Source organism: Stenotrophomonas sp. MH181796 (assembly GCF_009659995.1).
GTDB lineage: Bacteria > Pseudomonadota > Gammaproteobacteria > Xanthomonadales > Xanthomonadaceae > Stenotrophomonas > Stenotrophomonas riyadhensis.
Genome location: NZ_RAHU01000002.1, coordinates 503013 through 557742, shown reverse-complemented (window position 1 = coordinate 557742; position 54730 = coordinate 503013). Strand labels below are relative to the sequence as shown.

At 66.3% G+C, this 54730-nt stretch carries 56 protein-coding genes and 2 tRNA genes (2 of these 58 only partly in view); 44 read left to right on the top strand and 14 right to left on the bottom strand.

What is annotated here, in order from left to right; translation table 11 throughout:
- Both hemN and D5301_RS06510 read left to right on the top strand, forming a co-directional pair.
- Nucleotides 1–767 carry the 3' portion of an oxygen-independent coproporphyrinogen III oxidase gene (gene hemN / locus D5301_RS06515; protein WP_110714290.1) on the top strand. It extends 643 nt beyond the left edge of the window, so 767 of the gene's 1410 nt are visible here — the last part of the coding sequence; its start codon lies beyond the left edge, outside the window; it ends in the stop codon at nt 765–767.
- Between the two features lie 100 nt (nt 768–867).
- Complete coding sequence (locus D5301_RS06510) at nt 868–1038, top strand: hypothetical protein (protein ID WP_153855172.1); 171 nt, start codon at nt 868–870, stop codon at nt 1036–1038.
- Here the strand turns inward: D5301_RS06510 and D5301_RS06505 are convergent.
- Nucleotides 1027–2184, bottom strand: a complete 1158-nt coding sequence (locus tag D5301_RS06505) for an ankyrin repeat domain-containing protein (protein ID WP_180859783.1) — start codon at nt 2182–2184, stop codon at nt 1027–1029. The genes D5301_RS06510 and D5301_RS06505 overlap by 12 nt on opposite strands.
- A gap of 492 nt (nt 2185–2676) precedes the next feature.
- A tRNA-Leu gene (locus D5301_RS06500) sits at nt 2677–2763 on the bottom strand.
- Between the two features lie 131 nt (nt 2764–2894).
- Here D5301_RS06500 and D5301_RS06495 point away from each other — a divergent pair.
- The 4 genes from D5301_RS06495 (at nt 2895) to D5301_RS06480 (ending at nt 6999) form a co-directional block, all read left to right on the top strand.
- Nucleotides 2895–3329, top strand: a complete 435-nt coding sequence (locus D5301_RS06495) for a BLUF domain-containing protein (protein ID WP_110711825.1) — start codon at nt 2895–2897, stop codon at nt 3327–3329.
- 141 nt (nt 3330–3470) lie between these two features.
- Nucleotides 3471–4757 (top strand): nucleotide sugar dehydrogenase, encoded by a 1287-nt coding sequence (locus D5301_RS06490; protein WP_153855170.1) that lies wholly within the window; start codon nt 3471–3473, stop codon nt 4755–4757.
- 55 nt (nt 4758–4812) lie between these two features.
- Entirely contained in the window at nt 4813–6435 is a 1623-nt protein-coding gene (locus D5301_RS06485) for an FMN-binding glutamate synthase family protein (RefSeq protein ID WP_153855169.1), read from the top strand.
- Between the two features lie 102 nt (nt 6436–6537).
- Nucleotides 6538–6999, top strand: a complete 462-nt coding sequence (locus tag D5301_RS06480) for a GNAT family N-acetyltransferase (protein WP_153855168.1) — start codon at nt 6538–6540, stop codon at nt 6997–6999.
- Nucleotides 7000–7108: 109 nt separating this feature from the next.
- Here the strand turns inward: D5301_RS06480 and D5301_RS06475 are convergent, their stop codons facing one another.
- Together D5301_RS06475 and D5301_RS06470 are read right to left on the bottom strand one after the other, a co-directional pair.
- Nucleotides 7109–8356: a TIGR03862 family flavoprotein gene (locus D5301_RS06475; RefSeq protein WP_110711829.1), complete on the bottom strand. Its 1248-nt coding sequence runs from the start codon at nt 8354–8356 to the stop codon at nt 7109–7111.
- Nucleotides 8343–8777: an FKBP-type peptidyl-prolyl cis-trans isomerase gene (locus D5301_RS06470; RefSeq protein WP_049421508.1), complete on the bottom strand. Its 435-nt coding sequence runs from the start codon at nt 8775–8777 to the stop codon at nt 8343–8345. Before D5301_RS06470 ends, D5301_RS06475 begins: the two co-directional genes overlap by 14 nt.
- Nucleotides 8778–8847: 70 nt before the next feature.
- Between D5301_RS06470 and D5301_RS06465 the strand changes: the two genes are divergently transcribed.
- From D5301_RS06465 to D5301_RS06450, 4 genes are all read left to right on the top strand, one after another.
- Nucleotides 8848–9213 (top strand): DUF6164 family protein, encoded by a 366-nt coding sequence (locus D5301_RS06465; protein ID WP_153855167.1) that lies wholly within the window; start codon nt 8848–8850, stop codon nt 9211–9213.
- A 318-nt stretch (nt 9214–9531) separates the two neighbouring features.
- On the top strand, nt 9532–10299 hold the full coding sequence (locus D5301_RS06460; protein ID WP_153855166.1) for a sulfurtransferase: 768 nt from the start codon (nt 9532–9534) through the stop codon (nt 10297–10299).
- Nucleotides 10300–10490: 191 nt separating this feature from the next.
- Entirely contained in the window at nt 10491–11486 is a 996-nt protein-coding gene (locus D5301_RS06455) for an LLM class flavin-dependent oxidoreductase (RefSeq protein WP_043402145.1), read from the top strand.
- A gap of 68 nt (nt 11487–11554) precedes the next feature.
- On the top strand, nt 11555–12052 hold the full coding sequence (locus D5301_RS06450; RefSeq protein ID WP_110711832.1) for a pyridoxamine 5'-phosphate oxidase family protein: 498 nt from the start codon (nt 11555–11557) through the stop codon (nt 12050–12052).
- A gap of 99 nt (nt 12053–12151) precedes the next feature.
- Here D5301_RS06450 and D5301_RS06445 read toward each other — a convergent pair whose 3' ends face one another.
- Nucleotides 12152–12811: an exopolysaccharide biosynthesis protein gene (locus tag D5301_RS06445; protein WP_110711833.1), complete on the bottom strand. Its 660-nt coding sequence runs from the start codon at nt 12809–12811 to the stop codon at nt 12152–12154.
- A complete protein-coding gene (locus D5301_RS06440) occupies nt 12795–14099 on the bottom strand; it encodes a hemolysin family protein (protein ID WP_110711834.1) in 1305 nt (434 codons plus the stop codon). Before D5301_RS06440 ends, D5301_RS06445 begins: the two co-directional genes overlap by 17 nt.
- Before the next feature lie 292 nt (nt 14100–14391).
- Here D5301_RS06440 and D5301_RS06435 point away from each other — a divergent pair, with 292 nt between their 5' ends.
- Nucleotides 14392–15018 (top strand): DUF47 family protein, encoded by a 627-nt coding sequence (locus D5301_RS06435; protein ID WP_004152833.1) that lies wholly within the window; start codon nt 14392–14394, stop codon nt 15016–15018.
- Between the two features lie 13 nt (nt 15019–15031).
- Nucleotides 15032–16153, top strand: coding sequence for an inorganic phosphate transporter (locus D5301_RS06430; protein ID WP_110711836.1), 1122 nt, complete (start codon nt 15032–15034; stop codon nt 16151–16153).
- Between the two features lie 354 nt (nt 16154–16507).
- On the opposite strand, the gene D5301_RS06425 is transcribed toward D5301_RS06430, so the two are convergent.
- From D5301_RS06425 to parE, 3 genes are all read right to left on the bottom strand, one after another.
- Nucleotides 16508–17998 (bottom strand): S10 family peptidase, encoded by a 1491-nt coding sequence (locus tag D5301_RS06425; RefSeq protein ID WP_153855165.1) that lies wholly within the window; start codon nt 17996–17998, stop codon nt 16508–16510.
- A 110-nt stretch (nt 17999–18108) separates the two neighbouring features.
- Nucleotides 18109–18687: a GNAT family protein gene (locus D5301_RS06420; RefSeq protein WP_153855164.1), complete on the bottom strand. Its 579-nt coding sequence runs from the start codon at nt 18685–18687 to the stop codon at nt 18109–18111.
- A gap of 215 nt (nt 18688–18902) precedes the next feature.
- Nucleotides 18903–20792, bottom strand: coding sequence for a DNA topoisomerase IV subunit B (gene parE / locus D5301_RS06415; RefSeq protein ID WP_110711838.1), 1890 nt, complete (start codon nt 20790–20792; stop codon nt 18903–18905).
- A gap of 172 nt (nt 20793–20964) precedes the next feature.
- On the opposite strand from parE, the gene D5301_RS06410 reads away from it, so the two are divergent.
- The 10 genes from D5301_RS06410 to truD all read left to right on the top strand — a co-directional run bounded on the left by D5301_RS06410 (nt 20965) and on the right by truD (nt 28858).
- Complete coding sequence (locus tag D5301_RS06410; RefSeq protein WP_014036734.1) at nt 20965–21198, top strand: hypothetical protein; 234 nt, start codon at nt 20965–20967, stop codon at nt 21196–21198.
- 400 nt (nt 21199–21598) lie between these two features.
- Nucleotides 21599–23263, top strand: a complete 1665-nt coding sequence (locus D5301_RS06405; RefSeq protein WP_032130113.1) for a CTP synthase — start codon at nt 21599–21601, stop codon at nt 23261–23263.
- Between the two features lie 89 nt (nt 23264–23352).
- A complete protein-coding gene (gene kdsA / locus D5301_RS06400; protein WP_110711839.1) occupies nt 23353–24183 on the top strand; it encodes a 3-deoxy-8-phosphooctulonate synthase in 831 nt (276 codons plus the stop codon).
- On the top strand, nt 24180–24527 hold the full coding sequence (locus D5301_RS06395; protein WP_324187280.1) for a hypothetical protein: 348 nt from the start codon (nt 24180–24182) through the stop codon (nt 24525–24527). Before kdsA ends, D5301_RS06395 begins: the two co-directional genes overlap by 4 nt.
- Nucleotides 24527–24856 (top strand): hypothetical protein, encoded by a 330-nt coding sequence (locus D5301_RS06390; RefSeq protein WP_110711841.1) that lies wholly within the window; start codon nt 24527–24529, stop codon nt 24854–24856. The genes D5301_RS06395 and D5301_RS06390 overlap by 1 nt, the downstream gene beginning before the upstream one ends.
- 96 nt (nt 24857–24952) lie before the next feature.
- Complete coding sequence (gene eno, locus D5301_RS06385) at nt 24953–26245, top strand: phosphopyruvate hydratase (RefSeq protein WP_153855163.1); 1293 nt, start codon at nt 24953–24955, stop codon at nt 26243–26245.
- Between the two features lie 4 nt (nt 26246–26249).
- Complete coding sequence (gene ftsB, locus D5301_RS06380; RefSeq protein WP_153855162.1) at nt 26250–26603, top strand: cell division protein FtsB; 354 nt, start codon at nt 26250–26252, stop codon at nt 26601–26603.
- On the top strand, nt 26600–27298 hold the full coding sequence (ispD, locus tag D5301_RS06375) for a 2-C-methyl-D-erythritol 4-phosphate cytidylyltransferase (RefSeq protein ID WP_119007642.1): 699 nt from the start codon (nt 26600–26602) through the stop codon (nt 27296–27298). Before ftsB ends, ispD begins: the two co-directional genes overlap by 4 nt.
- 34 nt (nt 27299–27332) lie before the next feature.
- Nucleotides 27333–27830, top strand: a complete 498-nt coding sequence (gene ispF / locus D5301_RS06370) for a 2-C-methyl-D-erythritol 2,4-cyclodiphosphate synthase (RefSeq protein WP_005409005.1) — start codon at nt 27333–27335, stop codon at nt 27828–27830.
- Nucleotides 27827–28858, top strand: coding sequence for a tRNA pseudouridine(13) synthase TruD (gene truD / locus D5301_RS06365; RefSeq protein WP_153855161.1), 1032 nt, complete (start codon nt 27827–27829; stop codon nt 28856–28858). The genes ispF and truD overlap by 4 nt, the downstream gene beginning before the upstream one ends.
- Nucleotides 28859–28927: 69 nt before the next feature.
- Here the strand turns inward: truD and D5301_RS06360 are convergent, their stop codons facing one another.
- Nucleotides 28928–29467 carry a Smr/MutS family protein gene (locus tag D5301_RS06360; protein WP_049462714.1) on the bottom strand — a complete coding sequence of 180 codons (540 nt, stop codon included), beginning with the start codon at nt 29465–29467 and terminating at the stop codon, nt 28928–28930.
- 209 nt (nt 29468–29676) lie between these two features.
- Between D5301_RS06360 and surE the strand changes: the two genes are divergently transcribed.
- The 5 genes from surE (at nt 29677) to D5301_RS06335 (ending at nt 33208) form a co-directional block, all read left to right on the top strand.
- Nucleotides 29677–30456, top strand: coding sequence for a 5'/3'-nucleotidase SurE (gene surE, locus D5301_RS06355; protein ID WP_075674796.1), 780 nt, complete (start codon nt 29677–29679; stop codon nt 30454–30456).
- The gene (locus D5301_RS06350; RefSeq protein WP_110711845.1) at nt 30453–31130 is read left to right on the top strand and encodes a protein-L-isoaspartate(D-aspartate) O-methyltransferase; all 678 of its coding nucleotides are present in this window, start codon (nt 30453–30455) and stop codon (nt 31128–31130) included. The genes surE and D5301_RS06350 overlap by 4 nt, the downstream gene beginning before the upstream one ends.
- Nucleotides 31131–31148: 18 nt before the next feature.
- Complete coding sequence (locus D5301_RS06345) at nt 31149–31763, top strand: DedA family protein (RefSeq protein WP_049400381.1); 615 nt, start codon at nt 31149–31151, stop codon at nt 31761–31763.
- Complete coding sequence (locus D5301_RS06340; RefSeq protein WP_110711846.1) at nt 31760–32545, top strand: peptidoglycan DD-metalloendopeptidase family protein; 786 nt, start codon at nt 31760–31762, stop codon at nt 32543–32545. Before D5301_RS06345 ends, D5301_RS06340 begins: the two co-directional genes overlap by 4 nt.
- A 174-nt stretch (nt 32546–32719) precedes the next feature.
- The gene (locus D5301_RS06335; RefSeq protein ID WP_153855160.1) at nt 32720–33208 is read left to right on the top strand and encodes a hypothetical protein; all 489 of its coding nucleotides are present in this window, start codon (nt 32720–32722) and stop codon (nt 33206–33208) included.
- 27 nt (nt 33209–33235) lie between these two features.
- Here D5301_RS06335 and D5301_RS06330 read toward each other — a convergent pair whose 3' ends face one another.
- Both D5301_RS06330 and yhbY read right to left on the bottom strand, forming a co-directional pair.
- Nucleotides 33236–33610 carry an Mth938-like domain-containing protein gene (locus tag D5301_RS06330; RefSeq protein WP_153855159.1) on the bottom strand — a complete coding sequence of 125 codons (375 nt, stop codon included), beginning with the start codon at nt 33608–33610 and terminating at the stop codon, nt 33236–33238.
- A gap of 13 nt (nt 33611–33623) precedes the next feature.
- The gene (gene yhbY / locus D5301_RS06325) at nt 33624–33929 is read right to left on the bottom strand and encodes a ribosome assembly RNA-binding protein YhbY (RefSeq protein ID WP_004152868.1); all 306 of its coding nucleotides are present in this window, start codon (nt 33927–33929) and stop codon (nt 33624–33626) included.
- A 65-nt stretch (nt 33930–33994) separates the two neighbouring features.
- Here yhbY and rlmE point away from each other — a divergent pair, with 65 nt between their 5' ends.
- From rlmE to D5301_RS06250, 15 genes are all read left to right on the top strand, one after another.
- Nucleotides 33995–34627, top strand: coding sequence for a 23S rRNA (uridine(2552)-2'-O)-methyltransferase RlmE (rlmE, locus tag D5301_RS06320; RefSeq protein ID WP_005409014.1), 633 nt, complete (start codon nt 33995–33997; stop codon nt 34625–34627).
- Nucleotides 34628–34696: 69 nt separating this feature from the next.
- The gene (ftsH, locus tag D5301_RS06315) at nt 34697–36631 is read left to right on the top strand and encodes an ATP-dependent zinc metalloprotease FtsH (RefSeq protein WP_194936608.1); all 1935 of its coding nucleotides are present in this window, start codon (nt 34697–34699) and stop codon (nt 36629–36631) included.
- A 102-nt stretch (nt 36632–36733) separates the two neighbouring features.
- On the top strand, nt 36734–36919 hold the full coding sequence (locus tag D5301_RS06310) for a hypothetical protein (RefSeq protein ID WP_110711848.1): 186 nt from the start codon (nt 36734–36736) through the stop codon (nt 36917–36919).
- Nucleotides 36920–37552: 633 nt separating this feature from the next.
- The gene (folP, locus tag D5301_RS06305; RefSeq protein WP_153855157.1) at nt 37553–38449 is read left to right on the top strand and encodes a dihydropteroate synthase; all 897 of its coding nucleotides are present in this window, start codon (nt 37553–37555) and stop codon (nt 38447–38449) included.
- Complete coding sequence (gene miaA, locus D5301_RS06300; RefSeq protein ID WP_153855156.1) at nt 38449–39402, top strand: tRNA (adenosine(37)-N6)-dimethylallyltransferase MiaA; 954 nt, start codon at nt 38449–38451, stop codon at nt 39400–39402. Before folP ends, miaA begins: the two co-directional genes overlap by 1 nt.
- Nucleotides 39403–39498: 96 nt before the next feature.
- Nucleotides 39499–39774, top strand: a complete 276-nt coding sequence (gene hfq, locus D5301_RS06295) for an RNA chaperone Hfq (protein WP_004152891.1) — start codon at nt 39499–39501, stop codon at nt 39772–39774.
- A 14-nt stretch (nt 39775–39788) separates the two neighbouring features.
- Nucleotides 39789–41099, top strand: coding sequence for a ribosome rescue GTPase HflX (hflX, locus tag D5301_RS06290; RefSeq protein ID WP_032128411.1), 1311 nt, complete (start codon nt 39789–39791; stop codon nt 41097–41099).
- Between the two features lie 122 nt (nt 41100–41221).
- Entirely contained in the window at nt 41222–41716 is a 495-nt protein-coding gene (locus D5301_RS06285; RefSeq protein WP_010484249.1) for a nicotinamide-nucleotide amidohydrolase family protein, read from the top strand.
- Between the two features lie 34 nt (nt 41717–41750).
- The gene (gene ubiB / locus D5301_RS06280; RefSeq protein WP_153855255.1) at nt 41751–43433 is read left to right on the top strand and encodes a 2-polyprenylphenol 6-hydroxylase; all 1683 of its coding nucleotides are present in this window, start codon (nt 41751–41753) and stop codon (nt 43431–43433) included.
- 206 nt (nt 43434–43639) lie between these two features.
- The gene (gene lexA / locus D5301_RS06275; protein ID WP_110711851.1) at nt 43640–44275 is read left to right on the top strand and encodes a transcriptional repressor LexA; all 636 of its coding nucleotides are present in this window, start codon (nt 43640–43642) and stop codon (nt 44273–44275) included.
- Between the two features lie 204 nt (nt 44276–44479).
- Complete coding sequence (gene recA, locus D5301_RS06270; protein ID WP_010484252.1) at nt 44480–45517, top strand: recombinase RecA; 1038 nt, start codon at nt 44480–44482, stop codon at nt 45515–45517.
- 110 nt (nt 45518–45627) lie between these two features.
- On the top strand, nt 45628–46119 hold the full coding sequence (recX, locus tag D5301_RS06265; protein WP_014036760.1) for a recombination regulator RecX: 492 nt from the start codon (nt 45628–45630) through the stop codon (nt 46117–46119).
- A 109-nt stretch (nt 46120–46228) separates the two neighbouring features.
- Nucleotides 46229–48877, top strand: coding sequence for an alanine--tRNA ligase (gene alaS / locus D5301_RS06260; protein WP_153855155.1), 2649 nt, complete (start codon nt 46229–46231; stop codon nt 48875–48877).
- A 147-nt stretch (nt 48878–49024) separates the two neighbouring features.
- Entirely contained in the window at nt 49025–49228 is a 204-nt protein-coding gene (csrA, locus tag D5301_RS06255) for a carbon storage regulator CsrA (protein WP_004152909.1), read from the top strand.
- Between the two features lie 78 nt (nt 49229–49306).
- Nucleotides 49307–49399, top strand: a tRNA-Ser gene (locus D5301_RS06250).
- Nucleotides 49400–49483: 84 nt separating this feature from the next.
- Here D5301_RS06250 and D5301_RS06245 read toward each other — a convergent pair.
- On the bottom strand, nt 49484–49945 hold the full coding sequence (locus tag D5301_RS06245; RefSeq protein ID WP_153855154.1) for a DUF4189 domain-containing protein: 462 nt from the start codon (nt 49943–49945) through the stop codon (nt 49484–49486).
- A 121-nt stretch (nt 49946–50066) separates the two neighbouring features.
- A complete protein-coding gene (locus D5301_RS06240; protein WP_153855153.1) occupies nt 50067–52397 on the bottom strand; it encodes a TonB-dependent receptor in 2331 nt (776 codons plus the stop codon).
- A gap of 139 nt (nt 52398–52536) precedes the next feature.
- Here D5301_RS06240 and D5301_RS06235 point away from each other — a divergent pair, with 139 nt between their 5' ends.
- On the top strand, nt 52537–53475 hold the full coding sequence (locus D5301_RS06235) for a helix-turn-helix transcriptional regulator (protein ID WP_153855152.1): 939 nt from the start codon (nt 52537–52539) through the stop codon (nt 53473–53475).
- A gap of 111 nt (nt 53476–53586) precedes the next feature.
- Nucleotides 53587–54730, top strand: partial view of a TonB-dependent siderophore receptor gene (locus D5301_RS06230; protein WP_153855151.1) — the 5' portion only. Its footprint extends 1028 nt past the window's final position; only the first 1144 of its 2172 coding nucleotides appear in the window; it begins with the start codon at nt 53587–53589; the stop codon falls past the right edge of the window.

Genomic DNA, 54730 nt, shown 5'->3' with positions numbered 1-54730 from the left:
TGCGATCGGTCAATGTCGACCTGATCTATGGGTTGCCGGGGCAGAGCCTGGAAGGCTTCGGTCGCACCCTCGAGCTGGTGCTGGCGCTGCGCCCGGACCGCCTGGCGGTCTATGGCTACGCGCACCTGCCGCATCTGTTCCGCGCACAGAAGCAGATCGACGAACGCCGCTTGCCGTCGCCGGAGGATAAGCTGGCGTTGCTGGGCCTGGCGGTGGAGAAGCTCTCCGCGGCGGGCTACCAGTACATCGGCATGGATCACTTTGCGTTGCCGGAAGAGGATCTGTCGCGAGCGCAGCGTGCCGGCCAGTTGCATCGCAACTTCATGGGCTACACCACCCACGCCGATACCGATCTGCTCGGCCTGGGCGTGAGTGCGATCAGCCACATCGGTGCCACCTACAGCCAGAATCCGCGCGATCTGCCGTCGTGGGAGGACGCGGTGGACCAAGGCCAGCTGCCGGTGTGGCGTGGGGTGGCGCTGAGCGCCGACGACCAGTTGCGTGCGGAACTGATCCAGCAGCTGATGTGCCAGGGCGAGGTGGATGGCACTGCGCTGGGCCAGCGTCATGGCGTCGATTTCGAGCAGTACTTCGCCGAAGACCTGCGTTCGGTTCAGCGGCTGCAGGAAGATGGCCTGGCCGAATACCGCGACGGTGTAGTGCGTGCCAGCGAGCCGGGGCGGCCGCTGCTGCGGTTGCTGGCGATGTGCTTCGATCCGTACCTGCGTGCGGCGCATGAGCAGCCGCGCTATTCGCGTGCGATCTGAGGTTCTGTCGCGCAGTGTGACCCACCCCCAAAAAACCGGGCCAGCGTAAAGCAGAGACTTCTCTCCGCATTGACCCCCGTGGATCACGAGGAATCAGGCGATGAAGAAGTCCCGTTTTACCGAGGAGCAGATTGCCTACGCGCTCAAGCAGGTCGAGCTGGGGATGTCTGCCGGGACGCCGCTGCTGTCGCGGGTAATGACGGTGAAGGTGCCCAGGTTGACGAAGCTTGTGCAAGCGCCGCGCCGAGGCGTCGCTTGGTCAGCCCGGTAGGACTGCCACGCCGTCAGGTGGATCCTCACGACGCAACGACAGCACGCGCCAGCTGGCCATGCGCTTACGTTCTAGCAGGTTCGCCAGGGCGCTGGCATCGGGCCTGCCTTTGCGGGTGTACTTGACCGGGGCCAGCACCAGCAGGTTGACGCGCTCGTCCGGCGGGATCGAATCGCGCTCGTCCTCCGGGTTCCAGGGCCTATCCACGGCCAGCAGTGCATCGACCCCCTCCGGCCACGGCAGGTCAGTGAACTCGGGATCGCTGCGTTCAATCAGGTGCCCCTCGCTGATCGGCCCGTGTGCGAACACTTGTGCCACCATGCGCGACATCAGCAGTTGCGGGAAACGCCACACGCTATCGTCGCCCAGCCCTGTGCGTGGCAGTGGCCAGTTGCGCTGCAGAGGGAGGAAGAGCTCGATCATCGGTATACCGGCTTCATGTAGTCCGGTGCTGAACAGCAGCTTGAAGTCGGATCTGCCGTCAATCAGGCCCAGGTGCAGTGATGCCCTCGGGTCACGCGACGCCGGCGAGAATTCTGGTCGGAGCACCGGCCCGACCGTGTTGTGCACGAAGACGATGATCGATTCACCGGCTCCCTGCACGTAGGGACCCTGGTAGTCGCGCACGCTTCTGCCCCCGTGTCGCTCCAACGTCGCAGCGACCTCGGGATGGCCCCAGATGCGCGCAGCATCCAACGCCGACTGATTCAACTGCCGGTGCAGGCGGTTGACGTCGGCACCGGCCTGCAGCAGCAGCTCTACGATATCCCCATGTCCTTCGAGGGCAGCGGCGTACAGCGGGTGACAGCGCATCAGCGCGGTGCCATCCGGATCGGCACCCGCCTGCAGCAGCAGCTTGCACACAGCGGCGTGACCGCCAGACACCGCTTCCATCAACGGCGTCCGGTGATCATCTCCGCCGAAGTTCATGTCCGCCGGAAGCCCCCAGGCCAGCAGCCATTGGCACACCGCCTCCTGGCCGCTTGCCGCCGCCAGGTGCAACACGCTGTCGTCCCCTGCATAGCCAAAGTGGGCCAGCCACAGTAAAGCTGGCTGCGCGTCCGCGATGGAGCGCACCACGTCCAGTTCACCCGCCTCTATGGCGTCGTACAGGCGATCCAGTTCACTCTCGTGCTCGATACCCAATGGGTGTTGATCAATCATGCTTCTTCCATGAACCCAGCGTTGGTCGGCAAGCCTATCTCGCTGTCTGCCGTTCTTGAAGCGGACAGGCTACGCGGGGAATAGCCTGCAGTCACCCCGGGTGCGCGTGGACAGCGCCGTGCCGACGCCCCAGATCGTAGCTGGGCTGGATCTCGGCCAGGCAAGGGGCGAGATCTGCCAGGCCTGGCTGGCCGAAGTCGACCACGGGGAGCTGTACGAAACTGCCACAGCGCGAGTCAGGGAAGCGCTGGAACCGCGTAAGCCGCCGGCAGAGCCCAAGCCCCGCCCGAAGGACGCGCGCAAGGCATGGGTGAGTGCAGGGCTGCAGCAGATGCGGCGAGGTGTTTGAGGCATCCGCGACATTGCGTCGCAGACGCCATCTGTTGCTCGCTTGGCATCATGCGTTGGAGCAGATTGCGGAGCGTCGAGAAAATTGCGGAGCGGGAACGCGATCGATGATCGTCGTAAAAGCCTTGGTGCCCGGAGCCGGAATCGAACCGGCATGGGGTTGCCCCCGGCGGATTTTAAGTCCGATGCGTCTACCAGTTTCGCCATCCGGGCCTGCAGCGCGGCGCCGATTGTAGCCCACCCGCCGCACGGTGGCTGGATTGCATTGGCGGGGTGACGTGCTTAACTGTCGTTCCTATTCATGTCATAGTCCCAGCCATCGTTCCCAGGGGGGGAGCCATCTGATGTCGCTGCACGCGATTGCCTATGCCAGTGAGGCCCGCGCCGATCTGCAGACAACCGATCTCGACCGCCTGCTGGCCGATGCCACGGCATTCAACCGTGTAGCCGGCGTCACCGGTGTGCTGATGTTCGATGGATCGCGCTTCCTGCAGTATCTGGAAGGTCCGGAAGATGGCATCGATTCGGTGTTTCCGCGCATCCTCAACGCGCGCAGCCATGGGCAACTGAAGGTGTTGTGCCGCGCGCCGGTCGCGCAGCGCGCGTTCCCGCGCTGGTCCATGGGCACGCGACGGATCGAGGCGGACCTGCTGGCGCAGATCATCGATGCCGCCTGGCCGGGCTTCCTGCTGGGCAGCGGTGGATTCGAGCGTCTGCGGCAGGCCTGGACCGGCGCCGACGGTGAACTGGAACCGGCCGCGGTCGCACTGGGCTCCTGACCTGCCTTGGCGGTGGGGCGGCCGGGCCGTTAGGCTGTAGCCTTTCTGGTGTGGGTTTCCCGGAGTGGTGCAGCGAATGAGTGAGTTGGCCGAAGCCATGGCAGCGTATGTGCGATCGCATCCGTTGCACGGGATGTACCGATGAGTGCGCCGGTTGCGGCGGCCGTCGCCCCCCGGTTTGCAGTGATCGGCCTGGGCTACGTCGGCCTGCCGTTGGCGGTGGCCTTCGGTCGGCACTGGCCGACGCTGGGCTTTGATATCGATGCCGGCCGCATCGCCGAGCTGCGCAGTGGCCAGGACCACACGCTGGAAATGGAGCCCGATGAGCTGGCCAGTGCACAGCAGCTGCAGTACGGCAGTGATCCGGCACTGCTCGATGCCTGCAATGTCTACATCGTCACCGTGCCGACCCCGATCGATGCCTATGAGCAGCCCGACCTGGAGCCGCTGCGATCTGCCAGCCGGCTGATCGCCAGCCATCTGCGCGTGGGCGACCTGGTGATCTACGAATCCACGGTGTACCCGGGTACGACCGAAGAAGTCTGCGTGCCGCTGCTGGAGGAGGGCTCGGGCCTGCGTTTCAACGAAGACTTCTACTGCGGTTACAGCCCCGAGCGGGTCAGTCCGGGTGACCGCCAGCGTCGCCTGGCCGACATCCGCAAGATCACCTCCGGTTCGACACCGGAGGTTGCCGCGGTGATCGACGGCCTGTACCAGCGCATCATCGCCGCCGGTACCTTCCCGGCGCCGACGATGCGCGTGGCCGAAGCGGCCAAGGTGGTCGAGAACATCCAGCGTGATGTCAACATCGCACTGGTCAACGAGCTGGCGCTGATCTTCGATCGGCTCGGCATCGACACCCAGGACGTGCTTGACGCGGCGGGCAGCAAGTGGAATTTCCTGCCGTTCCGGCCAGGTCTGGTGGGTGGCCACTGCATCGGCGTGGATCCGTATTACCTGCTGCACAAGTCCGAGAGCGTGGGTTACCACCCGGATCTGATCCATACCGCGCGGCAGGTCAACAACCGCGTCGGCGAGCACGTGGCCGCGCGGGTGCTGGCGATGCTGGCGGAGCGTGGCCGCGCACCGGTGCAGGCACGCATCCTGGTGCTCGGCGTGACCTTCAAGGAGGATTGCCCGGACCTGCGCAACAGCCGCGCGCTGGAGCTTGCGCAGCGCCTGCGCGATGCCGGTGCCGAGGTTGAAGTCAGTGATCCCTGGGTGGGCCCGGCGGCGTTGGCGGAGGCCGGTGTGCAGTGGCTGGCCGAGCCGGTCACGGGGAGCTACGACGCGGTGGTGCTGGCGGTGGCCCATGCCCGCTTCAAGGCGATGGACGAGGCGGGAATCCGGGGCCTGCTGGCCCCCGGTGGCCTGGTCTACGATGTGAAATCGGCCTGGCCGCGCAACGTGGTTGACGGTCGACTGTAAGCCCGGAGGGCGGGCGGCACGGTAGACTCGGGGGCAGTTGCAACCGAGGAAAGCCATGCACCGGTATATCGTCTACCTGCTCGCCATCCTGATGTTCCCGATATGCCTGTGGCTGGCCACGATCTGGCCGGCCTGGTACTGGGGCGTCGGCCTGACTGCCGCGATGGTGGCGCTGGGGACCTGGGACCTGCTGCAGAAGCGCAGCACGCTGCGCCGCAATTATCCGGTGATGGCGCACTTCCGCTACGGCCTGGAGTCGATCGGCCCGGAGATCCGCCAGTATTTCGTGCAGAGCGACCTGGAGGACGTGCCGTTCTCGCGCCAGCAGCGCGCGCTGATCTACCAGCGGGCCAAGAACGAGATGGACACGGTGCCGTTCGGTACCCTGCGCAGCACCTATGCGGTGGACTACGAATGGATCAACCATTCGCTGGCACCCACGTCCATCGCCAAGCACGATTTCCGCGTGTTGATCGGCGCCAACTGTGCCAAGCCCTATTCGGCCAGCGTGTTCAACATTTCGGCGATGAGCTTCGGTTCGTTGTCGGCCAATGCGATCCGCGCGCTGAACGATGGCGCGCGCCGTGGCGGCTTCTACCACGACACTGGCGAAGGCTCGATCTCGCCGTATCACCGCGAGATGGGCGGTGACCTGGTGTGGGAGATCGGTTCGGGCTACTTCGGTTGCCGTGACGAGAAAGGGGGCTTCAGCGAAGAGCGCTTCGTTGCCAATGCCACCCACGACCAGGTCAAGATGATCGAGATCAAGCTGTCGCAGGGTGCCAAGCCGGGCCACGGTGGCGTGCTGCCAGCACCGAAGGTGACCGCCGAGATCTCGGTGACGCGCGGCGTACCGATGGGCGTGGACTGCGTGTCGCCGTCACGCCACTCAGCGTTCTCGACGCCGGTCGAGCTGTTGCAGTTCGTTGCGCGCCTGCGCGAACTGTCCGGTGGCAAGCCGGTCGGTTTCAAGCTGGCCATCGGCCATCCGTGGGAGTGGTTCGGCATTGCCAAGGCGATGCAGGAAACCGGCCTGCTGCCGGACTTCATCGTGGTCGACGGCGCAGAGGGCGGCACGGGTGCGGCACCGGCGGAGTTTGTCGACCATGTCGGCGTGCCGATGCACGAAGCGCTGCTGCTGGTGCACAACACCCTGGTTGGCCTCGACCTGCGCGAACGCGTCCGCATCGGCGCGGCGGGAAAGATCACCAGTGCCTTCGACATCGCGCGCACCATCGCGCTGGGGGCCGACTGGTGCAATGCCGGCCGTGGCTTCATGTTCGCGCTGGGTTGCATCCAGTCGCTGAGCTGCCACACCGACAAGTGCCCGACCGGCATCGCCACCCAGGACCCGGCACGCTGGAAGCACCTGGATGCACCGGACAAGGCCACCCGTGTGTACAGCTACCACGAGCACACGCTGCATGCCTTGAAGGAGCTGCTGTGTGCCGCCGGCCTGAATGATCCGGCTGAACTTGGGCCGGAACACATCCTGCGCCGTGTTTCGCCGGTGGAGATCCGTTCGCTGGCCTCGCTGTACCGCTACCTGGAACCGGGCGAGCTGCTGCACAAGGTGCCGGACCATGCGGTGTTCCATGCATTCTGGGCCGATGCACGCAGCGATTCGTTCCAGCCGCCGCCGAAGATCCAGGCGCTGCGCGCCAGCAAGTCGCGATAGCGATTCTGTAGAGTCGAGCCCTGCTCGACTGCCTTTCGATCAGGCATCGCGACGTCGGAACGAAGAACAGTCGAGCATGGCTCGACGCTACAAGGAGATGTCATGCAGTTCAGGACCGGCACCATCGACGACGTCGCCACGCTGTGGGCCCTGCGCACGCGCTGCGTGCGCGAGACCTGCAGCAGCCACTATCCGGCGGAGGTCATCGCACCGTGGTCGGCCTCGCCACCACCGTCGCAGTACGCGCGGCTGTTGTCGCAGGGCGGATGCGTGGTGGCCGAGGACGGGCAGGGTGCCCTGCTCGGTTTCGGCGTGTTCGATGCCAACGCCAATGAAGTCGATGCGCTGTTTGTCGATCCGGATCGCGGCGGCAGGGGGATCGGCCAGGCACTGATGCAGCGGTTGCTGGCGATGGCCGACCACGAGCGCGAGGTAGTGCTGTCGGCCTCGCTCAATGCGGTGCCGTTCTATCAACGGCAGGGATTCATTGCCGTGCGGGAGGAAGCCTACCCGCATCCCAGCGGTGTGGCGCTGGCCTCGGTGAGCATGCGCAGGCCATGGTGATGTAGCGTCGAGCTTGCTCGACGGCTTTTGTAGAGTCGAGCCATGCTCGACTGCTTTATCGCCTGAATCAAAAAGCAGTCGAGCATGGCTCGACTCTACAATGCGGGTCTCATCGCCCGGCCAGCCATCCGATCACGCCTTCAGCAGCACGCAGGCCGCTGGCGTAGCACGCCGTCAGCAGATAGCCGCCGGTAGGTGCCTCCCAGTCCAGCATCTCGCCGGCACAGAACACGCCGGGCACTGCCCGCAGCATCAGGCCATCATCCAGCGCATCCAGGCGCACGCCGCCAGCCGTGCTGATCACCTCGGCCATCGGCCGTGGACGCAGCAGGCGCAACGGCAGGCGCTTGAGCGTGGCGGCCACGGCAGGCAGGTCGTTGCCCGCGTCCTTGCCAAGGATCTCGAACACCAGCGCGGCCTTCACTGCATCCAGGCCGGCCTGGCGACGCAGGTGTTCGCCGAAGCTGCGACCCTTGCGCGGGCGCGACAGATCGGCCAGCAGGCGTGCTTCATCGCGTCCCGGCACCAGGTCCAGCCACAGCATGGCGTGGCCATCGCGGTTGATTGTCTCGCGCAGGTCTGCGGCCAACGCGTAGATCAGGCTGCCTTCGATGCCGTACTCGCTGGCCACGCATTCGCCCTGCAGCGACTGCGATTGTCCCGCCAGGTCGAGCCAGTGCGCGACCACCGGCTTCAACGGCGCGCCGGCATTGCGCTGGGCGAAGAACGGCGTCCAGTCGATGTCGAAGCCGCAGTTGGCCGATTGCAGCGGCGCAATGTCCACGCCTCGTGCCTGCAAGGGGGCGACCCAGGCGCCATCACTGCCCAGCTGCGGCCAGCTGCCGCCGCCCATGGCCAGCACGGTGGCATCGGCGTGGACATCGATCTCGCCCGCTTCGGTGGCGAAGCGCAGCGCGCCGTCGTTGCCCCATCCGATCCAGCGGTGGTTGGCATGCAGGCGCACGCCCTGTTCCTTCAGCCGGCGCACCCAGCCGCGCAGCAGCGGCGCAGCCTTGCGGTCGACCGGGAACACGCGGCCGGAGCTGCCGACATAGGTTTCCACGCCAAAGCCGGCAGCCCAATCGCGCAGCGCCTGCGCGTCGAAGCCATCCAGCCAGCGACCAACCGCTTCGGCCCGCTCGCGGTAGCGGCTGTCGAACAGCGGCCGCGGATCGGAATGGGTGAGGTTGAGCCCGCCCTTGCCGGCGATCAGGAACTTGCGGCCGGGTGAACCCTTGGCCTCGTACAGGTCGACCTCCAGCCCAGCGGCGCGCAGGCGCTCGGCGGCGAACAGGCCGGCCGGGCCGCCGCCGATGACGGCGACCCGATGGGGCGATGCGGTATTACGGTTTGACATCGAGCAGCTCGACATCGAACACCAGCGACGAGCCGGCCGGGATCGGGCCAACCCGGCGGTCGCCGTAGCCGTAGTCCGGCGGGATCATCAGGGTGCGCTTGCCGCCGACCTTCATGCCGGCCACGCCCTCATCCCAGCCGCGGATGACCTGGCCGGCGCCGAGCGCGAAGGTGAACGGTTCGCCACGGCTGACCGAGCTGTCGAAGGTCTTGCCGTGCTTGGTTTCGGTGCGGTTGTCGTAGATCCAGCCGGTGTAGTGCACGGTCACCTTGTTGCCGGCAACGGCTTCGGCGCCGGTACCCGGGACGGTATCGATGCGCTCGAAGGTGGTCAGGGTGCCACCCGGCGGCGGGCCGGACGGTTCGGTCGAGCAGCCAACGGCGGCGAGGGACAGCAGCAGGGGAAGCAGCAGGCGGCGCATCGGGCGTCTCCGGAAGGGCGCAGGGCGAGGGCGGCAAGGGTAGCGCATCGGCGCCGGGTATCATGGGTACATGGCAAAACTCCTGCTCAATCTGCGCAATGTCGGCGACGACGAATATGCCGATGTCTGCACGCTGCTCGACCAGCACGGCATCGCCTGGTATCGCACCGAACCCAGCCCCTGGGGCATTTCCAACGGCGGCCTGTGGCTGCGCGAGGACACCGATCATCCGCGTGCGAAGGCGCTGATGGCGGAGTACCAGGCTGAGCGCGGGCCACGCATCCGTGCCGAGCGCGAGCAGGCGTTGCGCGATGGCACGGCGGAGACCTTCGGCAGCCTGTTCCGGCGGCGGCCGGCGTATGTGGTGCTGGTGCTGTTGGGGATGGTGGGTGCGGCGGCGCTGGTGCTGCTGCCGTTCGTGCTGTTGCGGGGGTAAGGGGGGCTTCTGGCCGGGTTGCACCCGGCACCCGCCGATGCCAGGGCAACTACAACAGCAACTACAACAGCAACAGCAACTACAACAGCAACAGCAGGCAATCCGTGGTGGGCAGGGCGGTGTGGGCAGGCGGGACACGCCGTAAACCCATCCTTGGGGGCTCGATGGCGCCATCCATGGCGCCAACGGTCCCGCCTGCCCACACCGCCCTGCCTCTGACAGGTTCCGGGTACCTGCCGGGGGTCGGATTCCTCTGCCGTGCAGAGGGATCCGACCCCTGAATCTGTCCGTGCGGGCGGGAGGCGCTAAAATGACGGGATGATCGCCAATACCGCTGCCTACCATTTCGCCGTCATCGACGCCCCCCAGGCCCTGTGCGATCAGTTGCTGGCGCGCGCCGAGGCGGCGCAGCTGCGCGGCACGATCCTGGTGGCGGGCGAGGGGCTGAACCTGTTCCTGGCCGGTGCGCCGAAGGCGGTCGAGGGCTTCTACGCCGCGCTGCATGCCGATGCGCGTTTTGCCGATATGCGGGTCAAGACCAGCCTGAGCGAGCATCAGCCGTTCGCGCGGCTGAAGGCCAAGGTGAAGGACGAGATCATCAGCTTCCGCCGTGATGACGGCCAGCCGCTGGAGTATCCGCGTGCACCGGCGATCGATCCGGCTACGGTGCAGCGTTGGCTGCGGCAGGGGCATGATGACGCCGGCAAGCCGGTGGTCATGCTCGATACGCGCAATCTGCAGGAAGTGGAGTACGGCACCTTCAAGGATGCGCTGGTGCTGCCCATCCACAAGTTCACCGACCTGCCCGAGGCGTTGGCGCCGCACCGCGAAGCGCTGAAGGACAGCACGGTGGTCAGTTTCTGCACCGGCGGCATTCGTTGCGAGAAGGCCGCGCTGTGGATGGTCAACGACGGCATGGACAACGTGCTGCAGCTCGATGGCGGCATCCTCGGCTACTTCGAGGAGGTGGGCGGCGAAGGTTACGAAGGCCGATGCTTCGTGTTCGACGAGCGCGTGGCGCTGGATGCCGAACTGAAGCCGATGGTCGACCAGGCGCTGCCGGAGCCGCGCCCCAGCGCGTTCTGATGTTTCCTTGGTAGAGCCGGCCGCTGGCCGGCTGCCAGGGCACTTTGCCTGCCGGCCAGCGGCCGGCACTACCGGATCAAGCGCGGTCAGCCCTGAACCCGTCCCACGGGAATCAGCATCCCGCCACCGTCACTGGCCGCCGCGCCTGGCCGACCCCATGCATGGGGGATCCTGTGACGGAAAACCGCCTGATGATCCCGTTGTCGATTCTTGACCTGGCCCCGGTCTGCGAGGGCAGCGACACCACCGCTGCCTTCGCCAACATGCTGGAACTGGCCCAGCATGCCGATGCGCTGGGGTACCGCCGCTACTGGCTGGCCGAACACCACAACATGCCCGGCATCGCCAGTGCGGCCACCGCCGTGCTGATCGGTCACGTGGCAGGTGGCACAAAGCGCATCCGTGTCGGTGCCGGCGGCATCATGCTGCCCAACCATGCGCCGCTGCAGGTGGCCGAGCAGTTCGGCACGCTCGCCTCGCTGTATCCGGACCGCATCGACCTCGGCCTGGGCCGTGCGCCGGGCACCGATCAGCCGACCGCGCGTGCACTGCGCCGCTATTTCGACAGCGCCGACCAGTTCCCGCAGGACGTGCGCGAGCTGCTGCATTACTTCGAGCCGGTACAGCCCGGGCAGGCCGTGCAGGCGGTTCCGGGTGGTGGCCTGCGGGTGCCGACATGGATCCTCGGTTCCAGCCTGTTCGGTGCGCGCATGGCTGCCTCGATGGGCCTGCCGTACGCGTTCGCCTCGCACTTCGCACCGGACGTGATGGACGAAGCGCTGGCGGTGTACCGCCGCGAATTCCGCCCCTCGGCCACGCTGAAGCAGCCGCACGCGATGCTGGCGTTGAACGTCGTCGCCAGCGACAGCGAGGCCGAATCGCGGCGCCTGTTCACCAGCCAGCAGCAGAGTTTCGTGAACCTGCGTCGCGGTCGGCCAGGCAAGATTCCGGCACCCATCGACGACATCGAGTCCTTCTGGGAGCCGCATGAAAAGCTGGGCGTGGAGCGAGCACTGGCCTGCACCGTGCTGGGGGATCCGCAGCAGGTGGCGGAAGGCATCGCCGCGTTCGTCGAGCGCCACAAGCCGGACGAACTGATGCTCACCGCCAACCTGTATGACCACCGCGCGCGCCTGCGCTCGTTCGAACTGGCGATGCAGGCCTGGCACGCCCGCCACGCGGGCTGAACAATTGCGTCACGGCCCATTGCGGCCGAACCGCGTCTGATGGGGGCTCATATCGAAGGAGCCCCCACATGGCCGACACCCGCGCCGAACACATTGCCCAACTGGCAGAACTGATCAAGGACGTGGAGGTGGCGATGTTCACCACCACCGGCGTTGACGGGCGACTCTACAGCCGGCCGCTGGCCACCCAGCAGGTCACCTTCGACGGTGATCTGTGGTTCGTCATCACTGCCGACAGCCCGAAGGTGGCCGAGATTGCGCTCGACCCCCGCGTCAACGTGGCCTATGCCTCACCCTCGAAGAACACCTATGTATCGGTGGCCGGGCGCGCGCGCGTGGTTGATGATCGCGCGAAGATCGAAGAGCTGTGGTCGCCAGCGATGAAGCTGTTCTTCCCGGGTGGCAAGGACGACCCGAACCTGCGCCTGATCCAGGTGCGCGCCGACTCGGCCGAGTACTGGGATGGTCCGGGCACGCTGCTGGGCACGGCACTCAGTTTCGTGCTGTCGGCGGTGCAGGACGAGCCCGCGCCTTTGGCCGACAACGGCTTCATCGACCTGCGCTGAGAGCCGATGTCCGGTATTGGTAGTGCCGGCCGCTGGCCGGCAATCCTGGAAACGTGGCAGCCGGCCAGCGGCCAGCGGCCGGCTGTACCGGGTTCCGGCTCAGAACCAGCGCTGGAACAGCTCCATCGTATAGCCCACCAGCTGCCCCGAACTGAAACCGAAGAAGGCGATCGCCGCCAGCGCCGCGATCCAGTTGAACAGCATCAGCGCGCCATCGCGTTCCAGCAGCGCCAGCGAGAACAGCAGCAGCTGGAAGCCGAACAGGAAGTTGGTGAAGGGAATCGGCAACGACAGCAGGATGCCCAGCAGTACCAGCAGCAGGCCGCTGAAGGCGTGGGCCGGCAGCGGTGTCAGAAGCTGCGGCAGGCGCGGTTTCAGCATCTTGTCCAACCGCCGCAGCGGGCGATCGATGCGGTCCAGGAAACGGTGCATGGTGCCGCGCCTGGGGCCGCGGCGGGCAATGAAGCCAGGCAGCCAGGGCCGGCGCAGGCAGAACAGCATCTGCAGGCCGATCAGGATCACCAGCGGACCGCTGACTGCGCCGCCCATGCCCGGGATCGGGATGAACGAGGGCAGGATCGCCACGAACAGGAACACGCCGAACGCGCTCTGCTGCAGGTTGCACAGGATCTGGCCGAGCGGCATGTGCTCGGCCGGGTCGCCGGAGGCGAACATCTCCAGCAGGGTGCGGATGCCCTCGTTGCGGTAGGCGGGGCGCTTGACGCCCGGGCCCTGGCCGGCCTCAGGCGGTGAGCTCATCGGCCTGCTCGTCGGACAGCGTGCGCAGCAGCAGCTTGTCCACCCGCGCACCGTCCAGGTCGACCACTTCGAAGCGCCAGCCGGCCCAGTCGAAATACTCGCCGGCGTGCGGGATGCGGCCGAAGTAGTGGATGCACATGCCGGCCAGCGTGTAGTAGTCACCATCCTCGGCATCGGGCAGGTCGTTGCTGCCGATCAGTTCGCGCACGTCTTCGATCGGCAGCGAGCCGTCCACCAGCAGCGAACCGTCTTCGCGGGTCACCACCAGTGCGTCCTCGTCGGCGTTCTCCACGGCCTGCAGGCGGCCGACCACGGCACCCATCAGGTCGCTGATGGTCACCAGCCCCTGGATCTCGCCGTACTCGTCCACCACCAGCGCCATCGACTGCTGTTCCTCGCGGAAGATCTCCAGCAGCTTCATCGCGTGGGTCGATTCGGAGACGTACAGCGGTTCGCGCAGGGTCTGGAACAGCGCGTTGTCACCGCGCGCCATGCGCGTGGCCAGCGATTTCAGTTCAAGCACGCCGACCACGTCCATGTCGTTGTCGCGGTACACCGGGTACCGCGAGAACTCGTGCTCGGCCATGATGTCCAGGTTGCGCTCCAGGCCGGCCTGGGTATCCAGCCAGGCGATGCGGTTGCGCGGGGTCATCAGGCTGTCGGCGGTGCGGTCGCCCAGGCGCATCACGCGGTTCATCATGTCGCGCTCGTGGGCGTCGATCACGCCGGCCTCGTGGCTCTCGGCCACCAGCATGCGGATCTCTTCTTCGGTCACCGAGGCGACTTCATCCTTGCCCAGGCCGAACAGGCGCAGCACCAGCTGGGTGGTCTTGGACAGCAGCCAGACGAAGGGCAGCGCCAGCTTGGCCAGCCAGCTCATCGGCATCGCGACCAGGCCGGCAATGGCCTCCGAGCGGGTCAGCGCCAGGCGCTTGGGCACCAGTTCACCGAAGATCAGCGTGATGAAGGTGATCAGGCTGACCGCCAGCGCGGTACCGATGTTGCCGGCGTAGGCAAAGCCCGGCATCAGGCCCTGGATCCAGCCGGCGAAGGCTTCACCCAGTGCTTCACCACCGAGGTAGCCGGTCAGCACGCCGATCACGGTGATGCCGATCTGCACGGTGGACAGGAAGCTCTCCGGCTTCTCCGACAGCTCCAGCGCCTTGGCGGCGCGCTTGGAGGTGGCGGCCATCTGCTTCAGGCGGCTCTTGCGCGAGGTCATGACCGACATCTCGGACATGGCGAAGAAGCCGTTCAGCAGAACAAGCGCGAAGACAATCAGGATCATTTCAAACACGGGCGTCGTCCCCGGTTGGTGGCAGGGAGGGCGGGTGCTTGCGATGGCGGCTGGCGCTCAGGAACCGGGTCCGGCGCGGCGCAGGGGGATAAGGGTCGTCGTCCATAAGGTGCGCCCGAAGGCGCGCTGGCATCTTAGCAAAGGGGCGTGGCAGGGTGGCAACCGCCTGTTCAGGTTGGGGGTTCCCAGGCCTCGAAAGGGGGCAGGGATACCCGTGATGGTCATCTAGCCGTCATAATTCCGTCTGGTGCCGTCCTTCCCGCGACGGCTGACAGGTTTCTCAATGTTCTCTCTGCAGACCATTTTCGGTTCCGGCAAACAGTTCTACACCCTGCTCGATGAGGCTGCCGTCGCGGCTTCCGACGCCGCCAAGGCGCTGCATTCCATGCTGCGCGAGGCCGACCGCCAGCCCGCGCTGGACGCCTTCAAGCTGGCCCGCCTGCGCGAACGCGCGGCCTCGGACAAGATCAGCCAGGCGCTGGTGGACAGCTTCATGACCCCGATCGAGCGCGAAGACATCGAAGCGCTGGGCTCGGCGCTGTACAAGATTCCGAAGCAGATCGAGAAGTTCGCCGATCGCTATTCGCTGGCCACGACCCACCTGGAGCACATCGACTTCGCGCCGCGCGCGGCGATGCTGGAACAGGCTGCTGGCGTAGTGGTGGAGATGGTGGCCGACCTGCGCCACATGAACCTGGACCGGATGACCGCGCTCAACGAGAAGCTGCGTTCGCTGGAGAACGAGGCCGACCGCCTGATGCTCGAGCTGTACCGCGACATCTACTCGGGCCGCCTGGACAACCTGCAGATGTTCCTGCTGAAGGAATTCTTCGAGATCCTGGAAAAGGCCATCGACCGCTGCCGCGAGGCCGGCGTGGTGGCGTACCAGATCGTGTTGAAGAACAGCTGACGGACGCCGCCGCATGTTGACCCTTGTCCTGGTGGTGATCCTGGCCGCGCTCGTCTTCGAGTTCATCAACGGCTTCCACGACACCGCCAACTCCATTGCCACCGTGGTGGCGACCAAGGTGCTCTCGCCCGGCTGGGCGGTGATGCTGGCCGCCTTCATGAACCTCATCGGCGCGTTGACCGGTACCGCGGTGGCGCTGACCATCGCTTCGGGCCTGCTCAACACCAACGTGGTCGACGTCACCCCGCAGGTGATCCTGTGTGCCCTGCTGGGCGGCATCATCTGGAACCTGATCACCTGGTGGAAGGGGCTGCCGTCCTCGTCCTCGCACGCCCTGATCGGTGGCCTCTGCGGCGCCGGCCTGGCTGCGGCCCACAACAACTGGGACGCGCTGATCTGGTCCGAGCGCCTGGGCAGCTGGGCGCAGAACAAGGGCCTGCTGTGGAAGGTGTTCGTGCCGATGATCACCTCGCCGATTGCCGGCTTCCTGCTCGGCATCGTGGTGATGGTGCTGCTGTGGGCGCTGATCGCCGGCCTGGCCAAGATCGGTGGTGCCATCGGCCGGCTGGCCCGCCCGCGCATCGTCAACGCGTTCTTCGGCAAGGCCCAGATCGCCTCGGCGGCCTATATGGGCTTTGCCCACGGCCACAATGACGCGCAGAAGACCATGGGCATCATCGCCATGACCCTGATCGGTGCCGAAGCGACCGGTGCGCTGGATGACCTGCCGTCGTGGCTGGCCTTCATGCACCCGGACGCCAGCGCCGGTGACGGCATCGCGATGTGGATCGTGCTGACCTGTGCGGTGGTGATGGCCGCCGGTACCGCCTCGGGCGGCTGGAAGATCATCAAGACCCTGGGCCACAAGATGGTCAAGCTGCACCCGATCCACGGCTTCGCCGCGGAGACCAGCTCGGCCACCATCCTGACCCTGGCCGCCCACTTCGGCATGCCGGTCTCGACCACGCACAGCATCTCCACCGCGATCATGGGCGTCGGCTTCGCCAAGAACCCGCGTTCGCTGAAGTTCGGCGTGATCGAACGCATCGTCTGGGCCTGGATCCTGACCATCCCGGCCGCCGGCGGCTGCGCGTACCTGATCCTCAAGTTGTTCGCCCTGTTCGGCTGGACCTGATGCCAGCGGCCTTGGGGTCAGAGCCCTTTCCCTGCGGGAAAAGGATCTGACCCCGACAATCGAGAAAGCCCGCCGGATTCCGGCGGGCTTTTTTCATGGGCAGATCGTTTTTCCGTATCCAGCGTGTCGACCAAGGTCGACACCTACCAACAGCAGCAGGAACCTGTCAGCGGCGGGGTGGGGTGGGGTTGCAGGACCGTTGGCGCCATGGATGGCGCCATCGAGCCCCCAAGGATGGGTTTACGGCGTGTCCTGCAACCCCACCCCACCTCGCCAGCCCTCAGGAAGCCAGTTTTTGCCGTTGCCGTTGCCGTTGATCCGGCGGGTGCCGGGCCGCAGGCCCGGCCAAACCCCTCAGTTACGCTTGAACAGCGCCTGCACATCCTTCCTGAACGCTGCCTGGCTGTCCGCCCGGCTGTAGAACATGTGCCCGCCCGGGTAGCTCCGCACCTGCACCCGGTCCGGATTGCTGCCCATCGCCGGCATCTGGTCCACCGTCAGGATCGACCCCATGAACGGGCACGACAGATCATTCCAGCCATGCACGATCAGCACCTGCAGATGCGGATCGATCGCCACCGCCTGGCGCAGCTGGGTCACCGCCCCTTGGCGCAGCTCGCCATTGCGGTCCCACAAGTGGTTCACATCGTAGTTCAGCGCCTGGTAGCGCGCATCCACCTTCCAGCCGACCACGCGCGTCACGAAGTCGACCATCGCCGTGGTGGTTGGCGCGATGATGCTGTCCAGCAGCGGATCGTTGGCACGCTGTTCCGGATCGTTCGGGAACGGATCGAACGCGGTCACGTTGGAGTCGTAGCGGCTGCCCAGCGTGCCTTTGTCGCGGAACACCTCACGCAGATACGCCTGTGTCTCCAGGCGGCCACCGGCGCGGCGTACGAACTGCGGGTCCAGCCCGGTCAGCTCGGTCACCCGGCGCAGCATCGCCTCGGTCGCCTGTGGGTCACTGCGGCCCTTCATCAGCGCGGTGGCGTAGTCGCCACGGGTGTATTCCACCACCTCACGCATCGCCGCATCGGTCAGCTTGCCCTGGCGCTCCAGGTGCGCTGCGGCGATCGACGGCAGCGTCTGCATCCAGGCCATCGGCGACACGTCGGCATTGTCTTCCAGCGTCGGGCTCAGGTAGGGCGAGACCAGCACCAGGCCGTTCAGCGCCACGCCCAGCCGGGTCTGCAGGAAGTGGGTGATGCGCGGGCCGCGGTAGCCACCGTAGCTCTCGCCGGTCAGGTACTTGCGTGACGCCATGCGCTGGTTGCGCAGCAGCCAGTCATAGATCGAGCGCGACAGGTACTCGATGTCAGCACCGGGGTTGTACAGCCGCTCCTTCGCTTCGTCATCGCCAATGCGCGCGCGGCTGAAGCCGGTGCCGACCGGATCGATGAACACCAGGTCGGTGAAGTCCAGCCAGGTGCCCGGGTTGTCGTGCAGGGTGGCCGGCGCGGACGCGCTGTCACCCTCGGAGCCGAAGGTCACCACCTTGGGCCCGATCGCGCCCATGTTGAGGTACACCGACGACGCACCGGGGCCGCCATTGAGCGCGAAGGTCACCGGCCGGTCCTTGCCCGGCATCGTGTAGGCAGTGAACACCACATCCGCGATCACCTTGCCCTTCTCGTCACGCACCGGCAGCGTACCGACGGTGGCGGTGTAGTCGAGGGTACGGCCAGCCAGGCGCATGCTCTGGCGAGCCGACGCATCAGCGGGCAGCGCAGGCGCTTCAGTCTTGTCGTCGTTCGGATCGTGTTTGGCGTCGGGCGCGGCCAGCACGCTGGCAGGGGCGATGAGCAGGCCAACGCAGAGCGCGGCAGTGTGCAGCAGGAACTTCATGGCACCGTATCGGCAGCGGAAGGGGATTCCGATGCTAGGCCGGTGGCGGGCCATGCCGTATGTGTCCAAAGGCATGGCCGTGCGTTGAGCTTGCCACTGGCCAGATTGGGTCAAGCGGGCAGGACGGTGGCCGCCTCATCGTCGGCCAGCAGGCCATACACGGCCGAATCCGACAGTTCGCCCTGGATGCGCCAGCGCTGGCGCAGCACGCCCTCGCGGTGGAAGCCGAGGCGGTCGAGCACGCGTGCCGACGGCACATTGCGTGGATCGATCTCGGCCTCGATGCGATGCAGGCGGAGGGTGCCGAACAGGTAGGCCAGCATCTGTCGCAGGGCCTCGTGCATGTAGCCCTGGCCCTGACGATCGGGTGCAAGCAGGTAGCCGATCTCGGCGCGTGAGGCGTCTCGATCGATCGCGAACACCACGCAGATGCCCAGCAGCGGACCCTCCAGCGATTCGCGCACGGCCAGCTTCAGCTGGGTGCCGATGGCGTGGGCGGCAAGGTCGTCGTCGATCTGTTCGCGGGCTTCGGCCGGTCGTGTCCAGGCCGGGTGGTTCCACCAGCGCATCACGTCCGGGTTGGATTGCAGCGTGAACAGCGCAGCGGCGTCGTCACGGCGGATCGGGCTCAGGACCAGGCGCGCGCTGTGCAGCGGCAGGCCGGGGAACAGCAGCGAGTGGCTGGCCAATACGGTGGTCCACACGGATGGACGCGCATTATGGCGCCACCGGGTTTGCCGATGGGGTCGTAATGCCTGTAGAGCCGATGCCCGGCTGCCGTGAATGGCCGGGGTCGTATCCCTTTCCGCAGGAAAGGGCTCTGACCCCACTGCCGACCGTCTTGCCGCGTGCCTGGGGTCAGAGCCGTTCCCCGCTGGGAAACGGATCCGACCCCGGTCAGGGATCAGGCTTCCAGCGAAGCCAGGTCGCCCTTGGTCTCCAGCCAGCCCTTGCGGTCCGACGCACGCTTCTTGGCCAGCAGCATGTCCATCAGCGAGCTCGTCTGCTCGCGATCGTCCACGGTCAGCTGCACCAGGCGACGGGTATCCGGGTGGATGGTGGATTCACGCAGCTGCGGCGGATTCATCTCGCCCAGGCCCTTGAAGCGGGTGACGCTGATGGCGCCCTTGATCTTCTCGCGCTCGATCTTGTCCAGCATCGTGCGCTTCTCTTCCTCGTCCAGGGCGTAGAACACCTGCTTGCCCACGTCGATGCGGAACAGCGGCGGCATCGCCACGAACACGTGGCCGGCATCGACCAGCGCCGGGAAGTGCTTCAGGAACAGTGCGGTGAGCAGGGTGGCGATGTGCAGGCCGTCGGAGTCCGCGTCGGCCAGGATGATGACCTTGCCGTAGCGCAGGCCGCTGATGTCGTCCTTGCCGGGATCGCAACCGATGGCGATGGCCAGGTTGTGCACTTCTTCCGAGGCCAGCACGCTGTTGGACGAGACTTCCCAGGTGTTCAGGATCTTGCCGCGCAACGGCATGATCGCCTGGAAATCCTTGTCGCGTGCCTGCTTGGCGCTGCCACCTGCCGAATCACCTTCCACCAGGAACAGCTCGGTGCGCGACAGGTCCTGGCTGATGCAGTCGGCCAGCTTGCCAGGCAGGGCCGGGCCCTGGGTCACCTTCTTGCGGACGACCAGCTTTTCGGTCTTCAGGCGCGCGCTGGCGCGCTCGATGGCGATCTGCGCGATCTTCTCGCCCAGTTCCACGTTCTGGTTCAGCAGCAGGCTGAAGGCATCGTGGGCGGCGCCTTCAACGAAGCCGGCGGCCTGGCGCGAGGACAGGCGTTCCTTGGTCTGGCCACTGAACTGCGGGTCGGTCATCTTCAGCGACAGCACGAACGACACGCGGTCCCATACGTCTTCCGGGGCCAGCTTGACGCCACGCGGCAGCAGGTTGCGGAAGTCGCAGAACTCGCGCAGCGCCTCGGTCAGGCCGGTGCGCAGGCCGTTGACGTGGGTGCCATGCTGGGCGGTGGGGATCAGGTTGACGTAGCTTTCCTGCACCAGCTCGCCTTCCGGCAGCCAGGCCACGGCCCAGTCCACGATCTCGGTGTCTTTCTTCAGGTTGCCGACGAACAGCTCGGCCGGCAACATCTCGCGATCGCCCAGCTCCAGCTTCAGGTAATCGCGCAGACCGTCTTCGTAGTACCAGGTATCGACTTCACCGGTGGCCTCGTCGGTCAGCTTCACGGTCAGGCCCGGGCACAGCACGGCCTTGGCGCGCAGCAGGTGCTTGAGCGCGCGCACCGCGAACTTGGGCGTATCGAAGTACTTCGGGTCCGGCCAGAAGCGCACGCGGGTACCGGTGTTCTTCTTGCCGACGCTGCCGACCACTTCCAGCGGGGTGGCGCGGTCGCCGTTGCGGAAGGTGATGCGGTGCTCGGCACCTTCGCGCTTGATGTGCACCTCGACCAGGGTCGACAGCGCATTGACCACGCTGACGCCGACGCCGTGCAGGCCGCCGGAGAAGGTGTAGTTGTTGTTGCTGAACTTGCCGCCCGCATGCAGGCGGGTGAGGATCAGCTCGACACCCGGGATCTTCTCTTCCGGGTGGATGTCCACCGGCATGCCGCGGCCGTCATCGCTGACCTCCACGCTGCCGTCCTTGTACAGGGTGATCTCGATCGAGCGCGCATGGCCGGCGAGGGCCTCGTCCACCGAGTTGTCGATCACTTCCTGCGCCAGGTGGTTCGGGCGCGCGGTGTCGGTATACATGCCGGGACGGCGCTTGACCGGGTCAAGGCCGGACAGGACTTCAATATCGGCGGCGTTATAACGGGCGTTCATCTGTCTTCGAAAGCTTGGAGCGACGGGCAAGTGTGGGGTCTGGCACGGGATTTTGCACGCCTGCGGTTCAGTCTCGGCGACGCAGAGGGGGTAAAATGGCAGTCGCTGGAATCTGAACGCCGGCGACCCCCGTTGGGTCGAAACGTCCAAGCCATACCGCGAGGAGGACCTCATGAAGAAGTTGCTGACCATTGCGATCCTGGCCGCTGCCGCCGTTGCAGTGCCGCTGGTGGTGGCGCAGAACGCCGGCCAGCCGGCCCCGCAGCAGGGTGACCAGGCCGACAAGGCGCAGGCCGAAGCCGATGCCAAGGCCAAGCGCCGCGCGCAGGCCAATGCCGAAATGAAGGCGCAGGGCCAGCCGGCCCCGCAGAAGGAAGAAGAGGAAGAAGCGCGCAAGAAGCGCTGATCCCGTCCCCTGCCAGGCGCCCTTGCGACAAGGGTTGCGCTCCGGAACGCCCCGCTCAGCGGGGCGTTTCTTTTTGGGAACGTGGCGTCTGCCCCTTGGGTTGGCGGCCATCAATCTGTAAACTATGGCTTTCCGGGAGTAAGTGCGTGTCCACCATTTGCGAATGGGCTGGAGCGGCCAAGCGTGGCTTCCAGCATGGCGGGTCGCAGGTGACGGTCGAATTGACCGGCACGGCCACCCCGACCTCGCACGATGGTCCCCGTCCGGCGCCTGCCGCTGCGCGGATCCGCACCTCCCTCGCTGTCCCAGCGAACCGGAAAACCCCCTCCGAGCACCATGCCTGCCCTCCGGGTGCGCGTGGTGCTGCCGTTTTCCATTTCCAGACAGGATGCTTGCAGCCATGACTCCCTTGATTTTCGTAACCGGCGGCGTGGTGTCCTCGCTCGGCAAAGGCATTGCCGCTGCGTCACTGGCCGCCATTCTCGAAGCCCGTGGCCTGAAGGTCACGATGATGAAGCTCGACCCGTACATCAACGTCGACCCGGGCACCATGAGCCCGTTCCAGCACGGTGAGGTCTACGTCACCGACGACGGCGCCGAGACCGACCTCGACCTGGGCCACTACGAGCGCTTCGTGCGTACCCGCCTGAGCCGCAAGAACTCGGTCACCACCGGCCGCATCTACGAGAACGTGATCCGCAAGGAGCGCCGCGGCGACTACCTGGGCGCGACCGTGCAGGTCATTCCGCACATCACCGACGAGATCCGCCGCTGCATCGACGAAGCCACCGAAGGCTACGACGTGGCGCTGGTCGAGATCGGCGGTACCGTCGGCGACATCGAGTCGCTGCCGTTCCTGGAAGCGATCCGCCAGGTGCGCACCGAGCGTGGCCCGGAGAAGGCGCTGTTCATGCACCTCACCCTGGTGCCGTACATCGGCGCCGCCGGTGAGCTGAAGACCAAGCCGACCCAGCATTCGGTGAAGGAGCTGCGCTCGATCGGCATCCAGCCGGACGTGCTGCTGTGCCGTTCGGAACAGGCCGTGCCGGATTCGGAGCGCCGCAAGATCGCCCAGTTCACCAACGTTTCCGAGCGCGCGGTGATCAGCGTGCCGGACGTGGATGTGCTGTACCGCATTCCGTCGGGCCTGCATGCGCAGGGCCTGGATGAGATCGTGGTCAACCAGCTGAAGCTGGCCGACAAGGTCGGTCCGGTCGATCTGTCGATGTGGGAAGACGCGGTCGACGCGACCCTGCATCCGCTGGACGAAGTGACCATCGCCGTGGTCGGCAAGTACGTCGACCACCAGGACGCCTACAAGTCGGTCGGCGAAGCACTGAAGCACGGCGGCCTGCGCCAGCGCACCAAGGTCAACCTGAAGTGGCTGGAAGCACAGGACCTGGAAGGCACCGACATGGCCGCACTGGCCGATGTCGACGGCATCCTGGTGCCGGGTGGCTTCGGTGACCGTGGTTTCGAGGGCAAGGTGCTGACCTCGAAGTTCGCCCGCGAGCAGCACGTGCCGTACTTCGGCATCTGCTACGGCATGCAGGCGGCCGTCGTCGATTACGCCCGCAACGTGGTCGGCCTGGAGGGTGCCAACAGCACCGAGAACGACCGCCAGTCGCCGAACCCGGTGATCGGCCTGATCACTGAGTGGCGCACGGCAACCGGCGACGTCGAAAAGCGTGATGACAAGAGCGACCTCGGTGGCACCATGCGTCTGGGCCTGCAGGAGCAGCGCCTGAAGCCGGGCACGCTGGCCCGCGAGCTGTACGGCAAGGACGTGGTTGCCGAGCGCCACCGCCACCGCTACGAGTTCAACAACCGCTACCGCACCCAGCTGGAAGATGCGGGCCTGGTGATCGCCGGCAAGTCGATGGACGACACCCTGGTGGAAGTGGTGGAGCTGCCGCGCGATGCGCACCCGTGGTTCCTGGCCTGCCAGGCGCACCCGGAATTCCTGTCCACGCCGCGTGATGGCCACCCGCTGTTCATCGGTTTCATCCGTGCCGCGCGCGAGCGCAAGGCCGGCGGCAAGCTGCTGCAGGAAGCCCGCGCCTGACTTGTGATGGGGGCCGCTGGCCCCCATCTTGCACGCTTCAACCCCCAGCGCACCGGCCCGGCCGGTGCCGCGGACAACAAGGAAACGCCATGAAACTGTGTGGATTCGAGGTCGGGCTGGACCAGCCCCTGTTCCTGATCGCCGGCCCCTGCGTGATCGAGTCGATGCAGCTGCAGCTCGATACCGCCGGCAAGTTGAAGGAAGTCACCGACAAGCTCGGCGTCAACTTCATCTTCAAGTCCAGCTTCGACAAGGCCAACCGCACCTCGGGCACCGCATTCCGTGGCCCGGGCATGGAAGAGGGCCTGAAGGTCCTGGCCGAGGTCAAGAAGCAGATCGGCGTGCCGGTGCTGACCGACGTCCACGAATACACCCCGATGGACGAAGTGGCCTCGGTGGTGGATGTGCTGCAGACCCCGGCGTTCCTGGTCCGCCAGACCGACTTCATCCGCAAGGTGTGCTCGGCCGGCAAGCCGGTCAACATCAAGAAGGGCCAGTTCCTGGCGCCGTGGGACATGAAGCCGGTCGTGGAGAAGGCCAAGGCCACCGGCAACGATCAGATCATGGTCTGCGAACGCGGTGCCAGCTTCGGCTACAACAACCTGGTCAGCGACATGCGCTCGCTGGCGGTGATGCGCGATACCGGTTGCCCGGTGGTGTTCGATGCCACCCATTCGGTGCAGCTGCCGGGCGGGCAGGGCACCAGTTCCGGTGGCCAGCGTGAGCACGTGCCGGTGCTGGCTCGTGCCGCCGTGGCGGTGGGCATCTCCGGCCTGTTCGCCGAGACCCATCCGGACCCGTCCAAGGCCCTGTCCGATGGCCCCAATGCGTGGCCGCTGGACCAGATGGAAGCACTGCTCGAGACCCTGATGGAACTCGATGCGGTGACCAAGAAGCACGGCTTCTCGCGCTTCGCGTGAGTCGTGACCCGTGGCTGGCGCTGGAAGCCCAGCGTCACCGCCAGAACTGGAAACAGTGGCCCTGGGGCCTGATCGCACTGGGCCTGGCCGTGCTGTTCACCGTGGGCATGTTTGGCCTGGTGCTGATCGGTGCCGCGTCGGTGCGCCCCCCGGGTGATGGCAGCAGCGCGCTCGATCTGCGCGCGTACTTCATTGCGCTGCTGGTCGCGGAGCTGCTCGGTGCGCTGGGCTGCGTCGCTGCCGCGGTGCTGGCCTGGCGGCTGAACCGCGGCAAGGTGACGGCTGGCCTGGCGATCATCCTGCTCTCGCTGTGGCTGGGTGCCCTGTTCTACGGATTGCTTTGATGAATACGACCACGTCGGCGCGTGGCTGGCCCTGGGGCCTGATCGCGCTGGGGCTGTCCGTGTTGACCTGGATCGCCCTGGTGGTGGGCGTGCTGGCCTTCACGTCCGGTTTCCGGCCGCCGGGGGACGGAAACAACGGCGTGCAGGAAACGCAGTGGTGGCTGCTGGGCGCGCTGGTCACGATGGTGCTGTCCTTCCTGGGCAGCCCGGTGGCGATGGTGCTGGCCTGGCGACGGCGGCGTGGCCCCATCCTGGCAGCGGTTGCCGGTGCATTGCTGGTGATGCTGGTGTCGATGGTCCTGATCGTGATCGGGTCCAGCTGGGGCTGAAGCCGCCCACGCCATTTGGCAAGTGGCGGGCAGCCGGGGATAATCACGCGGCATTCGTTTTGTCGCCCCCTCTCCAGACAGGTAACCGGCCCGACCATGAGTACGATCCGCAGCATCCACGCCCGTGAAATCCTCGACAGCCGTGGCAACCCCACGCTGGAAGCCGAAGTCATCCTGGAGGACGGTTCGTTCGGTCGTGCCGCGGTTCCCTCCGGCGCCTCGACCGGCACCAAGGAAGCGGTCGAGCTGCGTGATGGCGACAAGACCCGTTACCTGGGCAAGGGCGTGCGCAAGGCTGTCGACAACGTCAACACCACCATCGCCAATGCGTTGAAGGGTTTTGAAGCCACCGACCAGGCCGGCCTCGACCGTCGCCTGATCGACCTCGACGGCACCGAGAACAAGGGCCGCCTGGGCGCCAACGCGCTGCTGGGTGTTTCGATGGCCGCCGCGCACGCCGCCGCCGCATCGCACAAGCAGGCGCTGTGGCAGTACCTGGCCGCCAAGACCGGCGTGACCCCGTCGCTGCCGGTGCCGATGATGAACATCATCAACGGTGGTGCGCACGCCGACAACAACGTCGACTTCCAGGAGTTCATGGTGCTGCCGGTCGGCTTCACCTCGTTCTCCGAAGCGCTGCGTGCCGGTACCGAAATCTTCCATTCGCTGAAGTCGGTGCTGAAGGGCCACGGCCTGAGCACGGCGGTCGGTGACGAAGGCGGCTTCGCGCCGGACTTCCGCAGCAACGTCGAAGCGCTGGACACCATCCTCGAAGCGATCGGCAAGGCTGGCTACACCGCCGGTGAAGACGTGCTGCTGGGCCTGGACGTCGCCTCCAGCGAGTTCTTCGAGAACGGCAAATACAACCTGGTCGGCGAGAACAAGCGCCTGACCTCCGAGCAGTTCGTCGACTTCCTCGCCGACTGGGCCGCGCAGTATCCGATCATCACGATTGAAGATGGCCTGGCCGAGAACGACTGGGCCGGCTGGAAGCTGCTGACCGACCGCATCGGCAAGAAGGTGCAGCTGGTCGGCGACGACCTGTTCGTGACCAACCCGAAGATCTTCCAGGAAGGCATCGACTCGGGCACCGCCAACGCGATCCTGATCAAGGTCAACCAGATCGGTACCCTGAGCGAAACCCTGGAAGCGATCGCCATGGCCGACCGTGCCGGCTACGCCGCCGTGGTCTCGCACCGTTCGGGCGAAACCGAAGACACCACCATCGCCGACATCGCGGTGGCCACCACCGCCACCCAGATCAAGACCGGCTCGCTGTGCCGCAGCGATCGCGTGGCCAAGTACAACCAGCTGCTGCGTATCGAGGAAGCCCTCGGTGCCGGCGCGCGTTACGCCGGTCGTGACGCGTTCGTTTCGCTGAAGCGCTGAGCCGATGCGCGACTGGCGCTGGATGCTGCTGGTGCTGGCCCTGTTGCTGGGCTGGCTGCAGTACCGCTTCTGGTTCGGTCCGGGCAACTCGGGCGAAGTGATGATGCTCGAAGCCCAGGTCGCCAACCAGGAGCGCGACAATGAGGGTCTGCAGCAGCGCAACGACGCGCTGGCTGCCGAAGTGAAGGACCTCAAGGAAGGCCAGTCCGCCATCGAGGAGCGCGCGCGCAGCGAGCTGGGCATGATCAAGCCCGGCGAGAAGTTCTACCGCGTGGTCGAGGATGCGCCGGTTCGCCCGGCGCAACCCGCAGCAGGCGTCAATGTCCAGGCCGGCGAACACCCGGCGGACGTGCCATGAGCGCGGCGATCTGGGTGGTGGTTCCAGCCGCGGGCCGTGGCGCCCGCTTCGGCGCGCCGCTGCCCAAGCAGTACCTGCAGGCGGGCGGGCAGATCCTGCTCGCCCACACCCTGGACGCATTGCTGGCGCATCCGGCCGTGGCCGGGGCGATGGTAGTGATCGGTCCGGACGATGCCGACTGGCCAGGCTGGAGTGAATGGGCCGGCAAACCGGTACTGACCTGCATCGGCGGCGCGACCCGTGCCGCCTCGGTGCTGGCTGGGCTGCAGGCGCTGCCGGACTCGGTGCGCGCCGATGAATTCGTGCTGGTCCACGATGCCGCGCGGCCCAACCTGTCCCTGGCCGATCTTGGCCGCCTGCTTGAAGTCGGCCGTGCCGATCCGGTCGGGGCGATCCTGGCCGCACCGGTGCGCGACACCCTCAAGCGCGCCGGCGACGACGGTGGCATCGATGGCACCGAGCCGCGCGAGCGCCTGTGGCGTGCACTGACACCGCAGCTGTTTCGCCGCCACCAGCTCAGCCGCGCGCTGTCCGAAGCCGCCGCCGCCGGTATTGAAGTCACCGATGAGGCCATGGCCATGGAGCGCCAGGGCCAGCGCCCGCTGCTGGTGGAAGGCAGCGAGGACAACTTCAAGGTCACCACCCCGGCCGATCTGGACCGGTTCGAATTCGTACTTTCCCGCCGCGCCGGCTGATTAGCCGCGCGGCCCTGTAGCAAGGGTTGCATCCATGAGCACCGCACCGTTCCCGCCCGTCCGCATCGGCCAGGGCTACGACGTCCATGCCTTCGGTGAAGGCGACCACATCATGCTTGGCGGCGTGAACGTGCCGCACAGCTGCGGCGTGCTCGCGCACAGCGATGGCGACGTGATCCTCCACGCCCTGTGTGATGCCATGCTCGGCGCGCTGGCGCTGGGTGACATCGGCCAGCATTTCCCGCCCAGTGACGACCGCTGGAAGGGCGCCGACAGCAGTGATTTCGTGCGCCACTGTGACAGTCTGCTGCGTGAGCGCGGCTGGCGCGTCGGCAACACCGACATCACCGTGATCTGCGAGCGACCGAAGGTCGGCCCGCATGCGCTGGCCATGCGCGAGCGCATCGGCGGGCTGCTGCAGTTGCCGCTGGACGCGGTCAGCGTCAAGGCCACCACCTCGGAGAAGCTGGGCTTCACCGGCCGTGGTGAAGGCATCGCCGCGCAGGCCGTTGTGCTGCTGGTGGCGGCATGATTCCGTTGCCGTTGGCGTTTGGTGCGCCGTTGTTGACGGCGCGCATCCGCACCACGCCGGACGATTTCCAGGTGGATGAACTGCCGGCCTTCGAGGCCACCGGTGAAGGCGAGCACCTGCTGCTGCACATCCGCAAGCGCGGCGCCAACACCGTGCATGTGGCCAAGCTGCTGGCCACGTGGGCGGGCCTGCCGGAAATGGCGGTGAGCTACGCCGGGATGAAAGACCGCCACGCGGTCACCACTCAGCGTTTCAGCGTGCACCTGCCCAAGCGCATCGCGCCGGACCTGGCCGGGTTGGCCAGTGACGAGATCGAAGTGCTCGAAGCGACCTGGCACAACCGCAAGCTGCAGCGCGGCGCACTGGCCGGCAACCGCTTCAAGCTGGTGCTGCGTGAGGTGCAGGGGGATGCCACCGCGATCAGCGAGCGCCTGCAGCAGATTGCCGCGCGCGGCCTGCCGAACTGGTTCGGTGAGCAGCGTTTCGGCCGCGACGGTGGCAACGTACCGGCCGCACTGGCGATGTTCGGCGGCCGTCGCATGCGCAAGGACCAGCGTTCGCTGCTGCTGTCTGCCGCCCGATCGGCGCTGTTCAACCGCGTGCTGGCCGCGCGCGTGGAGCAGGGCAGCTGGGATCAGCCTCTCGATGGCGAAGTGTGGATGCTCGATGGCAGCCGCAGCGTGTTCGGACCCGAGCCGTACACCGACGTGTTGGCCGAGCGACTGGCGCGTTTCGACATCCATCCCAGCGCGCCGCTGTGGGGCGAAGGCGAGCTGCGCAGCACCGATGCGGCGCGCGAGCTGGAACTGGCCGCGCTGGACGACGAGGAATCGAAGGCGCTGCGGGCCGGCCTGGAATACGCGCGCCTGAAGCAGGAGCGCCGCGCGCTGCGCCTGCGTCCGGCGCTGCTGCAGCACCAGTGGCTGGCCGACGACGTGCTGGAACTGTCGTTCGCACTGCCGCCGGGCTGCTACGCCACCGCCGTGCTGCACGAGCTCGGCCCGGTCGAAGACGCCTCTCAGGCCTGACAGGAAAAGGGGACGGAGGGAATTAAGTCGTTTGTGCCACAAACGACTTAATTCCCTCCGTCCCCTTTTTCATCTGCGCGCCAGCAGCACCAGCATCGCGCCGGTACCGCCTTGTCCGGTCGGTGCCGAGTGAAATGCCAACACGTCGTTGCGCAGCCGCAGCAGGCGATCGACCAGGTTCTTCAGCACCGGCGCACCGCCATCGGACTGCAATCCCTTGCCATGGATGATGCGCACGCAGCCATAGTCGTGTGCATGTGCCTCCAGCAGGAACTGGCGCAGCAGCGTCTCGGCCTGCGCAGCGGTGGCGCCGTGCAGGTCCAGCTCGTCCTGCACCGAGTACTGGCCACGCTTGAGGCGCTGGAACAGGCGTGGTGGCAGATTGTCTCGGCGATAGCTGGCTACGTCACCGGCTTCCAGCGGCGTACTGTCGCGCAGCAGCCGGGCGAATTCGCCGGCGGCTTCGGCCTCGTCACGTTCGGCCATGCGCGCGCGCGGCTTCGGCCGGGGTGCGGCAGGCGCCGGCTCGGCGTCCTTGCGCAGTGGCGTCACTTCGCCGATCGCCGCACGGAACAATGCGGCCGGATCTTCGTCTTCAGGGTGCGACATGCGCACAGGGTAAACCGCCGGCGCAGGTCTGCCTATGACGGTTCGATGTCGGTCATGACCGCCGACAGGGTAGGACCGGCGGCTCGCATGCGGCACAATAGACGATGCCCTTGCAGGGTCGACGGCTTCCGCAGGGGAGTACGACGGTCCCGCCCACACTGCACGGTGACGGAATCGAATTCTTGGAAAATCAAGCGGTTAAATCGAAGATGCGAATCCTGGTCAGTAACGACGATGGCGTCGACGCCGCAGGCATCCGGATGCTTGCCTCGGTGCTGCGCGAGGCCGGCCACGAAGTGACGGTGGTCGCCCCCGACCGTGACCGCTCCGGTGCCAGCAACTCTCTGACCCTGGACCTGCCGATCCGCCTCAAGCGCATCGACCATTACACCGTTTCGGTGGCCGGTACCCCGACCGACTGCGTGCATCTGGCGCTGACCGGGCTGCTCGAGTTCGAGCCTGACATTGTCGTGTCCGGCATCAACAATGCCGCCAATCTGGGTGATGACGTGATCTACTCCGGCACCGTTTCGGCGGCGATGGAAGGCCGCTTCCTTGGCCTGCCGGCGGTGGCGGTTTCGCTGGTCAGCCGCAACCACGATCCGAAGCACTTCGAGACCGCCGCGCGCGCCGCAGTCGAGATCGTCGCCCGGCTCAAGGCCGACCCGCTGCCGGCCGACACCATCCTCAACGTCAACGTGCCGGACCTGCCGTGGAGCGAGGTCAAGGGCTTCGAGGTCACCCGCCTCGGCAACCGTCACCGTGCCGAAGGCTGCATCGCGCAGAAGGATCCGCGTGGCAACGAGGTGTACTGGATCGGCCCGGCCGGCCGTGAGCAGGACTCCGGCCCCGGCACCGATTTCCATGCAGTGCGCACCGGCCACATCTCGATCACCCCGATCCAGGTCGACCTGACCCGCTATCAGGCGCTGGAGAAGGTGGCCAGCTGGGTGGGCGGCCTCAGCGCCGCGCTGGACCGGCCGGCATGAGTCCGCGCCTGCGCCTGCAGCCGGAAGCCGTTGGTATCGGCATGACCTCGCAGCGCGTGCGCGACCGTCTGGTCGACCGCCTGCGCGAAGCGGGCATTGCCGACGAATCCACCTTGAACGCGATCCGGGTGGTGCCGCGCCATCTGTTCATCGACGAGGCACTGGCCTCGCGTGCGTATGAAGACACCGCGCTGCCGATCGGCCACGGCCAGACCATCTCGCAGCCCTGGGTGGTCGCGCGGATGACCGAGGCCGTTCTCCAGGTGGCGCCGAAACGGGTGCTGGAAGTGGGCACCGGCTCCGGCTACCAGGCCGCCATCCTTGGTGCGCTGGGCCTGGAGGTCTACACCGTGGAGCGCATCGGCGATCTGCTGCGGCAGGCGCGCAAGCGCTTCCGCGCGCTGGGCATGAACATCCGCACCAAGCATGACGATGGTCGCGTTGGTTGGGCCGAGCACGGTCCGTTCGATGCCATCGTGGTCACTGCAGCGGCGCCGGCGCTGGTCGATGTGCTGATCGAGCAGCTTGCCGAAGGCGGTCGCCTGGTGGCTCCGGTCGGCGGCCCCAGCGCGCAGTCGCTGGTACAGCTGGATCGCAAGGCTGACGGCAGCATCGAACAACACGTGCTGGCGCCGGTCACCTTCGTACCGCTGCTGTCTGGCATGCTCGACTAATCCACGGAGCAGGGTTGCATGAAGATTTTCGGGCCGCTGTACGAGCGGGCGATGAAGTGGGCCGCGCACGAGCGCGCGCCAACCTACCTGACGGTGCTGAGCTTCTTCGAGGCGATCATCTTTCCGGTGATGCCGGAAGTGATGCTGGCACCGATGTGCGTGGCCCAGCCCAAGCGTGGCTGGTGGTTTGCCACCCTCAGCCTGGCCGGCTCGATGGCCGGCGCGCTGATCGGCTATGCGTTGGGCCATTTCGCCTTCGAGGCGATCAAGCCGCTGTTCGAGGCGCTGGGCATGCTTCCGGCCATCGAGCAGGGGATCACCACCGTGCAGGCGAAGATGGCCGAGTCGCCGTGGGCGGTGTTCACCTTCCTGGTGCTGGGCGGCTTCATGCCGATCCCGATGAAGGTCTTCACGTGGGCATCGGGTATCGTCGGCGTACCGATGCCGCAGTACCTGCTGAGCATGCTGATCGGTCGCGGCAAGCGCGTGTTCGTGCTGGCCGCGGTCATCCGTATCGGTGGTGCGCGTGCCGAAGCGGCGCTGCGTCGCTGGATTGAACCGCTGGGCTGGATCGCCACCGCATTGGTGGTGGTGCTGATCGCCTGGCTTGTATGGAGGTCGAAGTTCGCATGAGTCCTGATCGTCTGAGCAAGGGAGTGCGCGTCGGCGCGCTGGTGTTGCTGGTTTCCACCCTGGCCGCCTGTGGCACCGCTACCGTGGTTCGCCCCGGCGGTGGCAGCACTGGTGGTGGCGTGACCACGCCGAAGTCCTCGGTGCCCAAGCCCGGGCAGACCGTGGTGGTACGCAAGGGCGACACCATCTATGCACTGGCCCGTATCCATGACATCACCCCGGCGGACCTGATCGCCTGGAACAGCCTGGACAACCCCTCGACGATCTATCCGGGGCAGGTGATCCGGCTGTATCCGGCCGGTGCCAGCGGCGGTCGCGCGCCCACCACTGTGGTCACCCCGCCGCGCTCGGGTGGCAGCAGCACCGGCAGCACCGCACCAGCCCCGGCGCCGGTCGGCCCGGTGAAGAGCAACATCGCCTGGCGCTGGCCGGCTGATGGCGCCATCGTTGGCCGCTACGTGGCTGGTGATGCGACCAAGCAGGGCGTCGACATCGCCGGCACCAGCGGCCAGGCGGTCAAGGCCACCGCCAATGGCGTGGTGGTGTATTCCGGCGCCGGCCTGGTCGGCTACGGCGAGCTGATCATCATCAAGCACAGCGACCAGTGGCTGTCGGCCTATGGCCACAACCGCAAGCGCCTGGTGAATGAAGGGCAGAGTGTGAAGGCCGGTGAGCAGATCGCCGAAATGGGCCGTACCGGTGCGAACCGCGACATGGTCCACTTCGAGATTCGCTACAACGGCAAGCCGGTCGACCCGCAGCAGTACCTGCCGGCACGCTGATCGTCAGATGCGATAGCGCCGGGCCATGCCCGGCGTTCCTGGCCTGTAGAGGCGAGCCATGCTCGGCCCGGGTACTGCAGAGTGGTCATTTGCGACCTTGTGTGTCGCAGGCTCACCTTCACGGCGGACGGGATACCCGGCATTCTTGAGCGGTCCCAGTCGATCCGGCGCCCCATGCTCCGTCTTGCTTCCACTCTCGCGTTGCTCATCGTCGCTCCGCTGGCCTCCGCAGCCAGCGATCCGCGCGACGTGGTCACCCTTCTTTACGCGGCCGTCCAGGCGCCGGCTCCGGACGAAGCGACCATTCCGCCGTTGCTGGGCGATGCGCTGCGCTCAGCCATCGATGCGCAGCGCGTTTACGAGCGGACCTGTGCGGCGCTGGCCGCGCCTGACGAAAAGCCGCACATGCTGGACCAGAGCCCGTATCTCATGGCGCCGGATCGGCCGGAAGCGGTAAAGGTGGGGCTGCCCGCGACGAGCGGCGATGCCAGCTGGGTGCCCGTCGAAATGGCGGTGGGCGACTATCGCTGGACCGACCGGGTCCTGCTGCAGCGGCAGGGCCCGGACTGGAAGGTCATGGATATCCGCTGGGGGCAGGGCGGCAACCTGATCGGGCGACTGAAGCAGTTCTCGGCCTTCCGCTGCACCGCTTCTGGCGGCTAGCGCCGGGGCGCGCCCGACGCCTCGAACTCAGCCTTCCAGAATGAAAGCAGCCGCAACCTTGCGGCCTTCGCCGGCCAGGATGTTGAAGGTGCGCGCGGCAGCCGGATTGTTCATCACTTCCAGGCCGATGCCGCGTGACAGGCAGGCGGCCATCACCACCGCCGGCGGGAACACCTGGCGGTCACCCGTGCCGAGCACGATCAGCGCCGGATTCAGCGCCAGGATCGGCTCCAGGTCGGCCACCTGCAGCGCGGTGGCGCTCACCACCGGCCATTGCGTGACCAGCTGGTCCGGGGTCAGGAAGAAGCTGCTGCCCAGCACCTGGTCGTTGACCCGGGCCGAACGGCCGTCGGCCGCGCGCAGGCTGTAGGCGTAATCCGGCGGTTCGTGGTTCAGCTGCATGGCAGTAGGGCGATCAGCCGCGCGGCAGCACGATCTGGCGCTGTTCCTTGCTCGGGCGGTACAGCACGGCGACGTGGCCGATGCGCTGCACCAGTGCGCTCTCGGTGGCTTCGACGATCTCGCCGATCATCACGTCACGGGCGTCGCGATCCTCGGCAGCGACCTTCACCTTGACCAGCTCGTGGCGCTCCAGCACTTCGTTCAGCTCAGCGATGAAGGCCGGGGTCACGCCCTTGCCGCCGGTCTGCAGCAGGGCCTTCAGGTCGTGGGCTTGGCCGCGCAGGAAACGGGTCTGGGAAGCGGTCAGGGCGATGGACATGCAGGAAAACACGGTTGAATGGGGCGATCAGGGTATCATGAGGACCCCATCAGCCCCTATTTTCAATGGCTACCCGCAGCAAAAGCAGCCAGCGCTGGCTCAAGGAACACTTCTCCGACCCCTTCGTGAAGAAGGCCCAGGCCGAAGGCATGCGCTCGCGCGCGGCCTACAAGCTCGAAGAGCTGCTTGAACGTGACCGGTTGCTGAAGCCGCACATGGTGGTGGTCGACCTCGGTGCGGCCCCGGGTGGATGGTCTCAGCAGGTTCGGAGACAGATCGGCGACACCGGCCGCGTGCTGGCCCTGGATATCCTGGACATGCCGCCGCTGGCCGGCGTGGAGTTCCTTCATGGTGACTTCAGGGAAGAAGCCGTCCTATCGCAGTTTGAAGCCATGCTCGGGGATCAGCCGGTAGACCTTGTGCTGTCGGACATGGCCCCCAATAAGAGTGGTGTAGGCGCGGTAGACCAGCCGCGGATGATGCACCTGGCGGAGCTGGCCCTGGATTTTGCCGACAACCACCTGAAGACCGGTGGGGCGTTCCTGATCAAGCTGTTCCAGGGTGAGGGCTTTGACGACTACGTGCGCGACATGCGCCGCCGGTACGACAAGGTCTCCATCCGCAAGCCGGAAGCCTCGCGCAAGCGCTCTCCCGAGGTGTATGCCTTGGGTCAGGGAAAACGCGCCCACATGAAGTAAGCTCGCAACGTACGCAAGTTCGACCCCAACGCAACGCCAGCACTGAGAGGAACACCGGAGCCAATGAGGATGAACGACTTGACCAAGAACCTCCTGCTATGGGTGGTCGTCGCCGTCGTGCTGATGGTGGTCTTCCAGAGCTTCTCGCCGAAGTCCTCCGGGGCCGGCGCGCAGGGCGCGTCGTACTCGCAGTTCCTGGACCAGGTGGACAGCGGCAACGTGCAGAAGGTCGCCTTTGGTGGCGACATGCGCGGCGGCACCAGCCAGCTGACCTACACCACCCGCGGTGGGCAGTCGTCCACCATCACCGCGCCGTTCGATCGTGACCTGATCAACGTGCTGCGTACCAAGAACGTGGAAATCGTGCAGGAGGAGCCGTCCAGCGGCATTTCCCTCGGCGCGATCCTGATGAATTTCCTGCCGGTCATCCTGATCATCGGCTTCTGGTTGTTCATCATGCGCCAGATGCAGGGCGGTGGCGGCGGTGCCAAGGGCGCGATGTCCTTCGGCAAGTCGCGCGCCAAGCTGCAGGGCGAAGACCAGATCAAGGTCACCTTCGCCGACGTCGCCGGCTGCGACGAGGCCAAGGAAGAAGTGGGCGAGCTGGTCGACTTCCTGCGCGACCCGTCCAAGTTCACCAAGCTGGGCGGCAAGATTCCGCGCGGCGTGCTGATGGTCGGCCCCCCGGGTACCGGCAAGACGCTGCTGGCCAAGGCCATCGCTGGCGAAGCCAAGGTGCCGTTCTTCTCGATCTCCGGTTCGGACTTCGTGGAAATGTTCGTCGGCGTCGGCGCCAGCCGCGTGCGCGACATGTTCGAGCAGGCCAAGAAGCACGCCCCCTGCATCATCTTCATCGACGAAATCGACGCCGTCGGTCGCCACCGTGGCGCCGGCCTGGGCGGCGGTCATGACGAGCGCGAGCAGACCCTGAACCAGCTGCTGGTCGAGATGGACGGTTTTGAAGGTGGCGAAGGCGTGATCGTGATCGCTGCGACCAACCGTCCGGACGTGCTGGATCCGGCGCTGCTGCGCCCGGGTCGTTTCGACCGTCAGGTCGTGGTCGGCCTGCCGGACGTGAAGGGCCGCGAGCACATCCTGAAGGTCCACATGCGCAAGCTGCCGCTGGCCGACGATGTCGAGCCGATGGTGATCGCGCGTGGTACCCCGGGCTTCTCCGGCGCCGACCTGGCCAACCTCTGCAACGAGGCCGCCCTGTTCGCCGCGCGTGGCAACGAGAAGGAGGTCCGCATGGACCACTTCGACCGTGCCCGCGACAAGATCCTGATGGGTGCCGAACGTCGCTCGATGGCCATGAGCGAAGAAGAGAAGACCCTCACCGCCTACCACGAAGCCGGTCACGCCATCGTCGGCCGCCTGGTGCCCGAGCACGACCCGGTCTACAAGGTCACGATCATTCCGCGCGGCCGTGCGCTGGGTGTGACCATGTACCTGCCGGAAGGCGACAAGTACTCGATGAACCGCGTGGCGATCAAGTCGCAGCTGTGCTCGCTGTACGGTGGCCGCGTGGCCGAGGAGCTGATCTTCGGTGCCGACAAGGTCACCACCGGCGCCTCCAACGACATCGAACGCGCCACCAAGATGGCCCGCAACATGGTCACCAAGTGGGGCCTGTCCGACCAGCTCGGCCCGATCGCCTATGGTGAAGAGGACGACGAGGTGTTCCTGGGCCGTTCGGTCACCCAGCACAAGAGCGTGTCCAACGACACCGCGCGCCGCATCGACGAGGAAGTGCGCAACATCCTCGACGAGGCTTACGCACGCACCATCGAGCTGATGACGGCCAACCTGGACAAGCTGCACGCGATGTCCCAGCTGCTGCTGCAGTACGAGACCATCGACGCGCCGCAGATCGACGCCATCATGGAAGGCCGCGATCCGCCGCCGCCGGCCGGCTGGAACAAGTCGAACAAGGATGGTGGCAACGACAAGGGCGGCGACGCCCGTCCGCTGCCGCCGATCGCAGGCCCGGCCGAATCGCACTGACGGCCCGCTGCACGTGACACCAGACGAGGCCGGGGCAACCCGGCTTCGTCGTTTCCGGGCTACTGGCCCATCCCGAAGAACTGATCTGACGCTGGAGCCCGCATGTCCGCCCCGAAGCCCGAACCGATTTCCCACAACGCCGAAATGGTCATCGCCACCGTGGTCGGCGTGGGTGTGGGCCTGGGGGCCGACAATCTGCTGCTGGGCTGCGTGGTGGGTATCGGTGTCGGCATCGTGCTGAGCATCGCCAGGACCCTGTACGTGGACCGCAAGCGCCGCCGCCGTTGAGGGTATCGGCAGGGCTGCGCCCTGCACCTGCCGAAGCCGTCAAGCCAGAGCAACAGCAACAGCAACAGCGGCATTCCGTGGTTTGGCGGGGCGGTGTCGGATGGCGGGGACGCCGTGAACCCATCCATGGGGGCTTGGCAGCCGCTTGCTCGCGTGCGCATTCCTGCGCACACGGCAAGACCGGGGTTGGGCGTCCTGCCCAACCCGCCCGAGGCATGCCTCGGGCCCATGCGGCTGACACCCCGCCATCCGACACCGCCCCACCTCTGACAGATTCCGGGAGCTGTTGGTAGGTGTCGACCTTGGTCGACACATCTGTCAGATATCGATGTACAAGAATGGGGTCAGATCCGTTTTCCGTAGGAAAACGGATCTGACCCCAAGAGTCACTCCGGCAGCTCGCGAGCAACTGTCGAAGGCGGGGTGGGTCCGGTTGCGGGGGCGTGAGCCGCATGGATGCGGCGACCGAGCTTACATGGACGTACTTGCAGCGTCTCCCGCAACCGGACCCACCCCGCCATTCCTCAGCAAACCTGCTGCTGCTCCGGCTGTTGTTGTCGCTCTGGCCTCTGCGGGTGCAGGGCGCCGCCCTGCCGAACTAAACTACCCGCCGTTGTCCCTGCAGGATTGCCCATGTTCGATACCTCGCCCCAGCTCGATTGCGCCGGCCGCATCCTGCGCCTCGACCGTGCCCGGGTCATGGGCATCGTCAACGTCACCCCGGATTCGTTCTCCGATGGCGGCGCGCACGACACCACCGAGGCCGCGGTCGCACATGGCCTGAAGCTGGTCGAGGAGGGCGCGGACCTGCTCGATATCGGCGGCGAATCCACCCGCCCGGGCGCCGCGCCGGTATCGGTCGAGGAAGAGCTGCGCCGGGTGCTTCCGGTGATCGAGCAGCTGGCCGCCCGTACGCAGGTTCCGATCAGTATCGATACCTTCAAGCCGGAGGTGATGCGTGCGGCCGTGGCCGCCGGCGCGGGCATGATCAATGACATCTTCGGCCTGCGCCAGGACGGGGCGCTGGACGCCGCCGCTGCAACCGGCGTGCCGGTGGTGCTGATGCACATGCAGGGCGAGCCGGGCCACATGCAGGCTGACCCACACTACGATGACGTGGTCGCCGAGGTGCACGGTTTCCTGGTGCAGCGCCTGTTCGCTGCAGAAATGGCCGGCATTGCGAAGAAGAACCTGCTGGTCGATCTCGGTTTCGGCTTCGGCAAGACCACCGCCCACAACATGACCCTGCTGGCGCGCTCCGAGCGCTTCCTGGAACTGGGCGTGCCGATGCTGGCCGGCTTGTCGCGCAAGCGCAGCCTGGGGGAACTGACCGGCCGCGACACGCCGTCCGAACGCGTGGCCGCGTCGGTGGCCGCGCACCTGATTGCGGTGCAGCGTGGTGCGCGCATCGTGCGCGTGCATGACGTAGCCGCCACTGTGGATGCGCTGAAGATCTGGCAGGCGGTCGAGGCGGTGCCGACGCCACGCGCCGACGCCACGCCGACGATCCGCTGGCCGGACGAAGACTGATGGGCATCGACCGGCGGCCGCTGGCGATCGCCGTCATGGGGCCGACCGCCAGTGGCAAGACCGCCACCGCGATCGCCCTGGCGAAGCAGCTGGATGGCGAGATCGTCAGCGTCGATTCGGCGCTGGTGTACCGGCACCTGGATATCGGTTCGGCCAAGCCGGATGCGGCAGAGCGTGCGCAGGCGCCGCACCATCTGCTGGACCTGCGCGATCCCTGGCAGACCTACTCGGCAGCCGAATTCGCCGCCGATGCTGGCCGGGTCGTGGCCGGCATCGTGGCACGCGGCAAGATGCCGATCCTGGCCGGTGGCACTGGCCTGTACTTCCGCGCCCTGTTGCAGGGCCTGTCGCCGATGCCGGAGGCCGATCCGGCGACGCGCGAAGCACTCAGCGCCGAGGCGGCCGAGCGTGGCTGGGCGGCACTGCACGCAGAGCTGGCCCAGGTCGATCCGGCGGCGGCCGCACGCATCCATGCTACCGACCCGCAGCGCATCCAGCGGGCGCTGGAGGTCTATCGCCTGACCGGCACCCCCATCACTGAATGGCAGCGCCGGCCGGGCGTGGCGCCGTTGCCGGTGCGCACCCTCAAGCTGATCCTGGCGCCGCGTGACCGCGCGGTGCTGCACCAGCGCATCGAGGCACGCTTCGACGCCATGCTGGCGCAGGGCTTCCTCGACGAGGTGCGGGCGTTGCGCGCGATGCCGGAAATGGCTGCCGTGGAGGCGCCGCTGGACCTGCCGGCAGTGCGCGCGGTCGGCTATCGCCAGGCCTGGGAGTACCTGGACGGGGAGGGCGATGCTGCCCGCTTCCGTGACAAGGCCATCTTCGCAACCCGCCAGCTGGCCAAGCGCCAGCTGACCTGGCTGCGCGGCGAGCTTGATGCGCGCTGGTTCGACCCCCATATCGACCACGAGCGCCTTGCCGGCGCGGTGTCGACCTTCGTCGCACGCTGAACCCCCGCCAGCCGTGTAACATCATCGGTCGGCGGGCGGCTCGGGGGCCGTGGCAACCGTCGGCAACCCAATAAGAACAATAATCAGGAGTGTGCAATGTCCAAGGGGCAATCGCTGCAGGATCCTTTCTTGAACGCACTGCGGCGCGAACGCGTGCCGGTTTCGGTGTACCTGGTGAACGGCATCAAGCTGCAGGGCACGATCGAGTCGTTCGACCAGTTCGTGGTCCTGCTGCGCAACACGGTCAGTCAGATGGTCTACAAGCACGCCATTTCCACGGTCGTTCCGGCACGCAACGTGAAGGTCGGTCCGGGTGGCGGTTACGTGCAGTCGGGTGAAGGTGGTCAGGCAGGTGATGAGGCAGACGAGTAATACCGGAGCGGTGAATGTTTGACCGCTCGAAAAAGGGTGAACACGCCCTGTTGATCCAGCCCCATTTCGGCAAGCTGGAAGACGATGTGCTGGAAGAATTCGGTGATCTGGCCCGCTCGGCTGGGGCCAGCATCGCCGCGACGATCACCGCGCGCCTGGATCGTCCGAATCCGTCGACCCTGATCGGCAGCGGCAAGCTGGACGAGATCAAGGCCGCGGCCGACGCCAGCGGTGCCGATCTGATCCTGGTCAACCATGCGTTGAGCCCGGGCCAGGAGCGCAACCTGGAACGCTTCCTCGAGCGCCGGGTGATCGACCGAACCGGCCTGATCCTGGACATCTTCGCCCAGCGTGCGCACAGCCACGAAGGCAAGCTGCAGGTCGAGCTGGCGCAGCTGCGTCACCTGGCCACGCGGCTGGTGCGCGGCTGGACCCACCTGGAGCGCCAGCGCGGCGGTTCGATCGGCCTGCGCGGCCCGGGTGAAACCCAGCTGGAAACCGACCGCCGCCTGCTGCAGAAGCGGGTCGAGCAGCTGCAGAAGCGGCTGGAAAAGGTCGAGGTGCAGCGCACCCAGATGCGCCGTGCGCGCGTGCGCAGCGAGCTGCCGCGTGTCGCCCTGGTGGGCTACACCAACGCTGGCAAATCGACCCTGTTCAACGCCATGACCGGCGCTGAGGCCTACGCCGCCGACCAGCTGTTCGCAACGCTGGATCCGACCGTGCGCCGCATTGCGGTGCCCGGTGGCAACGTGGTGCTGGCCGACACCGTCGGCTTCGTCCGCGATCTGCCGCATGACCTGGTCGCTGCGTTCCGCTCGACCCTGTCCGAGGCGCGCGAGGCCGATTTCCTGCTGCATGTGGTCGACGCCGCCGATCCGCACCGCGAGGAGCGCATCGCCCAGGTGGACGAGGTGCTGACCGCGGTCGGTGCCGGTGACCTGCCGCAGCTGCTGGTGTTCAACAAGATCGACCGCATCGAAGGTGCCGACGTCCGCCACGATGGCCAGGACGGTATCCCGGATGAGTCGCGCCGGGAGCGGGTGTGGATTTCCGCGCGTGACGGGCAGGGCCTTGAGCTGCTGCAGGCAGTGCTGGGCAAGCGCCTGGGCCTGCAGCATGTCACCGGCGAACTGCGCCTGCCGCCGGATGCCGGCCGCCTGCGTGCGCGCCTGCACCAGCTGGAAGTGATCCGCAGCGAGCAGGCCGACGAAGACGGCTGGCTGCTGCAGGTCGACCTGCCGATTGCCGAAGCCGAAAAACTGGCTGCCAGTGCCGACGGCGCGCCGATCCGGGCGCTGCTGCCGGAGAAACTGCCGGAGTGGTGAGGTAGCGGCCCATGCCCGGTAGTGCCGGCCGCTGGCCGGCAGCGCAACCGTGCCGGAGGGGCGCGACATCCCGCTGTCATCTGCGGTACAACGTGCAGGTTCTTCACCCCACCGTCATGCCGATGTCCATTCCCACCGACGCTGAACTCAACGCCCAGTCCGCCGCGCTCGGGCAGCGCCTGCAGCAGGCTTCGCTGCAGCTGGTGACCGCTGAAAGCTGCAGTGGTGGCTGGATCGCCAAGTGCATGACCGATATCGCCGGTTCCTCGGCGTTCTTCGACTGCGGCATGGTGGTCTACAGCTACGAGGCCAAGCAGCGCCTGCTGGGCGTGCGTGCGCAGACGCTGGAGCAGTTCGGCGCGGTCAGCCGCGAAACCGTGCTGGAAATGGTGTCCGGTGCGCTGGTCAATTCCGGCGCCGGTATCGCCGTGGCGGTGACCGGCATCGCCGGTCCTGGTGGCGGCAGCCCGGACAAGCCTGTCGGCAGCGTCTGGATCGGCTGGAAGCGCCGCGGCGGCTACGCCCGTGCCGAGCTGTTCCAGTTCGACGGCGACCGCGAAGCCATCCGCCGGCAAACCGTGGCGGCGGCATTGCGCGGTATCGACGCCCAGCTGTGACATGCTGCTCCGGTAATCGTCCGGAGCACGCATGATGTGGGAAACGCTGGGCACGGTCCGTGACCTGGGCCGACTGCAGGAAATCGCCGTCGTCCTGATCCGCTATGGCTTCGGCGACGTGGTGCGGCGCATCGGCCTGGCCAGCACGCTGGAGCGGGCAGGGCGCCTGCTGCACTGGAACGAGGAGCGGCAGGAACTGCTGCGGATGACCGCGCCGGTGCGCGTGCGCAGCGCGATGCAGGATCTCGGCCCGACCTTCGTCAAGCTCGGCCAGGTACTGGCGACGCGCGTCGACCTGCTGCCGCCGGAATGGATCGCCGAGCTCTCTGAACTGCAGAACGCAGTGCCGGCGCTGCCGTACGCGGATATCCGCGAGCAGCTTGAGGCCGACCTTGGCGCATCGCCTTCAGAAGTGTTCGCCTTCCTCGATGAAACCCCAATGGCCGCCGCCTCGTTGGCGCAGGCCCACCGCGCGCGCCTGCATGACGGTCGCGAGGTGGTGCTGAAGGTGCGTCGCCCCGGCATCCGCGATGTGGTCGAGGCCGACCTGCGGCTGCTGGCCCGCCTGGCGGAGATCGTCGAGGCGCGCCTGCCGGACCTGCGCCGCTATCGCCCGGCCGAGGTGGTGCAGCAGTTCACCGTGTCGCTGCGTCGCGAGCTGGATTTCGCCGCCGAATGCCGCAATGCCGAGCGCATCGCGCGCAACTTCAAAGGCCGCGACGACATCCTGATTCCCGACGTGCACTGGCAGTGGACCTGCGAAAGCCTCAACGTGCAGGACTTCGTCGACGGCATTCCCGGGCGTGACCTGGCCGGCGTCGATGCGGCCGGGCTGGACCGGCGCGAACTGGCGCGGCGTGGAGCCGACATCGTGCTGAAGATGGTGCTGGAGGACGGCAGCTTCCATGCCGACCCGCACCCCGGCAACATCATCTACCTGCGTGACGGCCGGATCGGTGTGATCGATTTCGGCATGGTCGGTGCCTTGTCGGAAGTGCGGCGCTTCCAGGTCGCGCAGCTGCTGCACGGGCTGGTCGAGCAGGACCCGCAGGGTGTGGCCGACGTGCTGCTGGACTGGGCCGGCGGCGTGGAAGTGGACGAGAACCGGCTGCAGCACGACATCAGCCAGTTCGTCGACCAGTACCGTGGCGTGCCGCTGAAGGACCTGCGCATCGGTCTGATGCTGGGCGACATCACCCAGCTGCTGCGCAGCTACAGCCTGACCCTGCCGGCCGACCTGGCGCTGATGATCAAGGCGTTCCTGACCCTGGAAGGCATGGGGCGGCAGCTGGACCCGGATTTCGACATGGCCAGTGACGCGCGCCCGTTCCTGGAACGGGTGGTGCTGCAGCGCTATGCGCCCAAGGCCCTGCTCAAGCGCGGCCGGCGCAGCCTGCTGGGTCTGGTCGACTTCGCCGGTGAACTGCCACGCGACCTGCGCAAGCTGGTCCAGGCCGCCCGCCGTGGGCGCCTGCAGCTGAAGGTGGAAACCACGGCGCTGCAGGGCTTCGGCGAGCAGGTCAACCGTGCGGCGAACCGGCTGGTGATGGGCATCGTCACTGCTGCCCTGATCATCGGCTCATCCATCGTGATGCACAGTGTAGGTGGCGTCTCCAGTCGCTGGCTGCTGGCGCTGGGCGTATGCGGCTTCATCGGCGCCGGCTTCTGCGGCGTCTGGATCCTGTTTTCGATCTGGAGAAGCGGCAAACACACGTAGGCAGGTGCACGAAGTGCGCCTGTCGCGGTTCCACAGGAACCGCAGAATCGCGCAGCGATTCCTGTAGAGCCGAGCCATGCTCGGCTGCTCTTGCCCAGGTCAGCCCAGCCGTTCGCGCGATTACCGAGCACGGCTCGGCACCACAGATGCCGCCGTGTCGCCCCCGGCACTTGCAGTCCCGCTCGTTAGTAGTAATACTACTAATCATGGACCTGACCGACACCCAGCAGGCGATCCTGCAGTTGATCGCCGAGCGTATCGAGAGCGAAGGCGCGCCGCCGTCGCAGACTGAAATCGCACGTGCGTTTGGCTTCAAGGGCGTGCGCGCGGCCCAGTACCACCTGGAAGCCCTGGAGCAGGCCGGTGCGATCCGTCGCATCCCGGGCCAGGCCCGCGGCATCCGCCTGGTACAGGCGCCACCGGTCGAGAAGCTGGCCGAGCCGGGCCTGCCCGACAACGTCCTGCGCCTGCCGGTATTGGGCCGTGTCGCAGCCGGCCTGCCGATCGGTGCCGATATCGGCTCGGACGACTTCGTGGTGCTGGACCGGGTGTTCTTCTCGCCGGCACCGGATTACCTGTTGAAGGTGCAGGGCGATTCGATGATCGACGAGGGCATCTTCGACGGTGACCTGATCGGTGTGCACCGCACCCGCGATGCTCATTCCGGACAGATCGTGGTGGCCCGCATCGATGACGAGATCACCGTCAAGCTGCTGAAGATCGCCAAGGATCGTATCCGCCTGCTGCCGCGCAACCCCGACTACAAGCCGATCGAGGTGCTGCCGGATCAGGACTTCTCGATCGAGGGCCTCTATTGCGGCCTGCTGCGGCCCAACCGTTGACCCGTTCCATAGCGCATTACCCCGCGGTCTTTTGTGGCGATTCTCTGGTTCCACTGAGGTTGGTACGGATGTCCGATAATTCTTTTCAGAGCGCCGGGCAGAATCTCAGCCTGTGCGATACGTCCGACTTAAAGTGAACCCATGGCAAAGAAGACCCCCAAAGACAGCACCTCCAACGACACGACCTCTGCAAGGACCAATCCGATGGACGAGAACAAGAAGCGCGCCCTCGCTGCAGCTCTGGGCCAGATCGAAAAGCAGTTCGGCAAGGGCTCGGTGATGCGCATGGGCGACCGCGTGGTCGAACCCGTCGAAGCCATCCCGACCGGTTCGCTGATGCTCGACATCGCGCTGGGCATTGGTGGTCTGCCGAAGGGCCGTGTCGTTGAAATCTACGGGCCGGAATCCTCGGGCAAGACCACCTTGACCCTGCAGGCCATCGCCGAATGCCAGAAGATGGGCGGCACCGCGGCCTTCATCGACGCCGAGCACGCGCTGGACCCGATCTACGCCGCCAAGCTGGGCGTGAACGTGGATGACCTGCTGCTGTCGCAGCCGGATACCGGCGAGCAGGCGCTGGAAATCGCCGACATGCTCGTCCGTTCGGGTTCGGTGGACATCCTGGTGATCGACTCGGTCGCCGCGCTGACCCCGAAGGCCGAAATCGAAGGCGAGATGGGCGATCAGCTGCCGGGCCTGCAGGCCCGCCTGATGAGCCAGGCGCTGCGCAAGCTGACCGGCAACATCAAGCGCTCCAACACCCTGGTGGTCTTCATCAACCAGCTGCGCATGAAGATCGGTGTGATGATGCCGGGCCAGAGCCCGGAAACCACCACCGGCGGCAACGCGCTGAAGTTCTACGCCTCGGTGCGCCTGGACATCCGCCGCATCGGCGCGATCAAGAAGGGCGACGAGATCATCGGCAACCAGACCAAGATCAAGGTCGTCAAGAACAAGCTGGCGCCTCCGTTCAAGCAGGTCATCACCGAGATCCTGTACGGCGAAGGCATCAGCCGCGAGGGCGAGCTGATCGACATGGGTGTGGACGCCAAGCTGGTCGAGAAGGCCGGCGCCTGGTACAGCTACGGTGAGGAGCGCATCGGCCAGGGCAAGGACAACGCCCGTGGCTACCTGCGCGACAACCCGACGGTCGCTGCCAAGCTTGAAGCCGAGCTGCGCGAGAAGTTCCAGCCGACCGAAGCCAGCCGCGAGGAAGGCGACGACGAAGGCGACGACGAATAAGGCTTGCTGTGGGGCAGGGCGGCGCCGTCAGTGACGTCGCCCTGTCCCGCAGGTTCGAATCGCCCAGGGATGGGCAGGGCGCCACGGATGGCGCCACCCTTGGAGCACCGATGTCCGACGCCGACGACATTCCCACCGGCCGCAAGCGCCGGCCGCGCGAGCAGACGCCCGTGCAACGCGCTCTGGGCCTGCTGGTCCGCCGCGAGCACTCGCGCAAGGAACTCACCCGCAAGCTGACCGCACGTGGCATCGAAGATGAAGCCGCCCAGGCGGCTGTCGCCAAGCTGACCGAAGCTGGCTGGCAGGACGACACCCGTTTCGCCGAGAACCTGGTGCGGATGCGCGCCAACACCGGTTATGGCCCGATCCATGTCCGTGCCGAACTCGGTACCCACGGACTGGACAGCGCCGCGATTGCGGCGGCGATGGACAGCTATGAAGGCGACTGGCAGGAAAATGCCCGTGATCTGGTCCGCCGACGCTTCGGCGAGGCGGGTCCTCAGGACCTGACGCAGCGGCGCAAGGCCGCCGATCTGCTGGCCCGGCGGGGCTTCGACGGCGACAGCATCCGCCGTGCGACCCGCTACGATCCGGATGACTGAGACTGGCGGCGCCGGGCCTGATACCCTTTAGGTTTTCGGCGGTCCCTCGCGACCCTGGCCAACGCGGCCGGTGGTCCGGGCCCGCCGGCCCGCAGACTGCCAGCCCCCAATGAACGCATCCGCCAAATTCACGACTTCCCAGATCCGCAGCGACTTCCTTGAATTCTTCAAGGGCAAAGGCCACACCATCGTGCCGTCGGCGCCGCTGGTGCCGGGCAATGATCCGACCCTGCTGTTCACCAACTCCGGCATGGTGCAGTTCAAGGACGTGTTCCTTGGCGCGGAGAAGCGCAGCTACGTGCGCGCGGCCGACGTGCAGCGCTGCCTGCGCGCGGGCGGCAAACACAACGACCTCGACCAGGTCGGCTACACCGCACGCCACCACACCTTCTTCGAAATGCTGGGCAACTGGTCGTTCGGCGACTACTTCAAGAAGGATGCGATCGCCTGGGCCTGGGAACTGCTGACCCAGGTCTGGAAGCTGCCGGCCGAGCGCCTGCTGGTCACCGTCTACCAGACCGATGACGAAGCGTACGCACTGTGGCGCGACATGGTCGGCGTGCCGGAAGAGCGCATCGTGCGCATCGGCGACAACAAGGGCGCACCGTTCGCTTCGGACAATTTCTGGCAGATGGCCGACACCGGTCCGTGCGGCCCGTGCACCGAGATTTTCTACGACCACGGTGACCATATCGCCGGCGGCCCCCCGGGCTCCCCGGACGAGGACGGCGACCGCTTCATCGAAATCTGGAACCTGGTGTTCATGCAGTTCGACCGCCAGCCGGATGGCACCCTGGTGCCGCTGCCGGCGCCGTGCGTGGATACCGGCATGGGCCTGGAGCGCCTGGCGGCGATCCTGCAGCACGTGCACACCAACTACGAGATCGACCTGTTCCAGGCCCTGATCCGCAAAGCCAGCGAACTGACCGGCACCGCCGACCTGGAAAACAAGTCGCTGCGCGTGATCGCCGACCACATCCGTGCCTGCTCGTTCCTGATCGTCGACGGCGTGCTGCCGTCCAACGAAGGCCGCGGCTACGTGCTGCGCCGTATCATCCGCCGCGCCCTGCGCCACGGCTGGATGCTGGGCGTGCGCCAGCCGTTCTTCAGCAAGCTGGTGCCGACCCTGGTCGAGCAGATGGGCGAGGCCTACCCGGAACTGCCGGCGGCGGTGGATACCGTCACCCGTGCGCTGCAGGCCGAGGAAGAGCGTTTCGCTGAAACCCTCGATGCCGGCATGAAGATCTTCGAGGACGTGGCCGGCAAGGCCAGCAATGGTGTGATCCCGGGTGTTGACGCGTTCCGCCTGTACGACACCTATGGCTTCCCGCTCGACCTGACCCAGGACATTGCCCGCGAGCGCGACCTGACCGTCGACATTGCCGGCTTCGACGCCGCGATGGAGCAGCAGCGCGAGACCGCGCGCGCGGCCGGCAAGTTCGGTGGCGGCGTGACGCTGCCGGCCGAGCTGGTGGCGACCCTCAGCCCGACCGTGTTCCTGGGGTATGACCGCCTGCAGGCCGACGGCCTGACCGTGCTGGCCCTGCTCAAGGACGGTCGTCCGGTGCAGTCGGCCGATGCCGGTGATGCGGTCATCGTGATCACCAACCAGACTCCGTTCTACGCCGAGTCCGGCGGCCAGGTCGGCGACACCGGCGTGCTCACCGGCAACGGCGTGCGCCTGGTGGTGGAAGACACCCAGAAGTTCGCCGGCCAGTTCCATGGCCACGTCGGCACCCTGTCCGAAGGCGGCCTGAAGGTCGGTGATGTGCTGTCCGGCCAGGTCGATGGCGAGCGCCGTGGCGCCACCATCCTCAACCACTCCGCCACCCACCTGCTGCACGCCGCCCTGCGCGAAGTGCTCGGCACCCACGTGCAGCAGAAGGGCTCGCTGGTCGCGCCGGACCGCCTGCGTTTCGACTTCTCGCACTTCCAGCCGATCAGTGCGGAAGAGCTGGCGGTGATCGAACGCAAGGTCAACCAGCAGGTGCGCGCCAACAACGCCGCCGAAGTGCACACCATGGCCATGCAGGAAGCGCTGGACTTCGGCGCGATGGCCCTGTTCGGCGAGAAGTACGGCGAACACGTGCGCGTGCTGAAGATGGGGGACTACTCCACCGAGCTGTGCGGCGGTACCCACGTCAACCGCACCGGCGACATCGGCCTGTTCAAGATCACCTCCGAGGGCGGTGTGTCCGCTGGCGTGCGCCGTATCGAAGCGGTCACCGGCCAGGGCGCCCTGGACTACGTGGACGCCGAAGAGGCTCGCCTGGCCGAAGCCGCCGAACTGCTCGGCGGCAGCGCTGCCGACGTGGTCGAGAAGATCCGTGCCCTCGGCCAGCGCCAGAAGCAGCTGGAGCGCGAACTGGAAGCCGTGAAGGCCAAGGTTGCCGCCGGTGCCACGGCCGATCTGTCCGGCCAGGCGGTCGAGGTTGCCGGCGTGAAGGTGCTGGCTGCCCGCCTGGAGGGCTTCGATGCCAAGGCCCTGCGTGACGCCATGGACCGCCTGAAGCAGCAGCTGGGCGATGCGGTGATCGTGCTGGCCGGCGCCCAGGACGGCAAGGCCGCCCTGGTCGCGGGTGTGAACGGCAGCGCAATGGGCAAGGTCAAGGCCGGGGAACTGTTGTCCCATATCGCCGGTCAGATCGGGGGCAAGGGCGGCGGACGCCCGGACCTCGCCCAGGGTGGTGGCGAGGACGGGCCCGCCCTTGCCACTGCGCTGGCTGCAGTCGTCGAATGGGTCAGCCCCCGCCTGTGATGAACCTGGCCGTCCCCCTCCTTGTAGGAGCGGGACGGCTGACGGTACCATTGCGAATCTTTTCCCTTTGTCGTGGTAGCGCTTCTTGACGGAGCGTCAAGCCGGTGGGGGATACCCTTCCACACGGTTCCATGGAGACTTACAAAAATGTTGATCCTGACTCGCCGCGTCGGCGAAACCCTGATGATCGGAGACTCGGTGAGCGTCACCGTGCTTGGCGTCAAGGGTAACCAGGTGCGTATCGGCATCACCGCGCCGAAGGACGTCGCTGTGCATCGCGAAGAGATCTATCAGCGCATCCAGCGTGGTGACGAAGCCGGTGGCACCGGTAGCGAAAATTCTGCCGAATAACGCTTTACCTTCGCACTCGATTAACGTTATGATTCACGCCCCGCTGAGGTGCAACGCACCAGACGCGGAGAAAACCCCGGAGTGATGCCCGAGTGGCCGAAGGGGCTCCCCTGCTAAGGGAGTATAGGGTCAAAAGCTCTATCGAGGGTTCGAATCCCTCTCACTCCGCCAGATACAAAGAAGCGCCTGCAGATCCTCGATCTGCAGGCGTTTTTCTTTATCCGACACTCGAAAGTACAGCCGGCGTGGAGCTGGCTATCCTGGCTGATCGGTGCGGGTGGCAGGCGTTGGCATGGGCGCGGGCGTCACCGCTGGTGCCGGAGCGGGCGCACCGGGCAGCTGTGGCGGTTCAAGATAGCGAGGTGGGGTTTCCCGCCACAGCAAGTCAAGCGTGCAGTCGTTGGCACGTTCCCTGCACATTCTTTCGGCCTTCCGCTGCGCGGCGTCCGCGGTCTTCTCACCCAGTGCAAAGCCCAACGCAATCGTGCCGGTCGCTATGGCCGAATAGCCTTCGCTGCTGGTGCTGGCGGACTGACCGCAATTGCGCGATCGCGCTGCGCAGTAGTGCAGCGACTGCTGCATCGCAGTGGTGAGGGAAGATTGGTTCATCGAATAGCCGTAGCGGCCATCCTTGTCGTAGGTGATCGCAGACGCAGCACTTGCGCCTGATGAAACGGACAACAACAGTGCCAGTGAAACCGCATGCTTCCAGTTCATCACGCTCTCCTTCTCTGCCGATAGTGAATCAACCGGGGAGCCTGGCGCAACCACGCAGGGGGTGCGATGGGCGCCGCCTGCAGGCCGTCTGCCTGCAGGCGTATACCGATGCATCCGGTTGTCAGAGCTTCACCGTCACACCCACCTGGAAGCCCCGCCCGGGCAACGGTGCGATGTACTTCAACGGCGAATTGTGCGGCCGTGCTTCTTCATTGAGCAGGTTGCTGCCGTTGACGAACACCTCCACGCCGGCGATGTAGCTGTTGCGTACCGGCAGTTCGCGACTGACCTGCAGGTCGACCAGGTTGAACGCATCCAGCGGCACTTCCTCGCTCACGTTGCGGCCGAGGTACTTCTGCGTGTCGTAGTAGGTGCTGGACAGCTGCGCCTTCCAGCCCTCGCGCTGCCATTGCAGGTTGGCACCGTAGCGGTTGGTCGGCATGTTCGGCAGGTACTCGCCGTCATTGTGGGCACGCAGCGAATCGGGGCGGTCGGCCTTGTTCTTCACCAGGTCGGCGAAGGCGGACACATTCAACGTGCCGAAGCGGCCGAGGTCCAATGCCTGCGAAGCATCGATCTCGAAGCCCTTCACCGTGGTGTCGGTCTGCTTCCAGTACTTCAGCGGCAGGCGGTTGGCGGTCTGCAGGCCGGAGTAGCCGAGGTAGAGGTAGTTCTCGTACCGCATCCGGTACGCGGTGGCGGACAGCTCGAAACCACCGAGGTGGAACAGGCCGGTCAGTTCCAGGTTCTTCGCGCGTTCCGGTTCCAGATTCTGGTTGCCTTCTTCTTGGGTCATCACCGAATAGTGAGCATTGCTCGCATACAGCTCGTTGATCTCCGGTGCGCGCTGCGAGGACGAGTAGCGCACCTTGGCCGCGAACAACGGACCGAGCTCGACATACGATCCCAGGCTGTAGCTGTTGAGCCGGTAGTCACGGTCCTGCAGTTTGGTGTTGGCGGCATTGCGCGCGGTCTTGAAGCGGCTGGGCTGCAGCTTGTGGTCGATGCGCTCGTGACGCACGCCGGCATCGAAGGTAGCCCAGCCGAAGTCGAGCGTTTCCTTCAGGAACACCGCATTGCTGCGGGTGTCCACGTCCGGCAGGTAGCGCTGAGAACCACTGCCGGTGACATCACGCGACTGATGGCTGAAACCGAGCAGGCCGCTGAGCGGGCCGATGCGTTGATGGCTGAGCAGCAGCTCGGCCTGGGTGCTCTCGAAATCGTAGTCGTTGGCCTTGGTGGCGCCCAGCCGCTCGCCTGAGGTGTTGTCCAGCTTGGAAACGCGGAGTTCCGCGCGCTCGAACCACGGTAGTGGATCACGCAGCAGGGCTTCCAGCGCGTAGCGCTGTTGCTTGATCACCACGCCCACCGGCAGGCCATCGGCATAGTTGGAACCGAACGACAGGTTCTGCATCGAGAAGCCTGGAACGCCGTACTCGCTGTCCTTGGCATCAATGCTGACACCCACGTAGCCACGGTCGAAGAACAGGGTCGAGCCGAAGGCCACCTGACTGTTGCGCGCATAGCTGTTGCCCAGCCGGTGATGGTAGTCGGGCGTCACATCGTTGTTGATCTGCTTCTGCACATACGACGGCGTGCCGGGCACGTAGGCCGGGTTGACCGGATTGATGTAGGTGCGGCGCTGCCAGACCGACGTCGGATTGTTGGTGTAGAAGGAGAAATCACCATCGGCCCAGTCCGGGTTCTCGGTCATGAACTGGTCGATGTACGGCTGCGAGGCCTTGTTGTAGATCTGCTGGACGCGCGCCTCTTTCTGGCAGGCGTCGGCCAGTGCCGAATTGACGCCCCCGCCGGCCGGGAACAGCCTGGTGTTGCAGACGCTGGCCTTGCTGTTGCCGGGGATGTCGTAGTGCGAGATCCGCTGGCGCGACACCTGCAGGTTGGTGGACACGTTGCGCTGGTTGTTGAAGTTCATGCGGAAGCCCTGCGCGTCGGCCGCGTTGAAGCCCTTGCGCAGGACCAGTTCCATCGACTGGTCCTTGTCTTCCATGCTGCGCGAGATCAGGCCCGAGTCGATCTCCACGCTGCCACCGATCGCATTGCCGCCGTAGCGCACGGTGTCGGAAGACTTGTTGACGGTGACACTGCGTACGAACAGCGGATCGAACGGGATGTTGATGTCGCCGCTGATCGCGTTCATGCCCAGAATCGACTGGCCGTCCTGCAGGATCTGCACGCGGTTGCCACTGAGGCTGCGGATGACCGGGGCGCCCGCGTTCGGCCCGAAGGCGCTGCTCTGCACACCGGAGACGTGTTCGAGCAGGCCGCCGAGGGTGCGGTTCTGTGCCTGCGGATTGTCGACGGTGACCCGGCTGTCGATGCGCGAGGGTTGGGAGGCCTGGACCTGGAGGGTGGGGAGGGTGGGTTCGTTCGCGGCCTGGGCGGTGTGGACGGCGAACAGAATGGCTGCAGCAAGGAGATGGCGGCGCATGACACGATCCGTGAAGTTGATGTGAAATGTTATAACGTAACTATTTGTATCGACAAGGGCGGATTGGGCCTTGCCATCGGCACTGGATATGAGAACGGTTCTCATATGAGAATGGCGGGTGATTCTTCACGGGCGCACCATGCACAGCCTCACCCTGGCCGACCTCGACCGCCTGGGCCGCAGCAGCGGCTTCCGCTATCGGCTGCCTGCGCGGGCGGCTTCCGATCTGTCGGGCGAGGATTGCGTGGTGCAGGGCAGGGTCGAGCAGCGTCGCCTGCGTCCGGGCGTCCATCTGGCGCTGTCGGACGTGATCGCACGCCAGCCGTTCGAGGCCACCTCCGAGTCGCCGCCTGCCTTCTCGGCAATCGTGATGCTGGAGGGCCGCGCAGGTGCGCGCCTGGCGGGGCAGGCGGTGATCGGCATGGGTCCGGGCGCTGGCGCGATGGTGCGGGCCGACGCTACGCCGATGACCGCGATACACCCAGCGGGCCAACGGATGCGCAGCCTGAATGTCTCGCTGGACGCACCGGCCGAGCTGGACGATCCGATCATCACCGAACTGCTATCCGCCGCGCATCGCAGCGGTGGCCAGCAGCTGCGCAGCTGGCAGGTGCCCGGGCATCTCGAGCACGCCGCCGACCAGGTGTTGTCGGGCACCTGGCAGGGCGCAATGCATGCACTTTTGTGCGAAGGCATTGGCCTGCAGATGCTGGCCATGGCGCTGGGCGCGCCGGCACCGGAGGCATCGCCCGACCTGCGCGTTTCAGCACGTGATCGCCGCATGCTGCAGCGGGTGATCGACTGCCTGCAGGCGGCGCCGGCCGCCGACCACAGCCTGGAGGATCTGGCGCGCCTGGCCTGCATGAGCTCGAGCAGCCTGCGGCTGAAGTTCCAGCAGGTGCACCGGTGTTCGGTGTTCGCTTGGCTGCGCGAGCGGCGCCTGCAGTTGGCCTGCGAGCAGCTGCGGCAAGGCTGCAGCGTGCAGCAGGCCGCGCATTTCGTCGGCTACCGGCACGCCACCAATTTCGCGACCGCATTCCGCGCGCGCTACGGCATCGCACCCAGCGAGCTTCGCTGAGTCCGGGCCATCGTCGGCAGTGCGCATACGCCTGCTGCGTCCGCGCATACGTGTGCTCACGCTCAAATGACAATAATTCTCATCCAGCCTTTCCTTCCCGCTGGATCTCCCATGCCTGCCTGCTTCCGCCCGTGTGCCCTGGCTACCGCCATCGGCACGACCCTGGCGCTGTTCAACGCTGCCCACGCCGCCGAACGCGCCCCTGCCGCGACGACCTCCCAGCTCCCGACCGTGCAGGTCACTGCCGACCTTGATGGCAGCACCGAAACGTCGCGTTCGTACACCACCGATTCGATGGGCACGGCGACCGGGCTGTCACTGACCTCGCGGCAGACCCCGCAATCCGTCAGCGTGGTCACCCGCCAGCAGATCGAGGACCGTGGCCTGCTCAGCACCGCCGATGCCCTGGCGACCGCACCCGGCATCTCGGTCACGCGCAGCGACGCCAACCGCTATTCGTTCTCCGCACGCGGCTTCGACATCGACAACTACCAGTTCGATGGCGTGGTGATGCCGGTGTTGTCGCCATGGAACTTCGGCGAGAACAACCTGGACATGGTGGTGTACGACCGCATCGAGATCGTGCGCGGTGCCAATGGCCTGATGACCGGCGCCGGCAATCCCTCGGCGGCGGTGAACTATGTGCGCAAGCGCCCGCTGCGCGAGTTCGCTGCCAGTGGTGGCATCAGCCTCGGCAGCTGGGACGCACGGCGCGCGTGGGCGGATGTGTCCAGCCCGTTGAGCCGGGAAGGACGCGTGCGTGGTCGCCTGGTGGCCGCGCACGCAGAGGGTGACAGCTACACCGCCGGCCTGGACAGCACCGCAAGGACACTCTACGGCGTGGTCAGTGTGGATCTGGGCGAGGACACCGGATTGATCGCCGGTATCTCCTACCAGGGCAGCGACAACCGTGGCTTCGGCAGCGGCTTCGCGTTGTTCAACGCCGACGGCACGCGTACCCGCTTCGACCGCTCGGTATCGGCCACCGCGCCGTGGGCACGGATGACCACCGATACCCGCAACGGCTTCTTCGACTTCAACCATCGCTTCGGTAACGACTGGCAGGCACGCGTGTCCTACAGCCGCTCGCATACCGACATGGAGATGAAGCATCTCTACCGGGGCGGCTATCCCGATCCGGTGACCGGGGCGATGCCCACTGGCAACAGCTTCACCCGCTACGACGGTCCGGTGCGCCGCGAAGCGATCAGCGCCAGCCTGACCGGTCCGTTCCAGCTGTTCGGCCGCCAGCACA

Coding starts and splice junctions, on each gene's coding strand:
- D5301_RS06390 (WP_110711841.1), top strand. CDS start 24,527: ATGAATACGACCACGTCGGCGCGTGGCTGGCCCTGGGGCCTGATCGCG.
- D5301_RS06495 (WP_110711825.1), top strand. CDS start 2,895: ATGTCGCTGCACGCGATTGCCTATGCCAGTGAGGCCCGCGCCGATCTG.
- D5301_RS06475 (WP_110711829.1), bottom strand. CDS start 8,356: ATGTCAAACCGTAATACCGCATCGCCCCATCGGGTCGCCGTCATCGGC.
- surE (WP_075674796.1), top strand. CDS start 29,677: ATGCGAATCCTGGTCAGTAACGACGATGGCGTCGACGCCGCAGGCATC.
- D5301_RS06410 (WP_014036734.1), top strand. CDS start 20,965: ATGAAGAAGTTGCTGACCATTGCGATCCTGGCCGCTGCCGCCGTTGCA.
- D5301_RS06435 (WP_004152833.1), top strand. CDS start 14,392: ATGTTCTCTCTGCAGACCATTTTCGGTTCCGGCAAACAGTTCTACACC.
- hflX (WP_032128411.1), top strand. CDS start 39,789: ATGTTTGACCGCTCGAAAAAGGGTGAACACGCCCTGTTGATCCAGCCC.
- D5301_RS06480 (WP_153855168.1), top strand. CDS start 6,538: ATGCAGTTCAGGACCGGCACCATCGACGACGTCGCCACGCTGTGGGCC.
- D5301_RS06425 (WP_153855165.1), bottom strand. CDS start 17,998: ATGAAGTTCCTGCTGCACACTGCCGCGCTCTGCGTTGGCCTGCTCATC.
- alaS (WP_153855155.1), top strand. CDS start 46,229: ATGAACGCATCCGCCAAATTCACGACTTCCCAGATCCGCAGCGACTTC.
- D5301_RS06360 (WP_049462714.1), bottom strand. CDS start 29,467: ATGTCGCACCCTGAAGACGAAGATCCGGCCGCATTGTTCCGTGCGGCG.
- ftsH (WP_194936608.1), top strand. CDS start 34,697: ATGAACGACTTGACCAAGAACCTCCTGCTATGGGTGGTCGTCGCCGTC.
- D5301_RS06285 (WP_010484249.1), top strand. CDS start 41,222: ATGTCCATTCCCACCGACGCTGAACTCAACGCCCAGTCCGCCGCGCTC.
- D5301_RS06450 (WP_110711832.1), top strand. CDS start 11,555: ATGGCCGACACCCGCGCCGAACACATTGCCCAACTGGCAGAACTGATC.
- D5301_RS06445 (WP_110711833.1), bottom strand. CDS start 12,811: ATGAGCTCACCGCCTGAGGCCGGCCAGGGCCCGGGCGTCAAGCGCCCC.
- truD (WP_153855161.1), top strand. CDS start 27,827: ATGATTCCGTTGCCGTTGGCGTTTGGTGCGCCGTTGTTGACGGCGCGC.
- D5301_RS06350 (WP_110711845.1), top strand. CDS start 30,453: ATGAGTCCGCGCCTGCGCCTGCAGCCGGAAGCCGTTGGTATCGGCATG.
- D5301_RS06330 (WP_153855159.1), bottom strand. CDS start 33,610: ATGCAGCTGAACCACGAACCGCCGGATTACGCCTACAGCCTGCGCGCG.
- recA (WP_010484252.1), top strand. CDS start 44,480: ATGGACGAGAACAAGAAGCGCGCCCTCGCTGCAGCTCTGGGCCAGATC.
- yhbY (WP_004152868.1), bottom strand. CDS start 33,929: ATGTCCATCGCCCTGACCGCTTCCCAGACCCGTTTCCTGCGCGGCCAA.
- parE (WP_110711838.1), bottom strand. CDS start 20,792: ATGAACGCCCGTTATAACGCCGCCGATATTGAAGTCCTGTCCGGCCTT.
- D5301_RS06405 (WP_032130113.1), top strand. CDS start 21,599: ATGACTCCCTTGATTTTCGTAACCGGCGGCGTGGTGTCCTCGCTCGGC.
- D5301_RS06485 (WP_153855169.1), top strand. CDS start 4,813: ATGCACCGGTATATCGTCTACCTGCTCGCCATCCTGATGTTCCCGATA.
- D5301_RS06465 (WP_153855167.1), top strand. CDS start 8,848: ATGGCAAAACTCCTGCTCAATCTGCGCAATGTCGGCGACGACGAATAT.
- hfq (WP_004152891.1), top strand. CDS start 39,499: ATGTCCAAGGGGCAATCGCTGCAGGATCCTTTCTTGAACGCACTGCGG.
- eno (WP_153855163.1), top strand. CDS start 24,953: ATGAGTACGATCCGCAGCATCCACGCCCGTGAAATCCTCGACAGCCGT.
- ispF (WP_005409005.1), top strand. CDS start 27,333: ATGAGCACCGCACCGTTCCCGCCCGTCCGCATCGGCCAGGGCTACGAC.
- D5301_RS06340 (WP_110711846.1), top strand. CDS start 31,760: ATGAGTCCTGATCGTCTGAGCAAGGGAGTGCGCGTCGGCGCGCTGGTG.
- D5301_RS06470 (WP_049421508.1), bottom strand. CDS start 8,777: ATGCGCCGCCTGCTGCTTCCCCTGCTGCTGTCCCTCGCCGCCGTTGGC.
- D5301_RS06335 (WP_153855160.1), top strand. CDS start 32,720: ATGCTCCGTCTTGCTTCCACTCTCGCGTTGCTCATCGTCGCTCCGCTG.
- D5301_RS06490 (WP_153855170.1), top strand. CDS start 3,471: ATGAGTGCGCCGGTTGCGGCGGCCGTCGCCCCCCGGTTTGCAGTGATC.
- D5301_RS06345 (WP_049400381.1), top strand. CDS start 31,149: ATGAAGATTTTCGGGCCGCTGTACGAGCGGGCGATGAAGTGGGCCGCG.
- D5301_RS06235 (WP_153855152.1), top strand. CDS start 52,537: ATGCACAGCCTCACCCTGGCCGACCTCGACCGCCTGGGCCGCAGCAGC.
- D5301_RS06460 (WP_153855166.1), top strand. CDS start 9,532: ATGATCGCCAATACCGCTGCCTACCATTTCGCCGTCATCGACGCCCCC.
- D5301_RS06245 (WP_153855154.1), bottom strand. CDS start 49,945: ATGAACTGGAAGCATGCGGTTTCACTGGCACTGTTGTTGTCCGTTTCA.
- folP (WP_153855157.1), top strand. CDS start 37,553: ATGTTCGATACCTCGCCCCAGCTCGATTGCGCCGGCCGCATCCTGCGC.
- kdsA (WP_110711839.1), top strand. CDS start 23,353: ATGAAACTGTGTGGATTCGAGGTCGGGCTGGACCAGCCCCTGTTCCTG.
- D5301_RS06240 (WP_153855153.1), bottom strand. CDS start 52,397: ATGCGCCGCCATCTCCTTGCTGCAGCCATTCTGTTCGCCGTCCACACC.
- ftsB (WP_153855162.1), top strand. CDS start 26,250: ATGCGCGACTGGCGCTGGATGCTGCTGGTGCTGGCCCTGTTGCTGGGC.
- recX (WP_014036760.1), top strand. CDS start 45,628: ATGTCCGACGCCGACGACATTCCCACCGGCCGCAAGCGCCGGCCGCGC.
- D5301_RS06510 (WP_153855172.1), top strand. CDS start 868: ATGAAGAAGTCCCGTTTTACCGAGGAGCAGATTGCCTACGCGCTCAAG.
- ispD (WP_119007642.1), top strand. CDS start 26,600: ATGAGCGCGGCGATCTGGGTGGTGGTTCCAGCCGCGGGCCGTGGCGCC.
- D5301_RS06310 (WP_110711848.1), top strand. CDS start 36,734: ATGTCCGCCCCGAAGCCCGAACCGATTTCCCACAACGCCGAAATGGTC.
- D5301_RS06430 (WP_110711836.1), top strand. CDS start 15,032: ATGTTGACCCTTGTCCTGGTGGTGATCCTGGCCGCGCTCGTCTTCGAG.
- D5301_RS06455 (WP_043402145.1), top strand. CDS start 10,491: ATGATCCCGTTGTCGATTCTTGACCTGGCCCCGGTCTGCGAGGGCAGC.
- ubiB (WP_153855255.1), top strand. CDS start 41,751: ATGTGGGAAACGCTGGGCACGGTCCGTGACCTGGGCCGACTGCAGGAA.
- rlmE (WP_005409014.1), top strand. CDS start 33,995: ATGGCTACCCGCAGCAAAAGCAGCCAGCGCTGGCTCAAGGAACACTTC.
- csrA (WP_004152909.1), top strand. CDS start 49,025: ATGTTGATCCTGACTCGCCGCGTCGGCGAAACCCTGATGATCGGAGAC.
- lexA (WP_110711851.1), top strand. CDS start 43,640: ATGGACCTGACCGACACCCAGCAGGCGATCCTGCAGTTGATCGCCGAG.
- miaA (WP_153855156.1), top strand. CDS start 38,449: ATGGGCATCGACCGGCGGCCGCTGGCGATCGCCGTCATGGGGCCGACC.
- D5301_RS06440 (WP_110711834.1), bottom strand. CDS start 14,099: ATGATCCTGATTGTCTTCGCGCTTGTTCTGCTGAACGGCTTCTTCGCC.